The organism is Actinosynnema pretiosum (genome assembly GCF_024171695.1).
Taxonomy (GTDB): Bacteria; Actinomycetota; Actinomycetes; order Mycobacteriales; family Pseudonocardiaceae; genus Actinosynnema; species Actinosynnema pretiosum.
Window position 1 is genome coordinate 57,672 of the sequence record NZ_JAMTCF010000002.1, and the last position, 57,671, is coordinate 115,342.

The 57,671-nt window shown below is 73.3% G+C and carries 51 protein-coding genes (2 of these 51 cut by a window edge); 38 read left to right on the forward strand and 13 right to left on the reverse strand.

Annotated features, from left to right (window positions below; all coding sequences use genetic code 11):
• Positions 1–4,944 carry the 3' portion of a DEAD/DEAH box helicase gene (locus LV78_RS03555; protein WP_253843293.1) on the forward strand. The gene continues 1,782 nt to the left of window position 1, outside the view, so the window shows 4,944 of its 6,726 coding nt (coding positions 1,783–6,726); the start codon falls outside the window, past its left edge; the stop codon is at positions 4,942–4,944.
• A complete protein-coding gene (locus LV78_RS03560; RefSeq protein WP_253843294.1) occupies positions 4,941–7,187 on the forward strand; it encodes a UvrD-helicase domain-containing protein in 2,247 nt (748 codons plus the stop codon). The genes LV78_RS03555 and LV78_RS03560 overlap by 4 nt, the downstream gene beginning before the upstream one ends.
• A gap of 139 nt (positions 7,188–7,326) precedes the next feature.
• Here the strand turns inward: LV78_RS03560 and LV78_RS03565 are convergent, their stop codons facing one another.
• Positions 7,327–9,753, reverse strand: a complete 2,427-nt coding sequence (locus tag LV78_RS03565) for an ATP-binding protein (protein WP_253843295.1) — start codon at positions 9,751–9,753, stop codon at positions 7,327–7,329.
• An 8-nt stretch (positions 9,754–9,761) separates the two neighbouring features.
• Complete coding sequence (locus LV78_RS03570; protein WP_253843296.1) at positions 9,762–10,637, reverse strand: DUF6879 family protein; 876 nt, start codon at positions 10,635–10,637, stop codon at positions 9,762–9,764.
• Positions 10,638–11,084: 447 nt separating this feature from the next.
• Here LV78_RS03570 and LV78_RS03575 point away from each other — a divergent pair, with 447 nt between their 5' ends.
• The 11 genes from LV78_RS03575 to LV78_RS03625 all read left to right on the forward strand — a co-directional run bounded on the left by LV78_RS03575 (position 11,085) and on the right by LV78_RS03625 (position 19,948).
• Complete coding sequence (locus LV78_RS03575; protein WP_253843297.1) at positions 11,085–11,477, forward strand: hypothetical protein; 393 nt, start codon at positions 11,085–11,087, stop codon at positions 11,475–11,477.
• The gene (locus LV78_RS41475) at positions 11,411–12,649 is read left to right on the forward strand and encodes a PP2C family protein-serine/threonine phosphatase (RefSeq protein ID WP_253843298.1); all 1,239 of its coding nucleotides are present in this window, start codon (positions 11,411–11,413) and stop codon (positions 12,647–12,649) included. The genes LV78_RS03575 and LV78_RS41475 overlap by 67 nt, the downstream gene beginning before the upstream one ends.
• Positions 12,646–13,632 (forward strand): cobalamin B12-binding domain-containing protein, encoded by a 987-nt coding sequence (locus LV78_RS03585; RefSeq protein WP_253843299.1) that lies wholly within the window; start codon positions 12,646–12,648, stop codon positions 13,630–13,632. Before LV78_RS41475 ends, LV78_RS03585 begins: the two co-directional genes overlap by 4 nt.
• A gap of 164 nt (positions 13,633–13,796) precedes the next feature.
• On the forward strand, positions 13,797–14,159 hold the full coding sequence (locus tag LV78_RS03590; protein ID WP_253843300.1) for an STAS domain-containing protein: 363 nt from the start codon (positions 13,797–13,799) through the stop codon (positions 14,157–14,159).
• A 75-nt stretch (positions 14,160–14,234) separates the two neighbouring features.
• The gene (locus LV78_RS03595; RefSeq protein ID WP_253843301.1) at positions 14,235–14,669 is read left to right on the forward strand and encodes an ATP-binding protein; all 435 of its coding nucleotides are present in this window, start codon (positions 14,235–14,237) and stop codon (positions 14,667–14,669) included.
• Between the two features lie 191 nt (positions 14,670–14,860).
• On the forward strand, positions 14,861–16,147 hold the full coding sequence (locus LV78_RS03600; protein WP_253843302.1) for an ABC transporter substrate-binding protein: 1,287 nt from the start codon (positions 14,861–14,863) through the stop codon (positions 16,145–16,147).
• Between the two features lie 5 nt (positions 16,148–16,152).
• Positions 16,153–17,103 (forward strand): carbohydrate ABC transporter permease, encoded by a 951-nt coding sequence (locus tag LV78_RS03605; RefSeq protein WP_253843303.1) that lies wholly within the window; start codon positions 16,153–16,155, stop codon positions 17,101–17,103.
• The gene (locus LV78_RS03610; protein WP_253843304.1) at positions 17,100–17,930 is read left to right on the forward strand and encodes a carbohydrate ABC transporter permease; all 831 of its coding nucleotides are present in this window, start codon (positions 17,100–17,102) and stop codon (positions 17,928–17,930) included. The genes LV78_RS03605 and LV78_RS03610 overlap by 4 nt, the downstream gene beginning before the upstream one ends.
• Entirely contained in the window at positions 17,927–18,493 is a 567-nt protein-coding gene (locus tag LV78_RS03615; protein WP_253843305.1) for a hypothetical protein, read from the forward strand. The genes LV78_RS03610 and LV78_RS03615 overlap by 4 nt, the downstream gene beginning before the upstream one ends.
• Before the next feature lie 19 nt (positions 18,494–18,512).
• Entirely contained in the window at positions 18,513–18,833 is a 321-nt protein-coding gene (locus tag LV78_RS03620; protein WP_253843306.1) for an L-rhamnose mutarotase, read from the forward strand.
• 98 nt (positions 18,834–18,931) lie between these two features.
• Positions 18,932–19,948, forward strand: a complete 1,017-nt coding sequence (locus LV78_RS03625; RefSeq protein ID WP_253843307.1) for a LacI family DNA-binding transcriptional regulator — start codon at positions 18,932–18,934, stop codon at positions 19,946–19,948.
• A 13-nt stretch (positions 19,949–19,961) separates the two neighbouring features.
• Here the strand turns inward: LV78_RS03625 and LV78_RS03630 are convergent, their stop codons facing one another.
• A complete protein-coding gene (locus tag LV78_RS03630; protein WP_253843308.1) occupies positions 19,962–22,280 on the reverse strand; it encodes an ATP-binding protein in 2,319 nt (772 codons plus the stop codon).
• A 381-nt stretch (positions 22,281–22,661) separates the two neighbouring features.
• On the opposite strand from LV78_RS03630, the gene LV78_RS03635 reads away from it, so the two are divergent.
• On the forward strand, positions 22,662–24,911 hold the full coding sequence (locus tag LV78_RS03635) for a terpene synthase family protein (protein ID WP_253843309.1): 2,250 nt from the start codon (positions 22,662–22,664) through the stop codon (positions 24,909–24,911).
• A 109-nt stretch (positions 24,912–25,020) separates the two neighbouring features.
• Here LV78_RS03635 and LV78_RS03640 read toward each other — a convergent pair whose 3' ends face one another.
• Positions 25,021–25,596 (reverse strand): NUDIX domain-containing protein, encoded by a 576-nt coding sequence (locus LV78_RS03640; protein WP_253843310.1) that lies wholly within the window; start codon positions 25,594–25,596, stop codon positions 25,021–25,023.
• Positions 25,597–25,930: 334 nt separating this feature from the next.
• On the reverse strand, positions 25,931–27,220 hold the full coding sequence (locus LV78_RS03645) for a helix-turn-helix domain-containing protein (RefSeq protein WP_253843311.1): 1,290 nt from the start codon (positions 27,218–27,220) through the stop codon (positions 25,931–25,933).
• Between the two features lie 156 nt (positions 27,221–27,376).
• On the opposite strand from LV78_RS03645, the gene LV78_RS03650 reads away from it, so the two are divergent.
• Positions 27,377–27,895: a hypothetical protein gene (locus tag LV78_RS03650; RefSeq protein WP_253843312.1), complete on the forward strand. Its 519-nt coding sequence runs from the start codon at positions 27,377–27,379 to the stop codon at positions 27,893–27,895.
• Here the strand turns inward: LV78_RS03650 and LV78_RS03655 are convergent.
• A complete protein-coding gene (locus LV78_RS03655) occupies positions 27,842–28,642 on the reverse strand; it encodes a hypothetical protein (protein ID WP_253843313.1) in 801 nt (266 codons plus the stop codon). The two genes, LV78_RS03650 and LV78_RS03655, sit on opposite strands and share 54 nt — an antisense overlap.
• A gap of 321 nt (positions 28,643–28,963) precedes the next feature.
• Here LV78_RS03655 and LV78_RS03660 point away from each other — a divergent pair, with 321 nt between their 5' ends.
• The 11 genes from LV78_RS03660 (at position 28,964) to LV78_RS03710 (ending at position 40,941) form a co-directional block, all read left to right on the forward strand.
• Entirely contained in the window at positions 28,964–30,091 is a 1,128-nt protein-coding gene (locus LV78_RS03660) for an acyl-CoA dehydrogenase family protein (RefSeq protein WP_253843314.1), read from the forward strand.
• A 3-nt stretch (positions 30,092–30,094) separates the two neighbouring features.
• Positions 30,095–31,123, forward strand: a complete 1,029-nt coding sequence (locus LV78_RS03665; RefSeq protein ID WP_253843315.1) for a translation initiation factor eIF-2B alpha/beta/delta subunit family protein — start codon at positions 30,095–30,097, stop codon at positions 31,121–31,123.
• Positions 31,116–31,790, forward strand: a complete 675-nt coding sequence (mtnC, locus tag LV78_RS03670; protein ID WP_253843316.1) for an acireductone synthase — start codon at positions 31,116–31,118, stop codon at positions 31,788–31,790. Before LV78_RS03665 ends, mtnC begins: the two co-directional genes overlap by 8 nt.
• Before the next feature lie 74 nt (positions 31,791–31,864).
• On the forward strand, positions 31,865–32,419 hold the full coding sequence (gene mtnB, locus LV78_RS03675; protein ID WP_253843757.1) for a methylthioribulose 1-phosphate dehydratase: 555 nt from the start codon (positions 31,865–31,867) through the stop codon (positions 32,417–32,419).
• Entirely contained in the window at positions 32,416–32,985 is a 570-nt protein-coding gene (locus LV78_RS03680) for a 1,2-dihydroxy-3-keto-5-methylthiopentene dioxygenase (RefSeq protein WP_253843317.1), read from the forward strand. The genes mtnB and LV78_RS03680 overlap by 4 nt, the downstream gene beginning before the upstream one ends.
• A 691-nt stretch (positions 32,986–33,676) precedes the next feature.
• Complete coding sequence (ctaD, locus tag LV78_RS03685; RefSeq protein WP_012783608.1) at positions 33,677–35,467, forward strand: aa3-type cytochrome oxidase subunit I; 1,791 nt, start codon at positions 33,677–33,679, stop codon at positions 35,465–35,467.
• Between the two features lie 91 nt (positions 35,468–35,558).
• Positions 35,559–36,779: a phosphoserine phosphatase SerB gene (serB, locus tag LV78_RS03690; RefSeq protein ID WP_253843318.1), complete on the forward strand. Its 1,221-nt coding sequence runs from the start codon at positions 35,559–35,561 to the stop codon at positions 36,777–36,779.
• Positions 36,780–36,793: 14 nt separating this feature from the next.
• On the forward strand, positions 36,794–37,471 hold the full coding sequence (locus LV78_RS03695; RefSeq protein ID WP_253843758.1) for an aminoacyl-tRNA hydrolase: 678 nt from the start codon (positions 36,794–36,796) through the stop codon (positions 37,469–37,471).
• Between the two features lie 988 nt (positions 37,472–38,459).
• Positions 38,460–39,248 (forward strand): hypothetical protein, encoded by a 789-nt coding sequence (locus LV78_RS03700; RefSeq protein ID WP_253843319.1) that lies wholly within the window; start codon positions 38,460–38,462, stop codon positions 39,246–39,248.
• On the forward strand, positions 39,245–39,448 hold the full coding sequence (locus tag LV78_RS03705; protein WP_253843320.1) for a hypothetical protein: 204 nt from the start codon (positions 39,245–39,247) through the stop codon (positions 39,446–39,448). Before LV78_RS03700 ends, LV78_RS03705 begins: the two co-directional genes overlap by 4 nt.
• 80 nt (positions 39,449–39,528) lie before the next feature.
• Positions 39,529–40,941 (forward strand): phospholipase D-like domain-containing protein, encoded by a 1,413-nt coding sequence (locus LV78_RS03710; protein WP_253843321.1) that lies wholly within the window; start codon positions 39,529–39,531, stop codon positions 40,939–40,941.
• Between the two features lie 12 nt (positions 40,942–40,953).
• Here the strand turns inward: LV78_RS03710 and LV78_RS03715 are convergent, their stop codons facing one another.
• The 4 genes from LV78_RS03715 to xrtP form a co-directional block, all read right to left on the reverse strand.
• On the reverse strand, positions 40,954–42,981 hold the full coding sequence (locus tag LV78_RS03715) for an ATP-dependent DNA helicase (RefSeq protein ID WP_486303506.1): 2,028 nt from the start codon (positions 42,979–42,981) through the stop codon (positions 40,954–40,956).
• Positions 42,982–43,779: 798 nt separating this feature from the next.
• Complete coding sequence (locus LV78_RS03720; RefSeq protein WP_253843322.1) at positions 43,780–44,355, reverse strand: biotin transporter BioY; 576 nt, start codon at positions 44,353–44,355, stop codon at positions 43,780–43,782.
• A 137-nt stretch (positions 44,356–44,492) separates the two neighbouring features.
• Positions 44,493–45,860, reverse strand: a complete 1,368-nt coding sequence (locus tag LV78_RS03725) for an XrtP-associated glycosyltransferase (protein ID WP_486303507.1) — start codon at positions 45,858–45,860, stop codon at positions 44,493–44,495.
• Positions 45,857–46,375 carry an exosortase P gene (gene xrtP / locus LV78_RS03730; protein ID WP_308208672.1) on the reverse strand — a complete coding sequence of 173 codons (519 nt, stop codon included), beginning with the start codon at positions 46,373–46,375 and terminating at the stop codon, positions 45,857–45,859. Before xrtP ends, LV78_RS03725 begins: the two co-directional genes overlap by 4 nt.
• 267 nt (positions 46,376–46,642) lie before the next feature.
• Here xrtP and LV78_RS03735 point away from each other — a divergent pair, with 267 nt between their 5' ends.
• The 4 genes from LV78_RS03735 to LV78_RS03750 all read left to right on the forward strand — a co-directional run bounded on the left by LV78_RS03735 (position 46,643) and on the right by LV78_RS03750 (position 49,611).
• The gene (locus LV78_RS03735; RefSeq protein WP_253843323.1) at positions 46,643–47,416 is read left to right on the forward strand and encodes a choice-of-anchor protein CoaP; all 774 of its coding nucleotides are present in this window, start codon (positions 46,643–46,645) and stop codon (positions 47,414–47,416) included.
• Positions 47,417–47,427: 11 nt separating this feature from the next.
• Positions 47,428–47,586, forward strand: a complete 159-nt coding sequence (locus LV78_RS03740) for an LAXTG motif-containing small protein (protein ID WP_301305825.1) — start codon at positions 47,428–47,430, stop codon at positions 47,584–47,586.
• A 69-nt stretch (positions 47,587–47,655) separates the two neighbouring features.
• Complete coding sequence (gene wecB, locus LV78_RS03745) at positions 47,656–48,828, forward strand: non-hydrolyzing UDP-N-acetylglucosamine 2-epimerase (protein WP_253843325.1); 1,173 nt, start codon at positions 47,656–47,658, stop codon at positions 48,826–48,828.
• 126 nt (positions 48,829–48,954) lie between these two features.
• Positions 48,955–49,611, forward strand: a complete 657-nt coding sequence (locus tag LV78_RS03750) for a hypothetical protein (protein WP_253843326.1) — start codon at positions 48,955–48,957, stop codon at positions 49,609–49,611.
• Positions 49,612–49,711: 100 nt separating this feature from the next.
• Here LV78_RS03750 and LV78_RS03755 read toward each other — a convergent pair whose 3' ends face one another.
• Positions 49,712–50,281, reverse strand: a complete 570-nt coding sequence (locus tag LV78_RS03755; RefSeq protein ID WP_253843327.1) for an isochorismatase family protein — start codon at positions 50,279–50,281, stop codon at positions 49,712–49,714.
• A 10-nt stretch (positions 50,282–50,291) separates the two neighbouring features.
• Positions 50,292–51,569, reverse strand: a complete 1,278-nt coding sequence (locus LV78_RS03760) for a nicotinate phosphoribosyltransferase (protein ID WP_253843328.1) — start codon at positions 51,567–51,569, stop codon at positions 50,292–50,294.
• Between the two features lie 88 nt (positions 51,570–51,657).
• On the opposite strand from LV78_RS03760, the gene clpS reads away from it, so the two are divergent.
• The 8 genes from clpS to LV78_RS03800 all read left to right on the forward strand — a co-directional run bounded on the left by clpS (position 51,658) and on the right by LV78_RS03800 (position 57,232).
• Entirely contained in the window at positions 51,658–51,957 is a 300-nt protein-coding gene (clpS, locus tag LV78_RS03765; protein ID WP_253843329.1) for an ATP-dependent Clp protease adapter ClpS, read from the forward strand.
• Positions 51,954–52,511, forward strand: a complete 558-nt coding sequence (locus LV78_RS03770; RefSeq protein ID WP_012783624.1) for a DUF2017 domain-containing protein — start codon at positions 51,954–51,956, stop codon at positions 52,509–52,511. The genes clpS and LV78_RS03770 overlap by 4 nt, the downstream gene beginning before the upstream one ends.
• Positions 52,508–53,194, forward strand: coding sequence for a peptidase S58, DmpA (locus tag LV78_RS03775; RefSeq protein WP_253843330.1), 687 nt, complete (start codon positions 52,508–52,510; stop codon positions 53,192–53,194). Before LV78_RS03770 ends, LV78_RS03775 begins: the two co-directional genes overlap by 4 nt.
• 221 nt (positions 53,195–53,415) lie before the next feature.
• Positions 53,416–53,985, forward strand: a complete 570-nt coding sequence (locus LV78_RS03780; RefSeq protein WP_253843331.1) for a DUF2231 domain-containing protein — start codon at positions 53,416–53,418, stop codon at positions 53,983–53,985.
• Positions 53,986–53,994: 9 nt separating this feature from the next.
• Entirely contained in the window at positions 53,995–54,450 is a 456-nt protein-coding gene (locus tag LV78_RS03785; protein WP_253843332.1) for a M67 family metallopeptidase, read from the forward strand.
• Positions 54,451–54,525: 75 nt separating this feature from the next.
• The gene (locus tag LV78_RS03790) at positions 54,526–54,798 is read left to right on the forward strand and encodes a MoaD/ThiS family protein (protein WP_096491726.1); all 273 of its coding nucleotides are present in this window, start codon (positions 54,526–54,528) and stop codon (positions 54,796–54,798) included.
• Between the two features lie 7 nt (positions 54,799–54,805).
• Positions 54,806–55,756 (forward strand): PLP-dependent cysteine synthase family protein, encoded by a 951-nt coding sequence (locus tag LV78_RS03795; RefSeq protein ID WP_253843333.1) that lies wholly within the window; start codon positions 54,806–54,808, stop codon positions 55,754–55,756.
• 705 nt (positions 55,757–56,461) lie between these two features.
• Complete coding sequence (locus LV78_RS03800; protein WP_253843334.1) at positions 56,462–57,232, forward strand: MBL fold metallo-hydrolase; 771 nt, start codon at positions 56,462–56,464, stop codon at positions 57,230–57,232.
• A 58-nt stretch (positions 57,233–57,290) separates the two neighbouring features.
• On the opposite strand, the gene LV78_RS03805 is transcribed toward LV78_RS03800, so the two are convergent.
• On the reverse strand, positions 57,291–57,671 hold the final stretch of the coding sequence (locus LV78_RS03805) for an SMP-30/gluconolactonase/LRE family protein (protein WP_253843335.1). 456 nt of this gene lie beyond the right edge of the window; the window shows 381 of its 837 coding nt (coding positions 457–837); its start codon lies beyond the right edge, outside the window; the stop codon is at positions 57,291–57,293.

Here is a 57,671-nt window from a genome sequence, read left to right on the forward strand (position 1 = left end):
CGCCTACCGAACCCGGCGACTGACTACGACCCGGAGACCCACGCCCCGAAGCTCCCGGCGGCCGATTCCGCCTTCGTGCTGGTCCTGATGGGAACGACGGCCAACACCGCCGCACGTGAGGACTGGTGCCCGGCCTGCGGCGAGCGCAACGCCATCCGCTACCTGGGCACCGGCTCCGCCGCGCTCGCCGCCGCCTCGATCACCCAGCTGTTCACCGGCGGCGAGCTGGACAAGGAGCAGCGCGAGGACAAGCTGCTGATGTTCAACGACTCGGTGCAGGACGCCGCGCACCGGGCCGGGTTCGTCGCCAGCCGCTCCTACACCTTCTCGTTGCGCGCCCTGCTGAAGAAGCACCTCTCCGAGGAACGGCCGACCGCGCTCAACGATCTCATCGCGGACGTCGTCGCCCAGACCACCGAACCCGAGGTGCTGCGGGCCATCGTGCCCACCGACCTGCACGACCTGCGGGGTGTGACCAGACTGCTGACCGGCCAGGGCAGGGGCGGCGACCTGCCGACCTGGCGCCTGATCGGCGAGCGCCTGGCGTTCGAGGCGCTGATGGAGTTCGGCTTCCGCTCGCGCAACGGCCGCACCCTGGAGCTGACCCGCACCGCAGCCGCCCACGTCGTCATCCCGGACCACACCGCCGCCATCGAGCTGGTCAAGGGCATCCACCTCGAACTCGGTCGGGGCGACCTCGCCCCGACCCCCCAGGACGACGCCCGCTACCTGGCCTTCCTGCGCGTCTTCCTGGAGCGGCTGCGCACCAGGGGCGCGATCAAGCACCACTGGTTGCGGGGCTACCTCAGCGAGAGCGGCACCAGCCGCTACTACGTGTGGGGCGGCCGGGAACCGGGCATGCGCGCGTTCCCCAAGGGGGTCGCCGCGCCGCGCTTCCTGCTCGCGCACCCCAAGAAGGACAGCGAGTTCGACGTCGCGACGGGACGGCTGTCCTGGTACGAGCGGTGGGCCCAGCGCTGCCTGGAGATCCCGCGCGAGCAGGCCCCGGAGCTGTGGAACCGCCTGCTGCCCGAACTGGTCGCGGCCGGGCTCCTGGCCGCCGCCACACCGAAGGACAGCACCGCCCGGATCTACGGGTTGCAGCCGGGGAACGTCGCCGCGCAGCTGCTCACCGACGACGAGGTGAACCTCGCCTTCGTGCGCTGCCGGACGTGCTCGTGGGAGCAGACCGTGCACCCGTCGCTCCTCGACCAGTGGCGCGACCAGCCCTGCCCCTCGTACCGGTGCGCCACCGGCAGGCTCGTCGCCGGTGACCGGCTCCCCGAGTCCGTTCGGCACTTCCGCGACCGGGACCACCAGGACGACTACTACCGCCACCTCTACCGGAAGGCGGGCACCTACCAGGTCATCACCGCCGAGCACACCGGGATGCTCAAGCGCGCCGAGCGCGAGCGCGTGGAGGCCGACTTCCGGCAGGGAGACGGGCTCAAGCACCCCAACGTGCTCTCGTGCACGCCGACGCTGGAGATGGGCATCGACATCGGCGACCTGTCCGCCGTGGTGCTCGCCGCGCTGCCGCACCGCCCCGCCAACTACGCCCAGCAGGTGGGGCGCGCGGGCAGGCGTACCGGCAACGCCTTCCTGCTGACCATCCCCGGCCGCACCCGGCGCGACCTGTACTTCCTCGACCAGCCGAGGGAGATGATCGCCGGGCAGATCGTGCCGCCGGGCTGTCACCTCTCGGCGTACGAGATCCTGCGCAGGCAGTACCTGGCCCACCTGCTCGACCTGGCCGCGCGCGAACGCCTGCCGAGGCCGGACGGCGTGCCGCTGCGCCCCGTCCCGGAGAAGGCCCCCGACCTGTTCGGACCGTCGGGCTACCTGGCTGACCTGGTGGAGAGCGCCCTCGAACGGGGCGACCAGCTCGTCGAAGGTTTTCTCGCCCTGTTCCCCACGGGTGTGGGCGACGGGGCCAAGCAGGACCTGCGGGACTACGCCACCCGAGGGCTGCGCGGCGCCGTCGAAGAGGCGGAGCGGGAGTGGCGACGCCGGGAGCTGGTGCTCCGGAACCGCCTCAAGCTGATCGACGAGGCGCAGGCCACCCTGCACGACTCCGATCCCGAGCACGCCGCCCAGAAGAAGGAACTGGCCGCTGAGCAGCGCGTGGTCAGGAAGAAGCTGACCGACCACGGCCAGACCCCCGCGCAGAACGCGATGTGCGACCTGGGGCTGCTGCCCAACTACGCGCTGATCGACGCGGTCACCACCCTCCAGGCCACCCTGTACTCGCCGTTCAAGCAGACGACGCGCGGTGAGAGCGAGGAGAAGGCGAAGCCCACCCCGCCGACCCTGCGCTCCTACGACCGCCCCCAGCGCTACGCCCTGTCCGAACTGGCCCCCGGCAACACCTTCTACGTCAACGGCTACCGGCACCAGGTCACCGGCATGGAGATCGGCACGGACGTCGACCGGCAGTGGCGGGAGTGGCGGTTCTGCCCGGACTGCGGCTACGTGCGCACGGAGAACGCCGCCGCGGACCGGTCGCCCTGCGTCCGCTGCCGCAGCACGGGCATCGCCGACGACGGCGCCTGCCTGCACAAGGTCGTCGAGCCGACCATCGTCACCTCGCGGGACAAGCGGGAGGACGCCCGCATCAGCGACGACAAGGACGACCGGGAACAGCGCTTCTACACGGTCGTCGACGTCGTCGACATCCCCCACGAGGCCATCGAGCCCAACACGTCGTGGCGGCACGAGGAGGAGACCTTCGGCGTCGACTTCTGCCGCAAGGCCGTCATCCGCCGCGTCAACGTCGGTCCCGCCCGGTTCGACAAGCAGGCCGACGACCGGCTGGCGGGCAACCTCGTGCGGTTCAGCCCGTTCCACGTGTGCACCGGCTGCGGTGCGACGACGGCCGACGGCAAGCCGGTCTTCGACCACGACACCGACGCCCTCAGCGCCTCGATGGCGCGTGACCCGAAGCTCAAGCACCACCTGCCGTGGTGCCCGTTGCGCCGGGGCAAGCGCGGCTCCGACGTGCCGCAGGAGCCGTTGTTCCTCGCGCACACGCTGCGCACCGAGGCCCTGCGCGTGCTGCTGCCCACGGTGACGGTGCTGGTCGAGGAGAAGATCCACTCCTTCCGGGCCGCCCTGCGCCTGGGCGTGGACAAGCACTTCGGCGGCGATCCGCAGCACCTGGACACCACGCTCGCCTCCATGCCGGACCAGGACACCGGGGAGCAGCGGCACTTCCTCGTGCTGTTCGACCGCATCCCCGGCGGCACCGGGTACCTGCACCGGCTCACCGACCCGAACGCCTTCCGCGCGGTGCTCGACGACGCGCGGCGCGTGCTGCTCAACTGCCCCTGCAAGGACGAGTCGCGGCGCGCCTGCCACCGCTGCCTGCACCGCCACACCGAGGAGCGCTGGCAGGACACCGTGTCCCGCAAGGAAGCGCTGGCGATCCTCGGCGACCTCCTGGGCACGCACGACAAGGGAGACACGAAGGCCGACCGCTGGAAGACGGCTTCCGTGCCGAGCACCCAGGGCATCGGGCTCGACGGGCAGATCGAGTCCGAGCTGGAGGCCAGGTTCCTCGCCGCCCTGCGCCAGTGGGTCAACCACAAGGACGACGTGGCCTGGGACGAGGACGGCAGGAACAGCGGCTACCTCAGGTTCGCCGCACCCGAGAACGTGGTCAGCTGGAGGCTGACCGCCCAGCGGGAAACCGGCCGCACCCGCACCGACTTCACCTTCGAGCGGGTCGACGGCCCCAGGCAGCGGGTCACCGCCTACCTCGACGGCTACCGGTACCACGCCACCAGCGAGCACAACCGGATCGCGAGCGACTGCGAGAAGCGCAACGACCTCCGCGCCTCGGGGCACACCGTCTTCCAGATCACCTGGGACGACGTCGAGCTGTTCGAGGAGCGCGGCACTCGCGCCCGACCGGTGTGGCCCCCCTACCAGGGAGCGGCGCAGAACCAGGCCAAGGAGGTCTACGGGCAGCTGGGCGGCAGGAGGACCGATCTCGACGAGACCGTCTTCACCAACCCGATGGCCTCCCTGTTCGCCTACCTGAGGCACCCCGAGCCGCAGCTGTGGGGGCTCCGGTCCACCGCGCTCATGGCGGGACTGCTCGTCGCGGCGGAACCGGTGGTCCAGAACGCCAGCCGGGCGGACGTGCGCACCGCGTTGCGGGCCGCGCTCGGTGGGGAACCCGTGACCGCCGGGGCGGGCCGAGGTCCCGTGCACGTTCTGCGCGCTGTCGACCAGACCGGCTTGCCGATCGTCTGCACGATCGACTTCGAGCGCGGGGACAGCCCGCAGGCGCTGCGCTGGAGCGCCCTCATCCCGCTCGAGGACGAAGGACCCGCCCTCGACACCGAGGAGCACCGGCTGCGCTGGCGCTCGTGGTTGTACTGGTCCAACCTCGTGCAGTTCCTCGCGCACGTGGGCGGTGACGCCGTCCAGCTGGCCACCAGCCAGGTCCCGACCTTCCCGCTGGACGTCCTCAAGGTGGTCGGTGGAGCGGGCGAGCTGGACTCCCTCGTGGCCCAGCGCGGTGGAACGACGCCCACCCGACGTCCCGACAGCCCGGCGAAGCTGGAAGGCGTGCTGGCCCGTGCGCTCCGCGATCGGATCTGGGACGAGGAGATCCTCGACCTCCTCGAAGAGGACGAGCCGGACTCCGCGCTGACCGAGCTCGCCAAGGTGCTCGCCGACCGGGGCAAGATCGCACCCGTCTACGGCCACGAGCTGGGCGAGCAGAAGTGGCAGGTCGACTTCGGGTGGCCGGGGCTGAAGGACGGCAGGCCCGGCGTCATCGCAGACAGCCCCGAACCCGAGGACGAGGAAGCGCGCAAGCTCGGCCAGGCGTACGCGCAGCGAGGGTGGGACGTGCGCACCGCCGAGCAGTGGCTGGACGACCTCGACTCGCTGCTCGACCTGCTCCCCGACGTGGAAGGTGCCGAACGCCGATGAGTAACCGGATCAGCCTGTACCAGAAGGCCGAGCAGGAGCTGTACAAGCTCGACCGGGCGGTGAAGGCCGACTTCTACAACTTCTGCCACAAGTTCAGGGAGGACAAGGACACGGCAGGCCTCCAGCTCAAGCAGCTCAAGGGGGACGGCAGGGTCTTCAGCGCCAGGGTCAGCCAGTCCTACCGCGCGCTGCTCGTCAGGGCAGGCGTCGACGGCAAGGGCGGGCAGAGCTGGGTGGTCGTCGCGGTCCGGCACCGCAAGCACGTCTACGAGGAAATGACCGTCGCGGTGAACCGGGTCACCGGTGAGATCGAGTTCGTGGACCTCTCCGTCGTCGGGGACAGCGTCCTGGAGCGGGCGGGCATCACCCTCACCCCCGCCGAGCCCGAACAGGAGCCACCGTCCGCCACCGCCGCTCCGGAGCCCGCCCCGGCTCCCGCGCCGCCGCTGCTCGGTGACGTGACCGCCGAGCAGTTGCGCGAACTGGGGGTCAGCGAGCAGCTGATCGACCTGGCCCTGGCCGTGACCACCAGCGCCGAGCTGGACCTCCTGGTCGCGGGCGCTCCGACGTTGTCCAACGACGTGCTCACCGGGCTCGCGTCGGGGATGGGCCTGGACGAGGTGAAGCAGGAGATCACGGCCCAGGTCGAGGTGGAGCTGGATGACGACTACGCCGACGACCTCGGGGCCGCGCTCGCCCGCACCACCGTCACCACGGTCGACGAGTCCTTGAAGTCCGTCCTCGCGGAAGGCGACTTCCGGGCCTGGAAGGTGTTCCTGCACCCGAGCCAGGCCAAGCTGGTCCGCCGCGACTACAACGGCCCGGCACGGGTCACCGGCGGTCCCGGCACCGGCAAGACCATCGTCGCCCTGCACCGGGTCCGGTACCTTGCGGAGCGGCTGCCCGCGGGTTCCGACCAGCCGATCCTGCTCACCACGTTCACCAAGAACCTCGCCGCCGACCTCCAAAAACGCCTCGCCTCCCTGATCGACGTGGACCTGGCGAGCAGGGTGGAGGTCGTCAACATCGATCAGCTCGCGGCGCGGGTGCTGGGTGAGAACACCGGGTCGGGCGGGGTCAAGCAGCGCGTCAACGAGGCGACCGCGCTCACCGTGCTGCGCCAGGTGCACGCCGAAGCCGGTGAAGCCCGCTGGAGTCCTGAGTTCCTGTACGACGAGTGGGACCAGGTGGTCCTCGGGCAGTCGCTGACGACCAGGAAGGGCTACTTCGAGGCCCGCCGCGCCGGTCGGGGGCGCTCGCTCACCCGTCCCGAGCGCAACCAGATCTGGCGGCTGCTGGAGCAGTTCACCACCAGGCTGGACAAGGAAGGCATCGAGACCTGGGGGCAGGCGGCGGAACGGGCGGCGCGCTACGAGGGCGAGCGCGCCGCGGACGCCGAGTCGGACCGCGACACCGCGACCCAGGAGGGGCAGCAGTCCGGTCACCGCTACCGGCACGTCGTGGTCGACGAGGCGCAGGACCTGCGGGCGTCGCACTGGAAGATGCTGCGCGCGATGGTGGCCCCCGGCGTCAACGACATGTTCATCGCCGGAGACACCCACCAGCGCATCTACGACCACCAGGTCACCCTGGGCACGGTCGGCGTCCACATCAGGGGGCGGTCTTCGCGGCTGACGCTCAGCTACCGCACCACCAGCGAGATCCTCGCCCGCGCCATCGGCATCGCCGCGCCGGACAAGATCGGTTACGACGACCTGGACGACGGCGTCGACTCCCTCAGGGGGTACCGCTCCCTGCTGCGCGGACCGGCGCCCGAACTCGTCGCCTGCGCCACGGCCGCCGACGAGCTGGACCAGCTCGGCAAGGTGCTCATCACCTGGCTCGAAGACCTCTCCACCGGTGACAGCGGCTCTCGGCTCGATCCCAGGGGCAGGCTGGCCGTGTGCGTCGCCGACCGGGAGATGGTCGGCCAGGTCATGAACCACCTCGCCAAGGCCGGGGTCTCCTGCGCCGAGCTGACCAGGGACGGCGCCAAGGGGGACGGCGAGGTGCACGTCGGCACCATGCACCGGTTCAAGGGACTGGAGTACCAGCGGTTGGCGATCGTGGGCGTGCGGGACGGCGTCATCCCCCGACACCACCGGGGGGACGATCCGCAGCGCAGGGAGCGCGAGGAGCGCAAGGCGCGATCGCTGCTGTTCGTCGCGGCGACCAGGGCCAGGGACACGCTCCGGATCAGCTGGCACGGCAAGCCCAGTCCCTACCTTCCGCTGAACCGCTGAGGTGTGGGTCCCGGCCAGGTGCTGGCCGGGACCCACACCTGCGGTTCGCATCGTGCCGCCGCGAATGTCGAGCGCGAAGCGCGATCAGAACCCCATCGAGGTCCTGCCGGCACGCACGTCTTCCGGGGCAGGCATCCGGTCAGGGCGGTTCCGGTAGATCGTTCCCGCTGCCCGCCAGAAGCGCCTCCAGCTCGGTGCGATGACGGTGCGCGGTGGGATCGTCGAACTCGGAGAGCAGCTCCACCGCCTCCGTCCAGTGCGGGGCAGCCGAAGCCCGACCCTCTTCAGCGGCCAGCGCGCCTCCCAGGTTCCGCAACGCGAGCGCCAACCGCCATCGCTCGTCGAACTCGCGGAACACCTCGACGGAGTAACGGTGGAACCCGCTCGCGCCGCCACCTCCGTCGATCCGGAGGTGCAGCTCACCGATGGCGTCGACGGCTTCCGCCTCCCGCACCGGATCACCCAGTTCCCGCTGGAGCACCGCAGAGCGGTCGGCGTGGGAGAGCGCTGCGGCGGGAGGACCGAGCACGGCGAACACCCGGCTGGCCTCCAGCGACCAGAACGCCTCCCACGCCCGGTTCCGCTGCTCACGCGCGATGGCCAACGCCCTCTCGACGAACTCACGTGCGTGGTCGTACTGGCCCAGGATCCGGTGCGCGTGGCTCAAGCCGCGCAACGCGTCCCCCTCGCTCCCCGGTACGGATAGACGTCGGTAACCGGTGAGCGCCTCGAGGAGCAGCGGAACGGCTTCCGCAGGACGGTCCAGGTCGATGAGGGCGTTGGCCGTGTTGTTGGTCGCGATCGCCGTCCAGTAATCACTGTCCAGCGCGCCCGCGAGTTCGCGGGCGCGCTGGAAGTGCTGGAGCGCTGAGGAGGGGTGGTGGGTTCGCAAGTAGATCAAGCCGATCGCGTTGGTCGACGCGATCTCCCCGGCCACGTCGCCGAGGTCCTGCCGGATCACCAGCGCCGTGCTCTGCAGCTCGACGCCCTTCGTGCGGTCACCGCGTTGCATGTGCGCCTTCCCGAGGCTTTCCAGGGCGTTCGCCTCGCCTGCGCGGTCACCCAACCGCCGTGCGGACGTCAGTGCGACCTCCCCGGTGACCAGCCAGTCGTCAAAGTGGTTGTAGCGGGAGTAGATCTCCCGCAGCTCGTCCGCCAGCAGCCGCGCGGTGCTGTGGAGGCCGCGTTCCCCGGCAGCCCGCACCAGCGGGGGCAGGTTGTGGCGTTCTCGCTCGTACCAGGTCAGCGCCTCCGCCCGATCGGTGAACTCGGGTGTGATCAGGCCGGGGGCCTGCTCCACCCGTGGACCTGCTGCCCTCTCGGGGGCGATGAGGTCCACCACCCGCGACACGGCGTGGAAGTGCCACAACGACAGGCGGTCGAAGGCCTCGGCCATCGCTTCCCAGCTCTCCTCCTCTTCGGCCTGGTTGCGGGCGTAGAGCCGCAGCAGGTCGTGGAACGTGTAGCGGTCCGCCCCGGTGCGCTCCACGAGATGGGCGTCGACGAGGCCTTCCAGGAGCCTGCGGGTGAGCGCCACCGGTGAGTCCAGCAGCGCGGCGACCGACCGGAGGTCGAAGTCGTTGCTGGGGTGCAGGCCCAGAAGGCGGAACAGGCGTCGTGCATCCGCCGGGATGGCTCGGTAGGACCACCTGAACACCGTGCGCACCGCATCGGACGTGTCGTCTGCAGTGAGCGTGTTCCAGAGATTCGACTCCTCCAGCAGCTCCTGGACCAGGTCGGGCAGCGGGGTTCCCGGTCTGCTCACCACGCGCTGTGCGGCGATGCGCAGCGCCAGCGGCAGGCGTGCGCACAACCGGGCCAGCGCCGCGAGGCTCTTGGAGTCGTCGTGAGGGCGGTAGTCGGCGAGCAGGTCGCGCAGCAACGACACCGCCTCGTCGAGCCGCAGCAGTTCCAGGTTGATGGGGCGCGCGCCCTCTCGGAGCACCAGGTCGTGCAGCCTGCTGCGACTGGTCACCAGCACCAGGCTGCCCGCGGTTCCGGGCAGCAGCGGCCGGATCTGAGTCGTCGTCGCGGCGTTGTCCAGCACTATCAGGAACCTGCGGCCCGCCAGCAGCGATCGGAACAGCGCTGAACGCGTGTCCAGATCGACTGGAATGCGGTTGCCGGGAATCGCGAGGTCGTGCAGGAACCGCTTCAGCGCCTCCTCGGCCGAAATGGACGGTCCCTCGTGGTACCCCCGCAGGTCCAGGTAGAGCTGCCCGTCAGGGAACTCGTCCACCATCCGGTGCGCCCAGCGCAACGCCAGCGATGTCTTGCCAACGCCCGGAGTCCCCATGATCACGCACACGACCACTCGGTGTGCGCTCTCCTGCGATTCCTGCGCGAGGAGGCGTAGTGCTTCAGAGCGGTTCACGAACCCGTGCACGTCTGCGGGCAGCTGCCGTGGGATCGGCATGGGGGAGTGGGCGGGGGCATCACCGGTGAAGTAGTTGGCGGTCGCGTGGACCATGCCCCCGTAGATCATGCCGTACTGGGTTATCGCTTTCGCGTTCGCGCGCACCTCGTTGTGCGACCTGCTCGCCGGGTGCTCCTCGGAACCGTCCATGCCGTTCATCAGTCCGCAGTCGGCAATCTCCAGACGACCTCCCGCTCGAAGAAGGCACCCAGTTCCTCGCCTCGCTCGTAGAGTCCCGTGATCAAGGCGCTCCACCGCTCGACCTGCTCGGGATCGGTGCACTTCACCGCACCCTCCAGCTCGCCGTTCTGGTCGTAGAGCACCTGGTAGGCGATTCCCCTGCTCAGCAGGAACAGTTCGGGCAGCACGTCCGTGCCCCGCTCGTGCTCGGCGATCTCCTGCCTTCCCACCACCCTGATCTTCCCGCCGACCTCGTGCCGGACGTGCAGCGAGCTCAACTCCCAGAGCAGGTAGCGGCTGATCGGCGACTCCACGACCCGAACCCGTCGCACCTCCATGCCGTGCTGCGCGATGCGACGTTCGTAATCGGCGACCTCGGCCCTTCCTCGTTCCAGGAGGGTCAGCGACTCGTGCCAGTCGCCTCGGAGGGATGCCTCCCAGCTCTCGTTCGCCGACTCGACGAACTCCTGACGGCGTTCCAGCTTCCAGCTGACCCCGCCGTTGTCCTCCCAGAAGCACCTGGTGAAGTCGGCGAGGTATTCCTCTGCGGTCAGCACCGTGCCCGTCAGCACGGTTTTCCTGCAGTGCTCGTCGGGGATGTCGTTCTTGGCCGAGCGGATCATGACTCCCGGTATCACCACCAAGCGTTCGTCCTCTCCGACGTGGACGCCGTCAGGCAGCTGAGCGGTGTAGTGATCGGTGAGGTCCCGACCGATGACGGCCACGTCGCCGTTGGACAACTCCCACAGATCCGGGCAGCTGGGATCGTTGTTGGTGGCTCCGAGCTGCAATGCCGACCGGCCCAGGCGTTTTGCGAAGTGGGCGGTCGGATCGGCTTCCCAGACGCGACTCACGAGGCCCTCCGGAGGTTCAAGAGTGGTTCATTTGGTCGTAAGCACTTCTTTCGACGCACCAGATTGTCGATAATTACGTTACGGAGAGTATTGTCAGCGTAGTACGCAAAGATGCGGAGAACTAGATTCGTGACCGATTTGTGCGGCATCCATATCTTCTCTGCGATGTCATCCGGGGCGTGTTGCTGGCAAAACTCCCGGTTCGGTTCGTTTGGAGCAACTTCGCTAACCCGATTAGGTGACGTTCGATTGGGAGATAAGGTGGGCTGGTAGCGAGGCTGGCGACCCCGCGCTGCTTGCGGCCGGTTCCTGCACTGCCTTCCCGAGGTGAGCGGCTCAGCGATCACACCCGTACGGCCCAACCGTTCGCGCCCCCGTGGAACAATCGCCCCCACGACGGCACGCTGCCGCTGGTGTGCCACCGGGTGGTGCGAAGGTGTGGTTGGCATGGGCTCTCGGGACGGTGGGCTGCCCGCCGCGTTAGGCGAGGTCGCGGACTTGCCCGGTTGGGTCGAGCGGCTGTTCGAGGACTTCGGGGTCGCGGTCGTCCTGTGCGACTCGGGTGGGGTGGTGCGGCACGTCAGCGCTGCCGCCCTGGAACTGGTGCCCGGACTGGTGGTCGGGCGGGGGATGCCAGGGGCCCGCGGGGGTGTGGGCTCCTTCGAGGTCGTGGTGGGGGAATCCGTTGTCGTCGGGCGGTTTCGCGACGTCGGGGGTGGGTGGGGCGCCTGGGTGTTGCGGGACGTCGGCGGTGAGCGGGCGCGGGACGCGGGGTGCGGGACGTCCTGGTGCGCGGGGAGTTCCTGGGGCGTGCCGGTCGGCTGCTCGGGGGGTCGTTGAACCCCGCTCGGACCGTGCGGGCCGTGGTGGAGCTCGCCACCGAGCTGGGGTGGGCCGCGACCGTGGTGCTCGCCGACGGGACTTACGCCCACGGGGTCCGGGGTGGTCGGACGCGGATCGGGCGGTGGGAGCGGGAGGCGCTTCCCCGCGTGCTGGTCGACGGGCTCGACGGGAGCGCGTCCGGGGAGGTCGAGCGGCACCACGCGGGGCACTTCGGGGGGAGCGGGTGGAACTCGCTCGTCGAGCTCGGCGAGGTGGCCGAGGCGGTCACGGTGCGGTTGTCGGGGAGCGCGGTGGTCGGGGCCGTGCTGGTGGTGTGGATCGCCTCCGACGACCCGGCCGCGGTCGGTGATCCGGACGGTGCGGTGCTGGGGGAGTTCGCCGACCGGGCTGGGATGGCGCTGGCGGCCTCGCTGGTGCACGCGCAGCAGGTCGCGACCGCTGCGGCGCTCCGGGAGAGCCTGCTCCCTGGGCCGCTGCCGGACGTCGCGGGGCTCGACTTCGGGGCCGAGTACCGGCCCGCCACCGGGATCGGGGCGCTGGGCGGCGACTTCTACGAGGTCTCGCCGGACGGGCGGGCGCTGGTGTTCGGGGACGTCGTCGGCACCGGGGCGCGCGCCGCCGTCGTGGGGGGACGGGTTCGGCAGGTGCTCGGGGCGCTCCGGTTGGTCGGGTTGCCGCCCCGGCGGGCGTTGCGGGTGGTCAACGAGTCGCTCGTGGAGAGCGGCGACGGGCGGGGCGGGGTGGTCACGGCCGTCGTGGGGGTGGTCGAACCGCGCGGGGACGGGGGCGTCCGGGTCGAGCTGACCGGGGGCGGGCACCTCGCCCCGCTCGTGCTGCGGGGCGACGGGTCCGTGCGGGTGGTGGACGTCGGCGGCATGGCGGTCGGGTCGGTGGCGCGGGCGGTGTTCCGCAGCGAGGTCGTCGAGCTCGAACCCGGTGAGAGCTGCGTGTTCTACAGCGACGGGATCACCGGGGCGCGCGGTGGGGTCGGCGGGGAGGAGTACGGGCTCGACCGGCTGCGGTCGCTGCTCGCGCACTGCCACGTCATGCCCGCGCCCGCCGTCGCCGAGCGCGTCGTGCTGGGGGCGCAGCAGTGGATCTCGGGGGCCGGGCACGGGGACGTCGCGGTGCTCGTCGTGCGGGCCGACCCCCGGCGGACCGGGGCGTGAGCGGCGCGCGCGACCGGCTGCTCGCCGCGCTGGAGGCCGCCGACGAGCCCGCGGCCACGGCGGTCGTGCTGCGGCTGCTGGACTCCGGCGCGCCGCTGGAGGAGCTGCTGCTGGACGTCGTGGCGGACGTGCAGGTGGAGATCGGGCTGCGGTGGCAGCGCAACCTGTGGACCACCGCCCAGGAGCACGCCGCCACCAGCATCGTCGAGCGGATCATCGGGGTCGCGGGCGCCCGCGAGGCCCGGCCGGTCACCAGGGGGCACGTGGTGCTCGCCTGCCTGGACGGGGAGTGGCACGCGGTGCCGCCCCGGATCGTCGCCGAGGTGCTGCGGCTGCGGGGGTGGCGGGTGGAGTTCCTCGGGGCCAGCGTTCCGGTCGGGCACCTCGTCGCGCACCTGCACGAGCACGGGCCCGACGCGGTCGCGCTCAGCTGCACCCTCTCCAGCAGCCTGCCGCGCGCCGACCAGGTCGCCACCGCGTGCCTGGGCACCGGGACCCCGGTGCTGGTCGGCGGGCTCGGGTTCGGGGTGGACGGGCGGTGGGCGCGCGCGCTCGGGCTCGACGCCTGGGCGCCCACCGCGACCGCCGCCGCCGAGCTGCTGGAGCAGCCGCGCTGGTCGCGCACCGCGCCCGCCGCCGCGCGCCGGGACGTCGACCCCGAGCACGCCGCGCTGCGCGCCCGCCGCGCCGAGCTGGTCGGCGCCGCCCTGTCCGCCGCCGTCCCCGGCTCCCCGCTGCCGCCGGAGGTGCTGCTGGAGGACGCGGGCCACCTGGTCGACCACCTCGCCGCCTCGCTCTACGTCGACGACCCAGGGCTGTTCGGGTCCTTCGTGGACTGGAACGCCGACGCGCAGGCCGCGCGCGGCGTGCCGCCCTCGGCCGCGGTGGACGCCATGACGGCCATGTCCCGCGTGCTCAGGGACCACCCGCGCGCCCTCCGGCACCTCGACCACGGGCTGGACGTGCTGCGAACGAGCTCCTGAGCAGCCCCCGCGTCGCGGAGCGGTGCGGGAACCGCGTTCGGACCGCTTGTCGCGGCCCCAGCTCTCCAGCCTGAGTCATGCCTTCACCCGCCGGGTGTGATCTCCTTGTGGTGCCACGGCGGCTCGGCACCGCCGTCGTGGGGTGATACCGGGGATGAGGTGTGATGACGTCTGCACGGCGGACCGAGGGGTTGAAGACGTCCACCCGCCAGCTCGACGGCGGCGTGGTGGTGTTCGAGGCGGTGGGGGAGGTGGACATCTCCACGGCGGACGACCTGCGCGAACCGCTGGTCGACCTGGCCGGGGGGATCGCGGCGGGCGGCGTGCTCGTGGTCGACCTCTCCGGGATCGGGTTCTTCTCCTCTCCGGGCATCGAGGCGCTGCTGGTCGCTGACAAGCGGGTGCGCGCGGCGGGAGGGCGGCTGCGGGTGGTCACCTCGCCGGTGGTGCGCAGGGCGCTGGTCGCGGTGGGGTTGCGCCAGGCGCTGGACATGCGCGACGCGCTCGACGACGCGTTGCGCGGTTGACCAGGTGTCGAACGGACCAGGACCGGTCACCCGTGAGCTGACGACCGAGGCGAACGCCCGACAGCGAGGTTGCCCGTGCTAGCCGAACCGCCCAACACACCGGGTTCCGACCCCGCGCCGGGCTCCGGGGCGGTGGCCGCGCTGGACGTGGCGGTCGACTGCTCCGACCTCGCCGGGATGCGCCGAGGCGTCCGCGAGGCGCTGACCGACCTGGACGACCTGTTCGTGCAGGACGTCGAGCTGATCTGCACCGAGCTGGTGGCGAACGCGTGCGACCACGCGGGCGGACCGCGCAGGCTCGTGCTGCTCCGCCGCGAGTTCGACGGCCTGCCCGAGGTGGTCGTCCAGTCCCACGACGGCAGCCCGGAGGCCGCGCCGCGCCTGGGCGTCTCCGCGCTCGGGCCGCACCGGGGGCACGGCATGAAGATGGTCGAGTCGCTGTGCCGGGACTGGGGCGTGCGGGTCGACGGGGCGACCAAGGTGGTGTGGGCGGCGCTGCGCGTGCCGTGAGCCGTCCACACCGGACACCCCCGCCACCTCCCGGGTGCGCCCCGGCGCCTCGTTGATCGCTTGTGAACCGATTCAACGCGGAACGCCGAACCGCGTGCCGGGAAAGTTAGATTCGGTAACGAAGAGGGTTGACGAGGTGATCTGGCTCACCTACTTTGGCTTGAACCGATTCAACCAGAGGGGTGAGGTCGATGTCACGACTGGCTCGCCGGGCGGGCGTTCCGCTCACTGCGGCGCTGCTGTTATCCGCGGCGCTCGCGGGGTGCGGCGGCGGCGCCTCGGACGACGGGTCGGTGACGCTCCGGTTCGTCTGGTGGGGCAACGAGGACCGGGCCAAGGTGACCAACCAGGCCGTCGAGGAGTTCCAGCGCCGCAACCCCGGCATCAAGGTCGAGACCGAGTACAGCGGGTACGACGCGTACTTCCAGAAGCTCTCCACCCAGGTCGCGGGCGGCGCGGGACCCGACCTGCTCCAGCTCGACCGGGCCACCGTCGGCGAGTACGCCGGGCGCGGGGTGCTGGCCGACCTCACCGAGCACGTCGGCGGCCACATCAAGACCGACGACATCCCCGACACCCTCCTCGCGGGCGGCGAGGTCGGCGGCAAGCAGCACGCCATCCCGGCGGGCCAGACCACCCAGATGCTCGTGTTCGACCCCGCGCCGTTCACCGCCGCGGGCGCCACCGTGCCCAGCGCGCCCGGCGAGAAGTGGACCTGGGCCCAGTTCGCCGAGGCCATGAACAAGGTCGGCGCGGCGGGCTCGGTCGCGGGCACCACCGACTTCGGCTGGGCCGTCGACTGGTTCGAGGTGTGGCTGCACCAGAACGGCGAGGCGCTCTACACCGGTGACGGCAAGCTCGGCTTCGACGCGGCCAAGCTCACCGAGTACTGGACGATGGTCTCCGCGCTGCGGCCCGGCAAGGGCGCCACCGCCCCCGAGGTCACCACCAAGATGGACGGCTCCGTGCAGAACTCCGGCATGGTGACCAAGCAGTCCGCCTCGGAGATCGGCTACGACTCCTCCCTCACCGGCTACTTCACCTCCTACGGGCCGACCGTGCGCACCGCGCCGCTGCCCAGCGACACCGCCGAGTCCGGCATGGCCGCGCTGCCGCCGGTGCTGTTCGGGGTGTCCCAGCGCTCCAAGCACAAGGACGCCGCGGCGAAGCTGCTCGACTTCCTGGTGAACGACCCCGACGCGGGCAAGGTGCTCGGCGCCTCGCGCGGCGTGCCGCCGAACTCGAAGGTGCGCGAGCAGGTGTGCGCCGCCGCCGTCGACGCGAACAAGCTGGTGTGCGACCACGAGAGCGCGCAGGAGGACAAGATCGGGCCCTCGTTCGGCCCGTGGCCCACCGGTTCCGCCGCGATCAAGCGGGACTTCCAGCGCACCTACGACGACGTCATCTTCAACCGGGTCGGGATCGCCGAGGCCGCCGAGCGCGTCGTGCGCGACGCCGAGCAGGCGCTGGGCTCCTGACGGCCGTGGCGGACACCGCGCTCGCCCGCCCGTCCCGCGCGCAGGCCCCACCGCCGCGCGCGCGACGGGCCCGCGCGGGGCAGGGGATCGCCTACCTGTTCCTGTCGCCGTGGATCGCCGGGGCCGCGCTGCTGACCATCGGGCCGATGGCGGCGTCGCTGTACCTGTCGTTCACCGACTACAACCTGTTCGACCCGCCCGAGTGGGTCGGCCTGGACAACTACACCACCATGTTCACCGGCGACCAGCGCTTCTGGCACGCGGCGGGCGTCACCACCCGGTACGTGCTGCTGTCGGTGCCGCTCAAGCTCGGCCTCGCGCTGGCGGTTGCCCTGCTGCTCAACCGGTCCCGGCGCGGCGTCGGGCTGTACCGGTCGGCGTTCTACGCGCCGTCGCTGCTGGGCGCGAGCGTGAGCGTCGCCCTGGTGTGGCGGGCGATGTTCTCCACCGGCGGCACGGTCGACGAGGCGCTGTCCGCGATCGGGCTGGACCTCGGCGGGTGGGTCGACCAGCCGCAGTACGCGCTCTACACGCTGGTCGCGCTGGCGGCCTGGCAGTTCGGCGCGCCGATGGTGATCTTCCTGGCCGGGCTGAAGCAGGTGCCGCGCGAGCTGCACGAGGCCGCCGCCATCGACGGGGCCGGACCGCTGCGGCGGTTCACCTCCATCACGGTCCCGATGCTCACGCCGGTGATCCTGTTCAACCTGGTGCTGGAGGTCATCAACGCGTTCCAGGCGTTCACCGGGGCGTTCGTGGTCAGCAGCGGGCGCGGCGGGCCGAGCGACTCGACGCTGCTGTACCCGCTGTACCTGTACCAGCGCGGGTTCACCGACTTCCGGATGGGCTACGCGTCCGCGATGGCGTGGGTGCTGCTGGCCGTGGTCGCGGTGATCACCGCGCTGGTGTTCCGCAGCGCCCGCCGCTGGGTGTTCTACGCCGGGGAGGAGGGCCGGTGACGGCGCGGAAGGTGGTGTGGCACGGGATCGTCCTGGCCGCGCTGGTGCTGCTGCTGTACCCGGTGGTGTGGTTGGTGGGCACCTCGTTCAAGCCCGCCGAGGAGGTGCTGTCGACGCTGTCCCCGCTGGGGGACAACCCGACCACCGACAACTACGCGCAGGTCTTCGACGGGGTCGGCGAGTTCGGCGTGTGGCACTACTTCGGCAACTCGCTGCTGGTCTCGCTCGGCGCGGTGGTCGGCAACGTGGTGTCGTGCGCGCTCGCCGCCTACGCCTTCGGGCGCCTGCACTTCCGGGGCCGGGGGCCGATGTTCGGGTTCATGATGATCACGATCATGCTGCCGCACCACGTGGTGCTGATCCCGCAGTACGTGATCTTCCAGCAGCTCGACGTGGTCAACACGTTCTGGCCGCTGGTGCTGCCCAAGTTCCTGGCCACCGACGCGTTCTTCGTGTTCCTGATGGTGCAGTTCATCCGCACCCTGCCGCGCGAGCTGGACGAGGCCGCCACGCTCGACGGCTGCGGTCCCGCCGGGGTGTTCCGGCACGTGGTGCTGCCGCTGCTGCGACCGGCGCTCATCACCACGGCGATCTTCTCGTTCATCTGGTCCTGGAACGACTTCTTCAGCCAGCTGATCTACCTCAACGACGCGGAGAGGTTCACCCTCCCGCTGGCGCTCCAGCTGTTCATCGACCAGGCGACCCAGTCGGCGTTCGGGCCGATGTTCGCCATGTCGGTGCTCGCGCTGCTGCCCATCGGGCTGTTCTTCCTGGCGTTCCAGCGGTTCCTGGTCGAGGGCGTGGCGACGTCGGGGCTGAAGGGGTGACGCGCCGCGCGGAGGCGGTCCCGTCGCGGGTGGCGCGGTCGGCCCGGCTGGCGCTGCTGGCCGAGGTGCTGCTGGTGGGCGTGCTGGTCTGCCTGGCCGCGCTGCCGGTGGTGACCGCGCTGGCCTCGGCGGGCGCGGGCGCGCGGGCGCTGCGCGGGCTGGTGGTGGGCGGTCGCACGCCCACCGCGCGCGGGTTCGCCGCCGACCTGGTGGCGGGCCTGCGCGACCCGCTCGCCCTGGCCCTGCCGCCGCTGCTGGTGGTGGTCGGGGCGCTGGACGTGCTGGCGCTGCTGGGCGGGCTGCCCGGCGGCGCGGTGCTGGGCCCGGCCATCGGCCTCGCGCTGGTCGCGGTCGTCGTGGTGCTGCTGCGCTGCGCCGCGCTGTGGGAGCCGGGCGCGCGCTGGTCCGCGCTGCTCGCGTCCCCGCCGACCGGGCCGGTGGGCGGCGCGGCGGTCGCGTGCGCGCTCGTCGTGGTCGTGCTGGTGGTGCTGCAAGCACCCGGTTTCGCCGTCGTGGCGCCGGGGCTGCTCGTGTTCGCGTCGGTCGCGGTGGTCGGCCGGTGACCCGTGTGGAGGTTCGACGGTGCGACGGATCTGCTTCCTGCTGCGCGTGCGGCCCGACCGCCTGGCCGAGTACCGCGAGCGGCACCGCGAGGTGTGGCCGGAGATGCGGGCGGCGCTGAGCGAGACAGGGTGGGGCAACTACACCCTGTTCCTCGCGGACGACGGCCTCCTGGTCGGCTACCTGGAGACCCCCGACTGGGACGCCGCGCAGGCCGGGATGCGGGACCGCGAGGTCAACGCCCGCTGGCAGGCCGAGATGGCCGAGTACTTCACCGCGCTCGACGGCCGCGACCCCGACGAGGCGATGGCCCCGCTGACCGAGGTGTTCCACCTGGACTGACCGCGCGCCCCCGCGACCGCCCCGCTCGGCCGTGCGAGCGCCGGTCGTCCCGGTGCGGGCGGCTAGGATGCGCACACGCGCAGGCAGGGAGGACACCGTTGGGGGCAGCGGTCAGCATCCGCGACGTCGCCGCGCGCGCCCGCGTGTCCGTCGGCACCGTCTCCAACGTGCTCAACCGCCCCGAGCTGGTGGCCGCCGCCACCAGGGAGCGCGTCCTGGGCGCCATCACCGAGCTGGGCTTCGTCCGCAACGACGCCGCCAGGCAGCTGCGCTCCGGCACCCCGCGCGCGCTCGGCCTGATGGTCCTGGACGTGGCGAACCCGTTCTTCACCGACGTGGCCAGCGGCGTGGAGGACACCGCCAGCGAGGCCGGGCACGCGGTGATCCTGTGCAACAGCGCCGAATCCGCCCAGCGCGAGGCCAGGCACGTCGAGCTGCTGGCCGAGCAGCGCGTGCACGGCGTCCTGATCACCCCGGTGGACGCCGACCTCACCGCCGTGCGCAAGCTGCGCGCCCGAGGCCTGTCCGTGGTGCTGCTCGACCACCCCACCGACGACCCCGACCTGTGCTCGGTGGCCGTTGACGACCGCGCGGGCGGCGACCTGGCCGTCACGCACCTGCTCGCCGAGGGGCACGAGCGGATCGCCATGGTCAACGGACCGGCCCGCCTGCACCAGACCGGGCAGCGGCTGCGCGGCGCCCGCGACGCCGTGGCGCGCGCGGGGAAGCCGGAGGGCGCGCTGGAGGAGATCCCGGTGACCGCGCTGAACGTCGCCTCCGGCCAGCGCGCGGCCGAGCAGATCCTGACCCGCGCCGAGCGGCCGGACGCGGTGTTCTGCGCCAACGACCTGCTCGCGCTCGGCCTGCTCCAGGTGCTCCTGCGCGCCGGGCTGCGCGTCCCCGAGGACATCGCGGTGGTCGGCTACGACGACATCGACTTCGCCGCCGCCGCCGCCGTGCCGCTCACCTCGGTCCGCCAGCCCCGCACGCTCATCGGGCGCAAGGCGGCCGAGCTGGTGATCGCCGAGAGCACCGGGCCGCGCGACCACGAGCACGAGCACGTGCTGTTCGCGCCGGAGCTGGTGGTCCGGGAGTCCAGCAGGCGCACCCGCTGACCGCCTGCGGCGGTCACGGTTCGCAGCGGCGGATGCCCTGCTCGGCGCGCGCGATCTCGTCGGCCCGCCCGACGCCCTCGGCCAGCACCAGCGCGTCCCGGTGGTGCTCCAGCGCGCGCGGCACGTCGCCCAGCGCGTGGTGCAGCTCCCCGAGCGCGTTGAGCACCTCGGTCTGCAGGCTCCGGTCGTTGTGCTCCACCGCCAGCGCCAGCGCCCGCTCCAGGTGCTCGCGGGCCTGCGCCCGCTGCCCGAGCCGCACGTGCAGCAGCCCCAGGTCGTTGTGCGTGAACCCGCGCAGGTTGTGGTCGTCCGCGCTCCGCGCCACGTCCAGCGCCTCCAGGTAGTGCTCCAGCGCGTGCGGGTAGTCGGCCATGCGCTGGTAGAGGCTGCCCAGGTTGTGGTGCACGGTGCCGCGCGCGAACCGGTCGCCGGTCTCCTCCGCGTAGGCCAGCACCCGCTCGTAGTGCGCCAGCGCCTCGGCGTGCCGACCGGTGCGCTCGTGGATGATGCCGATGTTGTTCAGCGCCGCGTGCTCCAGCCTGCGGTCGCCCAGCCGCCCGGCCAGCGCCGCCGCGTCCTGGTTGTAGGCGAGCGCCCGGTCGTAGTCGCCGAGCCAGCGGTGCACCGCGCCCAGGTGCCGCAGCGCGTTCGACCTGGCCTCGCCGGTGTGCGCCCGCTCCAGCGCGCGGCCGTGCACCGCCAGCGCGTCGGCGAAGTGCGCGCCCACCACGAAGTAGCGGTGCAGCGACGTGGACAGCCTGCCGGTCTGCTCGGGCGTGCCGCGCGCGGCCAGCGCGACCAGGTTGTGCCGCTCGGCGTCCAGCCACGCCAGCGCCTCCGGGTAGCCGAACCCCGACGGCGCGCCGCCACCGGCGGGCCGGTGCAGCCGCTCGTACGGCGCCACCACGTCCATCGCCGACGCCACCCGCCCGAGGAGGTGCTCGACCAGCCGCTCCAGCGCCGCGTCGACCGCTGCGGGGCCGTCGTTCGCCGCCGCGAGGTCCGCCGCGTACGCGCGCACCAGGTCGTGCGTGCGGAACCGCCCCTCCGGCGAGCGGTGCGCGAAGTGCACCCGCCCCAGCACCGCCAGCGCCCGCTCCGCCCCGGCCAGGTCGCCGCCGGTGAGCGCCGCGACGGCCGCCGCGTCCAGGTCGGGGCAGTGGCACGCGCCCAGCAGCCGCAGCGCGCGCGCCGCGTCGGCGGGCAGGTCCCGGTAGGACCAGGAGAACGTGGAGCGCAGCCCGGTGTCGTCCAGCTCCAGCGCGTCCAGCGGGCTCGACGCGGAACGCCCCAGCTCCCGCGCCAGCTCGCGCAGCGGCAGGTCCGGCTCGGTCGACGCGCGCGCCGCGACCAGGCCCAGCGCCAGCGGCAGCCCGGCGCAGGTCCGCACCACCGCGTCCACCGCCTCCGGCTCGGCAGCCACCCGCTCCGCGCCCAGGTGGCGGCCCAGCAGGTCGCGGGACGCCTCGGGCCCGAGCACGCCCACGTGCAGCGACCGCGCGCCGTGCGTGGTCACCAGTCCGGGGAGCTTGTGCCTGCTGGTCACCAGCACGGTCGCCGACGCGCCGCCGGGCACCAGCGGTTCCACCTGCGCCAGGTCGCGGGCGTTGTCCAGCACCACCAGCACCCGCAGGCCCGCCACCAGGCTGCGGTACAGCCCCACCTGCGCGCCGAGGTCGGTGGGGAACGACGGCGCGCGCACGCCCAGCGCGTCGAGGAACCCGCGCAGCGCGACCCCCGGCGCGACCGGCGCGCCACCGGGGTCGAACCCGCGCAGGTCCACGTACAGCTGCCCGTCCGGGAAGCGGTCCAGGTTCCGGTGCGCCCAGTGCAGCGCCAGCCACGTCTTGCCGGTCCCGCCCGCGCCGCCCAGCGCCACCACCGGCAGCGAGCCGGGGTCGGCCACCGCCGCGTCCAGCTCGGCCAGCTCGCCGGAGCGCCCGGTGAACAACCGGCCGGGCGCGGCGGGCAGCTGCCGGGGCACCGGGCGGTCGACGAGCGGGCGCTGGACCTGCCTGCGGGCCTCGTGGAGGCTCTCCGCCACCCGGAACCACGCCTCGCCCCACAGCGACTGCTCCGCGGGCGTCGCGCCCAGCGCGATCACCACCCGGTCCAGCACGTCGGCGGGCGCGAGGGTGCTGCCGGTGACGTAGGTGTGCATGGTCGACTTCGGCACGCCCACCTGCGCGGCCAGCTCGGCCAGGCTCACCTTGGCCTTGCCGCTGCCCCGCGCGGCCCTGCCCCGCAGCAGCTCCAGCTCGCGCGAGAGGTCGGAGAGGGTGCGCACCAGGGAGGGGGAGACCCCGCCGTTCCGACGCGGTGCGCCCGTCATGCCACCTCCAGCGCGATGCGTCCGGACAAGTCCAGGATTGTCCAGCACTCACCGTGACGGTGGCAACGCGCTGCGTTCCCCCGTCGGGGTGGATGGTGGACGGCGCGTTCGGGAGCGGCGCGGCCGGGTCCCGGCATCGCGGCTGGTCGTGGGCGTCCGCCGGAAGCACGTCCTGCGGCGTCCCGCGCCCGAGGACCGCTGCCCCGCGCACCGACCGCCCGCGACCGGGCCGAGCTGATCCGGTGGGGGGAAACCCGCTCCCTAACGAGTGGAACCCACCCCACCGGCTTGGCCGCGCGCCGCCCCGGCTGATTGCGTTCCGGGCTGATCGCGGTCCGCGCGAAGAGGACCGACGGCCACCCGAGGGAAGGTTCCAGACCCATGCCGCAGCCGTTCCAGTTGCCGGAGTTCTACATGCCGTACCCGGCGCGGCTGAACCCCAACCTGGAGCAGGCCCGCGCGCACAGCAAGGCCTGGGCGCGGTCCATGGACATGATCGACGTCCCGCAGCACGGCACGGTCATCTGGGACGAGTCCGACCTCGACTCGCACGACTACGCGCTGCTCTGCTCCTACACCCACCCGGACGCGACCGCCGCCGACCTGGACCTGGTCACCGACTGGTACGTGTGGGTCTTCTACTTCGACGACCACTTCCTGGAGCTGTACAAGCGCAACCCCGACATGGCCGGGGCCAAGGCCTACCTCAACCGCCTCCCGCTGTTCATGCCGGTCGACGGGAACATCACCGAGGAGCCGACGAACCCGGTCGAGAAGGGCCTCGCCGACCTGTGGGCCCGCACCACCCCGGCGCACACCACCGACTGGCGCCGCAGGTTCGCCGACAACACCAAGCACCTGCTGGACGAGTCGCTGTGGGAGCTCGCGAACATCTCCGAGGGCAGGCTCTCCAACCCGATCGAGTACGTCGAGATGCGCCGCAAGGTCGGCGGCGCGCCCTGGTCGGCGAACCTGGTCGAGCACGTCACCGGCATGGAGGTGCCCGCCGCGATCGCGCTCTCCCGGCCGCTGGGCGTCCTGCGCGACACCTTCTCCGACGCCGTCCACCTGCGCAACGACCTGTTCTCCTACGAGCGCGAGGTCCAGGACGAGGGCGAGCTGAGCAACGGCGTGCTCGTGCTGGAGAAGTTCCTCGACGTCGACACCCAGTCCGCCGCCGAGGCCGTCAACGACCTGCTCACCTCGCGGCTGCACCAGTTCGAGCACACCGCGCTGGTCGAGGTGCCGCCGCTGCTGGACGAGCACGGCGTCGACCCGCTGGGCAGGCTCGCGGTGCTGGCGTACGTGAAGGGCCTCCAGGACTGGCAGTCCGGCGGCCACGAGTGGCACATGCGCTCCAGCCGGTACATGAACGAGGGCGCGGTCACCTCCGGGCACCCGCTGCTCGGCGGACCGACCGGGCTCGGCACCTCCGAGCTGCGCTCGATCATGGCGACCCTTCCGCAGCGGGCGCGCTCGTACAGCCACCGGCCGTTCGCCGAGGTGCCCCCGCGCGGCAGGCCCGACATGCGCCTGCCGTACCCGCTGAAGCTGAGCCCGCACTGGAAGTCCGCGCTGGAGCACAACGTCGAGTGGGTCGGCCGGATGGGCGTCTACGACGACGCGCCCGGCGTGTGGACCGAGCAGAAGGTGCGCGACTACGACTTCGCGCTGTGCTCCGCCGGGCTCGACCCGGACGCCACCGCCGAGGCGCTGGAGCTGTCGGTGGACTGGCTGGCGTTCGGCACCTACGGCGACGACTACTACCCGTACCTCTTCGGCCGCACGCCGAGCATGGCCGCGCCAAAGGCGCTGACCGAGCGGCTCAAGCAGCTGATGACCGTGAAGGGCCCGGCGCCCGTCACCCCGGCCGTGCCGCTGGAGCGGATGCTGGCCGACCTGTGGGCCCGCACCACCGCGCCGATGGACACCGCCGCCAAGGCGACCATGCGCGCCGCCGTGTCCCGGATGCTCGACGCCTGGCTGTGGGAGCTGCAGAACCAGCAGCTCAACCGCATCCCCGACCCGGTCGACTACGTCGAGATGCGCCGGGACACCTTCGGGTCCGACCTGACCAAGAGCCTGGCCCGCTTCGCGCACGGCGACCGGGTGCCGCCGGAGGTCTACCGGACGCGGACCCTGCAGAACCTGGAGAACTCGGCCGCCGACTACGGGTGGATGGTCAACGACCTGTACTCGCACCGCAAGGAGGTGCAGTACGAGGGCGAGGTGCACAACCTCGTGGTGGTGGTGCAGAACTTCCTGGACTGCGACCTGGACCGGGCGTTCCAGGTCGTGGAGCGGTTGCAGGAGGCCAGGGTGCGGCAGTTCGAGCACGTGCTGGAGGTGGAGATGCCGCAGATGTTCGAGGACCTCGACCTGGACGACGCGGCCCGGCGCGCGCTGCTGGACTACGGGGACGAGCTGAAGGACTGGATGGCCGGGATCGTGAACTGGCACGAGAACTGCGTGCGGTACCACGACGAGGACCTCGTGCGGCACTTCGGCGCGGCGGGCGGCCCGGTGGGTCGCGCGACCGGTGGTGCGGCGGGTTCCGGGGCGCTGCCCGCGCTGGGCGGTCCGACGGGGCTGGGCACGTCGGCCGCGCGGGTGCTGGCCAGGGTCCGCTAGAGCGCCGCGAAGGCCCCGCGCGCCGCCTCCCCCAGGGCGGTGCTCGGGGCCTTCCGCGTCGTTGGCGCTCTACGTTGCCGGTGCTCTACGTTGCCGGTGCTCCGCGCCCTCAGCGCTCGGAGTTCCAGCCGTCCTCGCCCAGCCGGGCCGAGGCCAGCAGCAGGCCCGCCACGCTCCCCGCGTGCCGGACCTCCCCGGACAGCACCATCCCCAGCGCCCGGTCGAACGGCACCCAGCTCAGCTCCAGGTCGGCCTCCCCGCCCTCCAGGCTGGTGGCCCCGATGGACAGGCCGGTGGCCAGGAACAGGTGGTCGACGTGGTTGGTGAAGCTGTCGGCCCCGTTCACCCGTCCCAGCTCGGTCCAGCCGGTCGCGGTTATCCCGGTCTCCTCCACCAGCTCGCGCTCCGCCGCCGCGCGCGGACCGGCGTCGCGGCCCTCGATCGCCCCGGACGGCAGGCGCCACTGCCTGCTGCCGTGCGTGTAGATCCACTGGCGGGTCAGCGCGACGAGCCGGTCCCGGTCCAGCGCGACCACGCTCACCGCGCCGGGCGAGCGCACGTGGTGGTAGGTGTCGGGGACTCCGTCCGGCCGGACCACCGCGTCCTGGCGGACCTCGAACCACGGGGTGACGCGCACGGTGCTCGTGCCCAGCGTGCGCCACTCGGGAAGTCGTCCGGGTTCCATGCCGCCATCCAACACGGCCCGCCGCCGGGCTCCTCCGCACCGCGCGGGCGCCCGCCCGGACCACTCGAATGCCCGGCCCCGCGGTCGCGTGCAGCGACCGCGGGGCCGGAACCGCCTCGAAGGGGGCAACGGATCAGAGGGACAGCAGGGTGGACAGGACGATGATCACGTGCGGTTCCATGTCGGGCTCCTCGCGGTCGTTCCGTGATTCCTGGTCGTCCACCGGTGGTGGACCAAGAATCCGGCACCCGCAGGGCCGCTGAACAGGGGTTTCCCGTCCCCTGCGCGGGGGGAAACGGGAAACCCGCCCCGACCTGGGCGGAAGGGGGCGGGGTCAGTCGTCGTCGTCCTGCAGGGCGGCGGTGATCTCCACGTGCAGGTCGCGCGACGGGCGGTGGGAGTGCCTGCGCTGGACCATCCAGGCCAGGTTGCGCAGCTGGCTGCGGACGGTGGCCGAGCCGAGGGCGCGCGCCGTCTCCAGCGAGTCCAGCGCCACCTCGTGCATCCGGTCCAGGTCGCCCGCCGCCTCGTGGGCCAGCGCCAGGCGCACGCCGTACAGGGCGCGGGCGCGGCGGGCCTCGGGGGAGGCGCCCGCCAGGCCGCGCTCCAGCAGCTCGGCGGCCTCGGCGGGGCGGCCCAGGTCGTAGAGGCACCAGCCGGTGACCACCGCGTCCAGGTCGGTCACCGTGGACGAGCCGACCACCGGACCGCCGCGTGCCGGGGGGATGACCAGGCCGGTCGCGGCCGGGGTGACCAGGGCGGCCTGCACGAGCGCGCCCTCGGGCGGGGCCGCCTCCGGTAACGCGGCCTCGGCCAGCAGCACCGCCGCGCGCTCCAGCGCCGCCCGGCACCGGGCCTCCTCGCCCAGCTGCGCGTACCCCTGCGCCAGCCGGTGCTCGGCCAGCCCGCGCACCCGCGCCGTCGCGTGCGGGTCGGCCAGCGCCCGCTCGGCCAGCGCGATGGTCTGCTGCGCCGCGCCCGCGTACATGGCCAGCTCGGCCCGCCGGACCAGCGCGTACGCCGCCAACCCCGGATCGCCCGCCAGCTCGGCCAGCGCCGCCGACTCCAGCGTCAGCGCCACCGCCTCCTCGCGCCGCCCGGCCTCCTGCGCCATCCAGCCCGCGTACTCCACGAACCGCGCCGTCATCAGCGCCACCTGGCGCCTGGTCCCCGGCTCCCCGGCGGCGGCGAGCAGGTCGCGCAGCGAGACCAGCGCCCCGTGCAGCATCGGCTGCACCAGCCGGGGCGACACGCGCTTGCCCAGGTCGCGGATGTTGTCGAACTGGAGCCGCATCCCCTGCGCGACCACCGGGTCCTCGGCCGCCGCCTCCAGCTCGCTGCGCCTCGCCCTCGGCAGCGGCGGGGCCTCCTGGCGCGGGGCGGGCACGGCCTGGCGCGGGTGGCCCACCGGCGCGGCCGGGGCCAGCCTGCTCAGCTCGCCACCGGCGGACAGCACCGCGTCCGCCTGCCTGGCCAGCTGCGGGGTCGGCGCCTTCGCCCCGGTCTCGATCTTGCTCAGGTGGCCCTTGCTGTAGTTCAGCGCCTTCGCCATCGCCTGCAGGGACAACCCGGCGGCGTTGCGGCGCCTGCGCAGTTCGATGCCGAACACCTCGTGCCGCGTCATGGGGACGGCCTCCTCGCCGGGTGCGCTGGGTGGGCGCGCTGGTGGGCGCGACGTTTCCTGTTGCCCACTGTGGCGGAGAACGGCAACTCCTGTCGCCGCACATGGCGGAAGACGACCCTGGAGATCGGAAGGTCACCGAGTCGAGGAGGGGTTCCGATGCGTTCCACGATCTCTTTGCTGGTCTGCATGGTCGCGCAGCTCGTCGTGGTGGTGCTGGTGGTGGTGGGGGAGCAGCCGAACGGCTTCCTGGCCGCGCTGGTGACCGCCGTGTTCGCCGAGACGCTGCCCGACCTGTGGAGCCGCGCGGCGAAGCTGCGCAAGCGGATCGCGGCCGAGCGGCGGACAGCGGTCGCCCCGCGCGGGCGCCGGACCGTCGAGCGCGAGCGGTGGGGGATGGCCGAGCGGGGCGGCGCGCGCGGCGAGCGCGACTACTGGGAGAAGGCCAAGGCGGAGAAGGCGCGCCAGGGCGAGGCCGGTAAGAGGCCGGGGCGCGCCCCCGACGGGAAGCGGGTGCGCCCCGGTCCCGGCGCGGGGCGCGGACCGGGGCGGATCAGCGGCGGCGCGAAGAAGCGGCGCGGCGCGGGGCGCGGGCCCGGTCGGAGCGGCCCGCGCCCCGGCGGCTCACACCACCCGCGCCGCCGCCACCGGGCGCTCGGTCACCGGGTACACGCCTGACGACGCGGTGTTCACGCTCCACCGGTACCGGGTGAACTCGCCCGTCCGGTCCGACGCGTAGAACATCATGTGCCCGAACCCGGCGCCCTCGGTCTGGTTCGCCGCGTTGAAGATCCGGCTGTCCGGGAACGCCGCGTAGTGCCCCACGCCGTACTGGCCGTGGGGCTCCGACGTGCAGTCCACGATCTCCACCGCGTACTGCGTCTCGCCGGGGAAGTTCAGCTTCGGGCTCGGCGCCTCGTACGCGCCCCTGACCTCGCGCACCATCACGATGTGCCCGGTGTTGGTGTCCTGGTCGTTGCGGTAGTCGATCGCGACCAGGTCGCCCGGCCGCAGGTCCGCCACCCGCCGCACCCGCTCGAAGTGCGGGACGCCGCCCCGCGCGAACACCTCGCGGTAGTCGCGGGCGAACGGGCTGGCCACGCCGAAGTGCGAGGTGAAGAACCGCTGCGTCGCCCAGCGGTGCGAGCGCCGCAGCACCGCGGTCTGGAACGACGCGCACTGGCTGCGGTTCACCCAGGTCGCCGCGTCCGCCGGGTCGCCCCACCGCACCACGTTGCGCTGGCTGGGGTCCTTGTAGACGTTGTTCGCCAGCGGGCAGGTCGGCAGCGACAGGTGGCCGACCAGGTTCTCGGCCTCCAGCAGGTGCGGGGTCGGTGTCCTGGGCGGACGCGCCCGGTAGGGCTCGTCCGCGACCGGCCTCGGGGCCGTCGCGACCCCCGAGCGCGATCTGCGTGGCAAGTCCATTCGCGTCCTCCACTTCGGGTTCGGGCCCGGACACCGTAGACGACCGTGACCGCGACCACGCCGCCAGCGCACCGGTCGGGCGCGGACCGGACGCGCTGCCACGCGTTCGGGTGCACGACCGGGCACTCGGGTGGGGGAGTACCCGTGATCGTCCTGGACGATGCACGGGTGTCGCGGCGAACGCGCAGGTCACCGGCGCGCGGTCGCGGCGGGTTCGGGGGACGGCCCGGCGCGGCCACCCGGTCCCACGTGACGGAATGCTCACGGGTCGGGTCCTCCCGGCGCACTAGGCTCGCCTGCCGGGAACCGAGGAGGGCGTGGATGCGGGACTGGCTGGGCGTGGCCGCCGACGTGGCCGAGGAGCTGCGGGGCGACGCCGCTGAGCGGGACCGGCGCGGGGAGGACCCCGTCGCCGAGGTCGCCGCGCTGAAGGACTCCGGGCTGCTGACCGTCGCCGACTGGGACGTCCAGCGCGCGGTCGTGCGGGTCGTCGGGGCCGCCGACGCCAACGTCGGGCACCTGCTCGGCTACCACTACCTCCAGGTGTGGCGGGGCGGGCTGTTCCTGGACCGGGACGCCGCCGCCGCGCGCTCCGCCGAGCTGCACGGGCTGAACCTGTTCTGGGCGGGCATCAGCAACCCGCTCGACGCGGCGCTGGAGCTCACCCCCGTCGACGGCGGGTACCTGCTCAACGGCCGCAAGACCTTCGCCACCGGAGCGGCCGTCGCCGACCGGCTCGTGGTCAGCGCGACCCGCGCCGACACCGGCGAGAAGCTCACCTTCACCCTCGACGCGAAGGCCGATGGCGTCGCCCGCGCGGGCGAGTGGGACAACATGGGCCAGCGGCTCACCGCCAGCGGCGGGGTCCAGCTCACCGACGTGCACGTGCCCGACGACCAGGTGCTCGGCCCGGCCGACGGGACCAGCCCCCGGCTGTCGCTGGCCGCCATCGGGTTCCAGGAGGCGCTCTCCCAGCTGCACGTGGCCATCGCCGAGGGCGCGCTCGCCGAAGCCGCCCGGTACACCCGCGAGACCACCCGGCCCTGGTTCCTCAGCGGCGTCGACTCGGCCGCCGAGGACCCGTACACCCTGCAGACCTACGGCGAGCTGGTCGCCGACGTCCAGGCCGCAGGCCTGCTCGCCGACCGGGCCTCCGCGCTGCTGCGCGACGCCTCCGAGGCCGGGACCGCGCTCACCGCGGAGCAGCGCGCCGAGACCGCCGCCGCGATCTCCTCGGCCAAGGTCGTCAGCACCAGGGTCGTCAACCACACCACCGCGAAGGTGTTCGAGCTGTGCGGGGCCCGCGCCACCGCGAGCAAGTACGCCTTCGACCGGTTCTGGCGCAACGCCCGCACCATCACCCTGCACGACCCGGTCGCCTACAAGGCCCGCGAGGTCGGCGCGCACTTCCTCACCGGCCAGCACGCGCCGTTCACCGGGTACAGCTAGGTGGTGGACCAGCGGACGGGGGACGGGCCCGTGCTCGCCAACAGCGTGCTGCTCGCCGACGACGGCGTGCACGTGCTGGACCGGCGCAACTTCCCGTTCGAGCGAACCTGGGTGCGGTGCGGCACGGCCGCCGAGGTGGCCCGCGCCATCGAGGACATGGTCACCCAGTCGTCCGGACCGTACTTCGCCGTGCTGTGGGGCATGGTCCTGGCGGCGCGGGAGGCGCGCGGGCTGCCGCGCGAGCAGGCCCGCGCTCGGCTCGCCCTGGTCGGCGAGGACTTCATCGCCACCCGGCGCACGAACAACGCGCTGCGCAAGGCGGTCGCGGCCGTCCTCGCCGGGGTCGACGCGCACGAGGACGTCGAGGCGGGCGCGCTCGCGGGCGCGATCGCGGGCGACCGCCGCTACCGGGACCGCAGCCGCGCGCTCGGCGGGCACACCGCCGCGCTGCTGCCCGACGACGGCGCGGTGCTCACGCACTGCTGGGCCGACCTGTACCTGACCGAGACCGTCGCCGCCGCGCAGGCGAGCGGCAAGCGCCTGCGGTTCTTCTGCACCGAGACCCGCCCCTACCTGCAGGGCGCGCGGCTGACCGCCGAGACGCTCGCCGAGATGGGCGTGGACACCACGCTGATCACCGACGGCATGGGCGCGGCCGTGCTCGCCACCGGCGAGGTGTCCGCGCTGCTCACCGCCGCCGACCGGGTCACCATGGACGGGCACGTGGTCAACAAGGTCGGCACGCTCGGCCTCGCGGTGGCCGCCTCGGCGTTCGACGTGCCGTTCCTGGCGATGGTGCAGGCCCCCGACCGGCTCGCGCCCACCGCCGCCGACGTGCCGATCGAGCACCGACCGGGCGAGGAGGTGCTGAGCACCCTGGGCAGGCGCACCGCCAGCGACCGGGTGCGCGGCCTCTACCCGGCGTTCGACGTGACGCCGCCGAGGTTCGTCACCACCGTGGTCACCGACCGGGGCGCGCTCGCCCCGGACCGGCTCGCCGACTACTACCAGCAGGGGACAGCGAATGACTGAATGGGTCGTGCTCGACATCGAGGGCACGCTCAGCTCCACCGACCAGGTCCTGGTCGTGCTCTACGACTACGCGCGCCCGCGCCTGGGCCCGTGGATCGACGAGCACGGCGACGACCCGGCCGTCGCCGACGCCGTCGCGCAGATCCGCGAGCTGTCCGGCGCGACCGGCGGCACCGACGACCTGGTGCGGGTGCTGCACGGCTGGATGGACGCCGACCAGAAGGTCACGCCGCTCAAGACCCTGCAGGGCCTGATCTGGCAGCGCGGCTACGAGACCGGCGACCTGGTCGCCGAGCTGTTCCCGGACGTGGTGCCCGCGCTGCGGAAGTGGCACGGGGACGGGCTGCGGCTCGCCGTGTTCTCCTCCGGCTCGGTGCCCGGCCAGGTCGCGTTCTTCGGCCACACCTCCGAGGGCGACCTCCGGCCGCTGTTCGAGCACCACTTCGACACCGTCAACGCCGGCCCCAAGCGCGAGGCCGCGTCCTACCTGGCGATCGCCTCCGCGCTGGGCGCGACCGACCCGGCCGGGATCACGTTCTACTCGGACGTGCCCGCCGAGCTGCACGCCGCCGCCGAGGCAGGGTGGAGGACCGTGGGCGTGGCGCGCGCGGGCGAGCCCAACGCCGACGCCGACTTCAGCCCGCACCCGGTGGTGGGCGAGCTGTGACGGCGGGCGCGGCGGACGTGGAGCTGCGGGTGGCGGGCGCCGCGCTGGCCGCCGAGTGCGCGCGCTACGCGGGCATGGGCTGGATGCGCGGCACCTCCGGCAACCTGTCGGTCGTGCTCGGCCGCGACCCGCTGCGGCTCGCGGTCACCACCAGCGGCAAGGACAAGGGCGAGCTGACCGACGACGACGTGGTGGTCGTCGACGAGCGGGGGCGCGCCGCCGGTGGTGACGGCGACCCGGTGAAGGTCCCCTCCGCCGAGGCGGGCCTGCACGGGCGGATCGCCGCCGTGGCGGGCGCGGGCGCGGTCGTCCACGTGCACGCCCTCGCGCCGGTGCTGGCCGCCGAGTTCTGGCCGGGCGGGGTCGAGCTGCGCGACCTGGAGATGCTCAAGGGCTTCGGGCGCGCCGACCACGACGTGGTCACGATCCCCGTGGTGCCCAACAGCCAGGACATGGGCGTGCTCGGCGACGCGTTCGAGGCCGGGTTCCGGCCGGACGTGCCCGCGCTGCTCGTGGCCAGGCACGGGGTGTACGCCTGGGGGGCGGACCTGCGCCAGGCCAGGCACCGGCTGGAGTGCCTGGAGTGGCTGCTGCGCTTCAAGGTCGAGACGAGGAGGGACGCCCGATGACGCTGCTGACCGTGTGGGCCGACGACAACCCCCGCGACGCGCTGCTGCGCACCTCGGACCCGGACGAGGTGCGGGCCGAGCTGGAGCGGCTCGGCGTGCGGTACGAGCGCTGGCCCGTGCTGCCGGACGTGACGGTGGACAACGCCCTCGACGCCTACCGCGAGCAGGTGGCGCGGGTGGTGGAGACCGAGGGGTACGTGCTGGTCGACGCCATGCACCAGACCCCGTCCGACGACCCCGAGTGGCTGGCCGCCGCGGCGGGCGCGCGGGCGAGGTTCCTGGCCGAGCACACCCACGACGACGACGAGGACCGGTTCTTCGCGCGTGGGGCCGGGGTGTTCTACCTGCACGTGGCCGGGCGGGTGCACGCCGTGCTGTGCGAGGCGGGCGACCTGCTGAGCGTGCCCGCGAACACCACCCACTGGTTCGACATGGGCACCAGGCCGGACTACGTGTCGATCCGGTTCTTCCACGACGACGACGGGTGGGTCGGGAACTTCACCGGGAGCGAGATCGCGAAGTCGTTCCCGACGTTCGACGAGCTGATGGCCGGGCACCGGGGCTGAGCGCCCGGTCGACGACGCCCCGGTGCGCCGCTCCCCCAGGGGTGGCGGGCCGGGGCGTCGTGCTGTGCGGGGAGCGGTCGGGCGTGGCTTCCGATCGCGGTTCCACCACCACGTTCCTCCGCTGACGTGAAAAGCGCTCGCAATTCCGGTCCCGCCATCCCGGAAAAGCGCCGCGAAAGCCGGGGAACGGGTGTCCGATCCCTGCGGCGCGCTAATCGGCCACCCCGCGCGAGCGCATTTCCGCACCACCCCCGCCGGGCCCCGGCAGGGGCTCCGGGGCCGCTCGCGGGCGGGCAGCACGTTCGGTAAGGTCGACCTGTCCGACAGGGGACGGGTCCTCGGTCAACTGGTGCCCCGCGCCCCTTGCGCGGACCTCCGGTCCTGTGCTGGCGGACCGCCGCCCGGATCGCCCGGCGGGCCCTCCGGAGCGGGGCGCAGCGGCTTCCGCTCGTCGGGAAACCCCCTTCTGACCAGCGGGATCACCAACTTGACATGATCATCGCCGGGGCGTTGACCACGGGGAACGCGGCGGTCCTCCCGAGCGGCCCGGTGGTGTGACCTGAACTACGTCGGGTGATCGGTGGCGAGGGTCAAGCGCGCCGCGCCCGAACAAGACGTCTACGATCCGGTGAGCCGGTGGCGACCACGTTCTGCCACCTGTGAATGAAGAACCAACAGTGCAGGAGGCACCGTGACGGCCGTAGCCCCGCAGCCGATCGCAACGCGGCCCTTCGGGACTCGCGAGGCGGTCAAGGGTTCGTTCCTGCTGCGGATGTTCCGCACCACGGACCACAAGCAAATCGGCATCATGTACCTGGTCACGTCGTTCATCTTTTTCATGGTGGGCGGCGCGATGGCGATGCTGATCAGGACGGAGCTCGCCCGACCGGGGATGCAGTTCCTCTCGAACGAGCAGTACAACCAGCTCTTCACCATGCACGGCACGGTGATGCTGCTGCTGTACGCCACCCCGATCGTGTTCGGCTTCGCCAACTTCATCCTGCCGCTGCAGATCGGCTCGCCGGACGTCGCGTTCCCCCGGTTGAACGCCTTCTCGTACTGGCTGTACCTGTTCGGCGGCCTCATCACCATGTCGGGCTTCCTCACGCCCGGCGGCGCCGCCGACTTCGGCTGGTTCGCCTACACCCCGCTGTCGAACGCCATCCACTCGCCCGGCGCGGGCGCCGACCTGTGGATCGCGGGCCTGGCGGTCGGTGGTCTCGGCACCATCCTCGGCGCGGTCAACATGATCACCACGATCGTGTGCCTGCGCGCGCCCGGCCTGACCATGTTCCGGATGCCGATCTTCACCTGGAACATCCTGGTCACCAGCGTCCTGGTGCTGCTCGCGTTCCCGATCCTGACCGCGGCCCTCTTCGGGCTCCTCGCCGACCGCCACCTCGGAGCGCACGTCTTCGACCCGGCCAACGGCGGCGTGATCCTGTGGCAGCACCTGTTCTGGTTCTTCGGCCACCCCGAGGTCTACATCATCGCGCTGCCGTTCTTCGGCATCGTGTCCGAGGTCTTCCCGGTCTTCAGCCGCAAGCCGATCTTCGGCTACAACGGCCTGGTCTACGCCACGCTCGGCATCGCGGCGCTGTCCGTGGCCGTGTGGGCGCACCACATGTACGCCACCGGCGCGGTCCTGCTGCCGTTCTTCGCGTTCATGACCTTCCTGATCGCGGTCCCGACCGGCATCAAGTTCTTCAACTGGATCGGCACGATGTGGAAGGGGCAGCTCACCTTCGAGTCGCCCATGCTGTTCAGCATCGGCTTCATCGTGACCTTCCTCTTCGGCGGCCTGTCCGGCGTCCTGCTGGCCGCCCCGGCGATCGACTTCCACGTGTCCGACACGTACTTCGTCGTCGCCCACTTCCACTACGTGCTGTACGGCACGATCGTGTTCGCCACCTTCGCGGGCATCTACTTCTGGTTCCCGAAGATGACCGGCCGGATGCTGGACGAGGGCCTGGCGAAGCTGCACTTCTGGACCACGTTCCTGGGCTTCCACGCGACGTTCCTGGTGCAGCACTGGCTGGGCGCCGAGGGCATGCCCCGCCGGTACGCGGACTACCTGGCCGCCGACGGCTTCACCACGCTGAACATGGTCTCCACGATCGGCGCGTACCTGCTCGGCGCGTCCACGCTCCCGTTCATCTGGAACGTGTTCAAGAGCTACCGGTACGGCGAGGTCGTGAAGGTCGACGACCCGTGGGGCTTCGGCAACTCGCTGGAGTGGGCGACCTCCTGCCCGCCGCCTCGGCACAACTTCACCGAGCTGCCCCGCATCCGGTCCGCCCGCCCCGCGTTCGAGCTGCACTACCCGCACATGATCGAGCGGATGCACGCCGAGGCGCACGTGACGCTGACCGGCCGCGCGATCCCGCACGAGAAGGCCAAGTCGGCGCCGTCCGAGCTGGCCGCCAAGGCGGTGCAGTCCGGCACCGCGTCGGAGGGCACCGAGCACGACCACAAGCACTAGTAACCTGAGACAGGTTCAACGAGGAGCCCCGACGACCAGCGCGGTCGTCGGGGCTCCTCGCGTTTCCCTGGCAGAGGAGCCGGTGTTGACGATGCCCAGCGCGACCCCAGTCCTGATCACCGTGACCGGCCCGGACAAGCCGGGCGTGTCCTCCGTGCTGTTCGCCGTGCTGACCAGGCACGGGGTCGACGTGCTCGACGTCGAGCAGGTCGTGATCAGGGGCAGGCTGGTGCTCGGGGTGCTGGTGTCCGCCCAGCGCGACCCCGAAGGCATCCAGGAGGCCGTCGAGCAGGCCATGGCGACGGTGTCGATGAGCGTCGAGGTGGAGATCGGCGCCGACTCGCGCCGCACCGCCAGGCTGGAGTCCAGCCACGTCCTGATCCTGCTCGGCCACCCGGTCACCGCGCGCGCGTTCACCGAGGTGGCCCGCAAGCTCGCCGCCCTCGGCGCGAACATCGACGCCATCCGGGGGGTCGCCGACTACCCGGTGACCGGGCTGGAGCTGCGGATCTCGGTCGCCGACGACACCGAGGAGGCGGACGCGCAGCTGCGCTCGGCGCTGGCCGTCGTGGCCGCGCGGGCCGGGGTGGACGTGGCCGTGGAGCGGGCCGGGCTGACCAGGCGGGCCAAGCGGCTGGTCGTGTTCGACGTGGACTCCACGCTCATCCAGGGCGAGGTGATCGAGATGCTGGCCGCGCACGTGGGCGTGGAGCCCCAGGTCCGCGAGATCACCGAGGCGGCCATGCGGGGCGAGCTGGACTTCGCCGAGTCGCTGCGGGCGCGCGTGGCGCTGCTGGAGGGCCTGGACGAGGCCGTGCTGGACGAGGTCGCCGCGTCGCTGGAGCTGACCCCCGGCGCGCGCACCACGGTCCGCACCCTCAAGCGCCTCGGGTTCCGCTGCGGGGTCGTGTCCGGCGGGTTCACCAGGGTGATCCGGTCGCTGGTCAACGAGCTGGGGCTGGACTTCTGCGCGGCCAACGAGCTGGAGGTCGTCGACGGCAAGCTCACCGGCCGGGTGATCGGCGAGATCGTGGACCGGCCGGGCAAGGCGGTGGCGCTGCGGCGGTTCGCGGACTCGGTCGGGGTGCCGATGGCGCAGACCGTGGCGGTGGGCGACGGGGCGAACGACATCGACATGATCGGCGCGGCCGGGCTGGGCATCGCGTTCAACGCCAAGCCCGCGCTGCGGGAGGTCGCGGACACCGCGCTGTCGCACCCGTTCCTGGACGCGGTGCTGTTCGTGCTCGGCGTGACGCGCGCCGAGGTGGAGGCCGCGGACCTCGCGGACGGGCTGGACCTGGTGCGCCAGTGAACGAGGTCCTGTCGATGTTGCTGGGGCGCGACTACGGCGAGCCGGAGGGCGAGCTGGTGCGCGCGATGCCGGTGGTGATGCGCATCGAGCGCAGCGCGCCGCCGTCGCGGACGGACGTCCTGGAGGCCGCTGCCGCCGCTGCGGTGGCGGTGTGCCTCGACCCGCGCGCCGAGCCCGGTGGCGAGTGGCACGACGAGGTGGTGGCGTGGGTGCGCGGTCGCATCCGCAAGGTCGCCAGGAGGGCGCGTGGGGCGCACTGGGAGGCCGTGCAGGCCCTGCCGGGCGTGACGGTGACCGTGGGCGGCGCGTCGGTGCGGGCGTTCGTGCCGGGGGTCGTGGGGGAGGCGCCGAAGGAGATCAGCCGGTTGCAGATCTCCGGGAGCGAGCTGCCCGAGGACGCCGAGCCGGGCCCCGTGCCTGAGGGCGCGCGGCTGCTGTGGCTGAACCCCGGCGTGACCATGACGGCGGGCAAGGCGGCGGCCCAGGTGGGGCACGCGTCGATGCTGCTGGCGCCGCACCTGGACGAGGCGGAGCTGAAGCAGTGGGCGGCGGACGGGTTCCGCTGCGCGGTGCGGGTGCCGAGCCGGGGTGAGTGGGACGCGCTGGTGGCGCGACCGGACGCGGTGGTGGTGCGGGACGCGGGGTACACCGAGGTCGAGCCGGGAACGGCGACGGTCGCGGTGGTGCGGTAGGGCCTCGGGTGGGGCGGGGATGATCCGGGAAAGGCGTCCCCGCCCGGCGCGGGTGAACACTTTCGAGTGAATTTCTGCGGTTCGAGTGGCCCCTGCGGGAATGCGATGTCCCATCATGTCCGGGATCGGTCCGGATCATTTCACGGAGTGTTTCACCGTTCAACCACCCGGTCGTCCGCCGGTCGGTCCGAGGCCCGCTTTTCGGTGGTGATCCGGATCACTTCCGCCGTGGTGGCCCGTTCCGGGAGCGGAGGGTGATCCCTCCCGGCCGGGCCGCGCCTGCGCCCGTGGAACCTGTCTGATCCCGCCGCCCCCACGTTACGCGCCCCCGCGTCCAAGCCCGGTCCGCGCCGTCGCACGGGCGTCGCCAGGCCGGGACGCGGCGGGCCCCCGTTGGCCCGGAGGCCCGCCGCACTGCCCGAGGTCGCCCAGGTCAAGGGGTCGGTCACGGGTCCCGCCCGCTCCCCGAGGACTGCTCGGAGGAGTTCGAGCGCGTGGTCACCGTAGACGAGGCCCGGAAGCGCCACCACCGCCGTCCAGCCACGTCCGTGGCGCGTCCAACCGGGCGGGACGCGGTCCGCGCTGGACAGCGGCGCTCATCACCCGGTCGGGGCAGTCCCCCGCAGGGGTTGGTTCTTGGACGTCCAAATCGACGACTTGACGCTCATCTGCCTTGTCATAAAGCCGCATTTGTGCGTTGCGGGGCCATTGGTCCCGCGTTGATCCCAACCATTCCGCCACTGTCGGCACCTTGCTCTACGCTTCAACCCAGTGCGACCGCACCGCCCAATCCCGAACCGCCGGTTGGCCCCGGCGGACCTATTCGGGAGGCGACCGCGTCGAGCACCAGCCCAGGTCAGGGACGAAGAAGCACAAGTCGAGAACGGGGTTTCCGCGTGAACGCTCTTCCGAAAGCCGCTTTACCCGGACCGGACCGGGACCACCACGGCGGAGAACCCCCGCGCGCTCCCGCACGCGGGTGACGCCCGTGAGCACCGTGCAGGGCGACGGCGGCGCGCAGCTCCGGCGGCGCCTCCAGCACCGGGTGCTCAGCGCCTGGCGCGCCGCGGGCAGCCCCTCCCACCGGGAGCTGGTTGCCCGCGGCGTGCGCCCGGCCATGCTCCCCGAGCTGCTGCGGGGCGGTCGCCCCACCTGGCAGCACGCGTTCGCCGTCCTCGACGCCTGCGGGGTCGGCCAGGACGAGATCCTGCGCTGGCGCCGCGCGCTGGAGGCCGCGGAGCGGGGAACGGCACCACCAGACCGATGCCTCCTGCCCGAGCGGGCGGGAGCGCTGAGCGGAGGAGTTCCACCGAGCATGAGCGACACCGACGCCGGGCCGGTCGACCCGCTGGCGCTGGCGACCGCCGCCGTGACCGCCAAGCAGTACAACCAGGCGCTCGACGCGCTGCGCCGGTCGTGCGAGCTGTCCTACCAGGAGATCTCCGACAACACCGGCAGGGCGCTGCCCAAGAGCACCGCGCACAACCTCTGCACCCGCGACACCCTGCCCACGCGGGCCGAGCAGGTCGTCCAGTTCGTCCTCGGGTGCGGGCAGGACCGGGAGCAGGCCGCCCTGTGGATCGCCCGCTGGGAGGGGCTGCGCACGCGGCTGCGCCACGCCGAGATCCACCGCGTCCTCGGACCGCTGCCCCCGCCGGTCGGGGAAGCGCTTCCCGCCGGGCGCGCGGGGACCTCGGAGCCCGCGCCGCCCGACGCGGTCGGCCGGGTGTGCGGCTGGGTCACCAAGCTCCTGGCGCGTCCGAGAGGCGGGCGGTGAGCGTGGTCGAGAAGGACGAGCGGGACCCGCTCCTGCCCCTGCGCACCGCCGTCGTCCTGATCGCCGCGCTGCTGTGCGGCGGCCTCGTCGGCGCCCTGGCCTACCTGGCCGGGGACAACCTGCCCGCCGCCACCATCGTCGGGCTGGCCGCGCTCGCCGGGGCCGTCGGGTTCTTCCACGGGCACATCGGGCGCGGGTGAGCCCCGGTGCGGGGGCGCGGTCCCGTGCGGCGCCCCCGCACCGCGTTTGAACCCCCGCCCGCCCGGTCAACACCCCGTGCATGGGGCTCTTGGACGTGCTCGACGAGCGGCTCGGCGACGGACTGGAGCGGGCTGTGCTGGGGCACCACCGGCGCAGGCTCGGGAAGCTCGGGTGGGGGAGCGTGTTCGGCGGCGGTCCGGGGGACTGGAGCCCGCGCCGGGAGGTGCGGGGCGGGAACCTGGTGCGGGTGCTGATCGACGGGCGGGAGGGGTTGCCCGAGATCGACGCGGCCATCCGCTCCGCGCGCTCGCACGTCCACATCGCCAACTGGCACGCCAGCGCCGACTTCCGGCTCACCCGCGAACCCGGCTCGCCCCCGCTGCGCGACCTGCTCGCCGACGTCGCCGAGCGGGTCGACGTGCGGATGCTCGTGTGGGGCGGGCCGCCCGTGCCGCTGTTCGAGCCGACCCGCGAGCGGACCCGGCGCTCGACCGCCGAGTTCGAGCGGGACAGCCGGGTGCGCTGCCTGCTCGACACCCGCGAGCGCACCCTGCACTGCCACCACGAGAAGATCGTCGTCGTGGACGACGAGGTCGCCTTCGTCGGCGGCCTGGACTTCACCGCGCTCGACGGCGACCGGCACGACACCACCGACCACCCGCCGCGCAGGCCCGTGGGGTGGCACGACCTCGCCGCCCGGATCGAGGGGCCCGCCGTCGCCGACGTCGCCGAGCACTTCCGGCAGCGCTGGCAGGAGATCGCGCGCGAGGAGCTGCCCGCGCCGCGCGTGCCCGCCGCGAAGGGCGGGTCCAGCGTGCAGATCGCGCGCACCGTCCCCGAGCGCACCTACGACTTCGCCCCGCGCGGCGACTTCAGCCTCGCCGACGCCTACCTGCGCGGCCTGCGCTCCGCCGAGCGGCTGGTCTACCTGGAGAACCAGTTCCTCTGGTCGCCCGAGGTGGTCGAGATCCTCATCGACAAGCTGCGCACCCCGCCCGACCCGCGCTTCCGCGTCGTGCTCGTGCTGCCCCGCAAGCCCAGCAACGGCGCCGACACCACGCGCGGCCAGCTCGGCAGGCTCCTGGACGCCGACGACGGCAACGGCCGCCTGGTCGCGGCCACCCTCGCCGCCCACGACGGCAGCCCCGTCTACGTGCACGCCAAGCTGGCGGTCGTGGACGACCGCTGGCTCACCCTCGGCTCGGCCAACCTCAACGAGCACTCGCTGTTCAACGACACCGAGGTCAACCTCGTCACCGACGACCCGGACCTGGCCCGCGACACCCGGCTGCGGCTGTGGGCCGAGCACCTCGGGCTGGGGAAGTCCGAAGTGGACGGACCGCCCGACGAGGTCGTGGACCGGCTCTGGCGCGGGGCCCTCGACCACGATGCGGGCCGCGCGGGCGACCACCGGGCGGTGCGCCTGCCCGGCGTGTCCCGCCGCTCCGAACGGCTCCAGGGACCGCTGCGCGGACTCCTCGTCGACGGCTGACCCCGGCGGCGCCTACTTGTTCGCCGCGTCCAGCCGCTTCAGCGCCGCCTTGACCACCTCGGTGTCGTACGTGGTCCAGAACGGCGGCAGCGACGCGCGCAGGAAACCGCCGTAGCGCGCCGTCGCGAGCCTCGGGTCCAGCACCGCGACCACGCCCTTGTCGTTCATCGACCGCAGCAACCGCCCCGCGCCCTGCGCCAGCAGCAGCGCCGCGTGCGTCGCCGACACGGTCAGGAACCCGTTGCCGCCCCTGGAGTCCACCGCCTTCTGCCGCGCCGACGCCAGCGGGTCGTCCGGCCTCGGGAACGGGATGCGGTCCATCACCACCAGCTGGAGCGACGGCCCCGGCACGTCCACGCCCTGCCACAGCGACAGCGTGCCGAACAGGCACGTCCTCGCGTCCTCGGCGAACCGCTTCACCAGCTGCCCGGTCTGGTCGTCGCCCTGGCACAGCACCGGGAAGTCCACCCGCCCGCGCAGCGCCTCGGTCGCCGCCTTCGCCGCGCGCATCGAGGAGAACAGCCCCAGCGCGCGCCCACCGGCCGCGTTGACCAGTCCCTCCAGCTCGTCCAGGTACGCGGGCGGCAGGCCGTCGCGGCCGGGCGGGGGCAGGTGCCGCGCCACGTACAGGATGCCGCTGCTGCCGTGCTCGAACGGCGAGCCCACGTCCAGCCCGGTCCACTTCACCGCGCCCAGGTCCGACGGCGGCTCCTTGTCGGTGGCCGCGCCCTCGGCCTTCCTCGCCCCCGACGCGGCGGGCAGCCCCCACTGCCTGGCCAGCGTGTCGAACGTGCCGCCCAGGGTGAGCGTCGCCGAGGTCAGCACCGTGGTCCGCTTGCCGAACAGCCGCTCCCGCAGCAGCCCGCCCACGCCCAGCGGCGCGACCCGCAGCACCGGCGCGCGGTTCCCGCCGAAGTCGCCGGACACCCACACCACGTCGTGCTCGTCGTCGAACGCCTCCAGCACCCGCACCGCGCAGTCGTGGACGTCGTCCAGCAGCGACAGCGCCAGCTTCCGCGCCGTCGCGCCCTCCACGTCCTCCTTGCGCTCGGGCCCCAGCGAGGTGATGCACACCCGAGCCGCGTCCCGCACCGCCGCCACCGTCGTGGCCAGCGCCTTCGGCAGCGACTCCAACCGGCCCGCGGGCGCGTCCTCCAGCAGCATCCCGAGCCCGTCACCGGCCTCGGCGAGCCGGTCCGCGACGGCCTGGTCGACCAGCTTGCCGCAGCGCCGCGCCGCCGCCGTGATCGCCGCCGAGCCCAGCTCCTCGGTCGCCACCGAGGTGACCCGGTCCACCAGGTCGTGCGCCTCGTCGATCACGACCACGTCGTGGTCGGGCAGCACCTGGTAGCCCTCCAGGGCGTCGATGGCGAGCATCGCGTGGTTGGTGACCACGACGTCCGCCCGCCCGGCCTCGGCGCGGGCCTTCTCCGCGAAGCAGTCCGTGCCGATGGGGCACTTGCTCACGCCCAGGCACTCGCGCGCGGTGACCGACACCTGCTTCCACGCCTGGTCGGGCACGCCCGGCACGAGCTCGTCCCGGTCGCCGGTCTCGGTGTCGGAGGACCACTCGTGCAGCCGCTTCACCTCGCGGCCCAGCTTGGACACCGCGAACGGGTCGAACAGGCCTGCTTCCTCCGGCTCGTCCGGGGCCCCGCTGTGCAGGCGGTGCATGCAGAGGTAGTTGCGCCTGCCCTTGAGGATCGCGAAGCGCGGCTCGCGGCCCAGCTCCTTGCGCAGCGCCTTCGCCAGGCGCGGCAGGTCCCGGTCGACGAGCTGGCGCTGCAGGGCGATCGTCGCGGTCGAGATGACGACGGTGGTCTCCTCGGCGACGGCGTGCCGCAGCGCGGGGACCAGGTAGGCCAGCGACTTGCCGGTGCCGGTGCCCGCCTGGACGGCGAGGTGCTCGCCGGTGCGGATGGACCGCTCGACGGCGAGCGCCATGTCCACCTGCCCCTCGCGCTCGGCTCCGCCCACGGCCTTGACGGCGGTGGCCAGGAGCGCGCGGGTGTCGGGGACGGTGGTGATGGCGGTGGGCACGGCGAAGACCGTACCGGGCGGGACCGACGGTCCGGGGCGGTCCGGGGTGGTCCGCCGGGGGCGCGGGGGTGAGGGGCGCGTCACGGGTGGGGCGGCTGGTGGCACCGGGCGGTGGGTGCGCGGGGTGGCGGGTGGCGGGGCGTGCACGTGGCGCTGCGGCGCGCGAGGCGGGAGCGCGGGAGACGCCTGGCTGCGGGGGCGGCGGAGTTCGGGAGGCGGCAGGGCGGGGGCGCGGGGGCGAACGGGGCGGCCGGTCGCGCGGGTGGCGGGGCACGAGGTGGCGCGACGGGCGAGGTGGGAGCGCCACGAGGCAGTGGCCCGGCGGTGGCACGTGCGAGGCCGGGCGCGGGGCGACCGAGTGGCGGGGTGGCCGGGGCGACGGGGCCCAGCGGGGCTTGCGAGGACTGGCGGCAGGCCGGTCCGGTGCCGAGGTGCCCGGAGTGTGTGCGAAGCCCGTCGCACCCCTGCGGGTAGCGGCAGGGTGCGCGGGGTGGCAGGCCTGCGGGTGGTGGCGGGCGCTCCGGGACTGGCGGGCGCGCGACGAGTGGCAGGTGTGCAGGGAGCGGCAGGCGTGCGCGGCCTGACGGCAGGCGTGTGGAGAGTGGCCGGCCTGCGTGGCCTGGTGGCCCTTTGGCGCCCGGCAGGTGTGCGGAGAGCGGCTGGCCTGCGCGAACTGGCGGCCTTGCGGCGCGCGGCAGGCGCGCGGGCTGCCCCCGACGCGCGGGGCAGCGGGATCTGCCCGTGACGGCGCGGTGGGCCGAGGAGCGGGGTCCGGCGCCGTTGGCGGACCCCGGTCGCTCACTTCCGGTTGACCAGCGCCCAGGTCGCGGGCAGCAGGCCCGCGGCCAGCGCGGTCTTGATCGCGTCGCCGATCAGGAACGGCACGACGCCCGCGGCCAGCGCCGCGCCGAGGCCCATGCCCGTGGCGGCCATCAGCCACGGCACGCCGAACGCGTAGATCGCCAGGTTGCCCAGCGCCATCGTGCCCGCCGTGCGCAGCGGGGTGCGGTCGCCGCCGCGCGCGGCCAGGAAGCCGACCAGCGAACCGGCGAACACGAAGCCGACGACGTAGCCCAGCGACGGCGGCGTGCCGTAGGACGCGCCCTGGAACCACGGCACGCCCGCCATCCCGGCCACCAGGTACAGCAGCATGGACGCCGAGCCGCGCCGCCAGCCCAGCGCCGCGCCGACCAGCAGCGCCGCGAACGTCTGGCCGGTGATCGGGACGGGGCTGCCCGGCACGGGCAGCGCGATCTGCGCGGCCACGCCGGTCAGGCCTGCGCCCGCGACGACCAGCGCGATGTCGCGCGCCAGCGCGCCGGGGACCAGGTCGGCGAGCACGGCCCTGCGGCCGGGAACGGCGAACACGGACACGGGGACCTCCAGTGGTTCGTGGGAACTCACCGGGAGGTTAATCGCGAACAACCCGTCCGGCGCTGGTCGGACCCTACAAAGTCCGCCGCTCATCGCAGTCCGCGCCCGCTAACCGGCACCGTCACCACACCGGGTGGTCACTGACGGGGGCGCGCCGGTTCGGTGTTCCGCCGGGTCTTGGTCCACCCGTCGCGCCCGCTCGCCAGCCGCGCCGCCGCCCGCCAGGACGTCACGTAGAAGGTGTAGATGTACAGCCCGTAGCCGAACCCGTACCCGAGCGAGCGCCAGAACCCGGTGCCCGGCTCGCAGCGCGCCCGGTACACCGGCCCCCACAGCACGAACGGCACCAGCCCGAACACCCCGTACACCGCGAACAGCAGCCACGCGCCCCCGGTGAACCACGCCCACACCGCGCCCGGCGCGAGCACCGCCTGGTGGGCGAGCAGCAGCAGCGGGATGGGGTAGACGAGCGTGCCGAGCAGCTGCATCCACGGCTGCGCCAGGTAGTAGGTCAGCTCCGCCGCGCCCAGCGTGGACAGGTGCGGCGAGTCCCAGACGCGCCGCAGGTAGCGGGCGCACTGCATGGTCCCCTGGCCCCACCGGGTGCGCTGCGCCAGGAACCGCCGCAGGCTGTACAGGCCCTCCTGCCGCACGTGCGTGCCGGTGGTGAACGCGGTCCGCCAGCCCGCCGTCAGCAGGTGCACGCCCAGCTCGAAGTCCTCCAGCAGCGACCCGCGCCACGGCCCGGCCGGACCGGCCACCGAGTCCAGCGCGGACAGCCGGGTGAACTGGCCGTTGCCGCCCAGCGAGATCGTGCCGGTGACGCCCCTGGACAGCTGGATCGCGGCGATCGCGGTCCGGAACTCCAGGTCCTGCATCCGCACCAGCCCGGCCCCGAACGCCCGCCGCCAGCGCGGGACGCCCTCCTGCCGCACCCCGGTGTTGACCATGCGCACGTCCACCTGGACCGCGCCGACCTCGGGCGAGCCGAACAGCTCGGGGGCCGCGCACACCGCGAGGCAGTTCTCGGCGGGCCTGCCGTCGGCGTCCACCACGACCACCACGACCCGGCTCGCGTCGAACGCGCGGCCCGCCGCACCGGCTCGCTCCACCAGCCACCGCCGCAGCTCCCGGTACCCCGCGTTCAGCGCGTCGCCCTTGCCGGTGCGCGCGGACGGCGCCCGCCTGCGCACCAGCCGCACCGCCGGGTCCTCGGCGGCCAGCGCGAGCACCACCCCGGCCGTGCCGTCCGCCGAGTCGTCGTCGACCACCCACACGCGCGCGGCCGGGAACGTGGCGCGCAGGTACCGCACCGTCCCGCCGACCACCGCCGCCTCGTCCAGGCAGGGCACCACGAAGTGCCAGTCGAACCCCGCCGGGTCCCCGGACGGCTCCGGCCTGCGCCGCAGGTACGGCACCACGATCACGCCCACGTACACCAGGAACGCCACGCTCATGGTCAGCGCCAGCGCCTGGGTGAACCCCAGCAGCGCGTCCAGGCTCACCGGCGCGTCGCCAGCCAGGTGAAGGCCACCAGCGCGGCGGCCCCGCCGAACACGCTCACCAGCGACCCCAGCAGCGTGTGGCCCCAGTAGTAGCCGTCCGCGACGCCCAGCCAGCGCACCAGGCCGACCATGACGAGCACCCGCGCCTGGTTCACCAGCACCACCGCGCCGCCCGCGACCACCAGCGCCAGCAGCACGTTCCTGGTGATCCGGGGCCGCAGCGCGACCATCACCGCGCCGACCACCAGCAGCGGGACCACCAGGAACGCCGAAGTGCACTCGGGGGTCATCCGCAGCCCGAGCGGCGCGTCGGTGCCGAGGCCGAAGTAGACGGTCTGCCGGTGCGCGGCCACCTCCACCCCGTCCTGGTCGATCAGGCCGAGCAGCGCGCCCGCCAGGGTGATCTCGGCGGCCCGGTACGCGGTGTGCGCGAGCACCAGCGCCGAGGCGACGCCGAGCAGGGCGGCCACGACCACCCGGTGCAGGCGCCCCGTCCGGGGGACAGCCAACGCCACGAAACTCAACCCTCTCCTGCACGACCGGTCAGCGCTCGAATGAGCTACCGAATGGACATCGGACCGCGCGCAGTGCGACTTCACTCCCTGATCAGGTGACAAAGTGAGGCTAATTCGGAACTGAAATCCACCGTAGGTGCGAGGTGGTGGGCGATTCGAGTGGCCGCGCTGGGCTTTTCCGGGCATCACCTGTCAAGGCATCCCCGGAACAGCCGATAGGTGCAAATGCTCCCCCCGAACGACTCCCTGGACGGAGAGAGGAAATCCATGCGTGTCCGAACCCCGCGCCGTAGCGGGTTCGCCGGGCTGGTCGCGGCGGCGGCCCTCCTGATGAGCGCGACGCCCGCCTGGGCGGCGGCGGGCGACGCCTCCGCCTTCGGCGTGAAGCTCGACCTGTCGCTGCTGGGCGCCAGGGCCACCTCGGTCGGCCCGTTCGCCGCCGCCCACTCCGAGGACGGGCCGCTCACCAGCACGTTCAAGACCGTCGACGTCCCCGGCGCGCTCGCCACCGGGGTGCTCACCACCGACTCGGCGCGCGACGAGCGCTCCGGCGGGCTGGGCGCCCGCGCCAGCGTGGCCGACGTGCGGGTGGACCTGCTGGCCGCGATCACCGGCTCCTGGTCCGCCGAGGCCGTCGAGGCCGAGTGCTCCTCCACCCAGGACGGGCTCACCGGGTCGGCCAGGCTGGTCGGCCTGCGCGCGGGCACCCTGGAGCCGCTGGCCGCCGAGCCCGCCGCCAACACCACCGTCGACGTGGGCGCCCTCGGCGTCACGATCGCCGAGCTCGTGCTCAACGAGCAGGTCCGCAACGACGACGGCAGCCTCACCGTCAACGCGCTGCGCCTGCGCCTGCTGGACGGCGTCGTCGGCTCGCTCGGCAGCGGCGACCTGATCATCTCGTCCACGACCTGCGGCGCCGCCGCGCTCCCCGTCCCGCTGGCCTCCGGCGCGGGCCTGTGGATCGGCGTCGGCGCGCTCGCGCTGGTCGTGCTGCCCGTCTCGTACGCGGCCGGCCGTCGCCGCGCCCCGGAGGTGGTGTGAAGGTGTACCGGATGCCTGGCGCAGGGGTCGCCGTGGGAACGGGCGTGGGAACGCTCGCCGCGACCGGCGCCGATGTGACGTGGTGGGCCGTCGCGGGTGTCGCGCTGCTCGTCTCCGGGATCCTGCTGCTTCGCAGGTCCCGCAGGCGGCACGCGCACCACGACGGCTGATCGCGAGCGGGGCCCCGGCGACCCAACCCCCCGAGCGCCGGGGCCCCGTGCCCTGACAGGGAGTACGAGATGAAGGAAGTCCTGCTGCTGGCGGGCACCAGGCCGGAGGCGGTGAAGGTCGCCCCGGTCGCGCTGGAGCTGGCCGAGCACCGAGGGCTCCGGCCGGTCATCGTGCACGGCGGGCAGCACGCGGGCGTCGTCGAGCAGGCGCTGGCCGCGTTCGGGCTGGTCCCGGACGTGGTGCTGGACGTGCCGCGCGCCACCGGGACCCAGGCGGAGCTGCTGTCGCTGCTGGTGCCCGAGATCGACCGGGTGCTGCGGCGGCGCGCGCCCGCCGCCGTGCTGGTCCAGGGCGACACCACCACCGCGCTCGCGGGCGCGCTGGCCGCGTTCTGGCGCGGGGTGCCCGTGGCCCACCTGGAGGCGGGCCTGCGCACCGGCGAGCTGGCCAGCCCGTTCCCCGAGGAGGGGACCAGGCAGATGATCGCCCGCATCGCCGCGCTGCACCTGGCGCCCACCGACGACGCGGCGTGCGCGCTGCTCGGCGAGTCGCTGCCCGACGGGAACGTGGTGGTCACCGGGAACACGGTGGTGGACGCGGTGCAGCGGGTCGCCGCCGCCGACCTGCCCGCGCGCGACCCGGACCTCGCGGTGCTGGAGCGGGTGCTCGACGAGCACGGGCAGCGCCTGGTGCTGGTCACCGTGCACCGCCGCGAGTCCTGGGGCGAGCCGCTCGACCGGGTGCTCGGCGCGGTGCGCGGCATCGCCGACCGGCACCCGGACGTGCGGGTGCTGCTGCCCGCGCACCCGAACCCGGCGGTGCGGGCGCAGGTCGTCGCCGCGCTCGGCGGGCACCCGAGGATCGTGGTGACCGATCCGCTGGACTACCCGGACCTGGTGCGCGCGCTGCGCAGGTCCGCGCTGGTGCTCACCGACTCCGGCGGCATCCAGGAGGAGGCGCCCTCGTTCGGGGTGCCGGTGCTGGTGCTGCGGGAGAGCACCGAGCGGATGGCCGCGGTGGACGCCGGGTGCGCGTGGCTGGTCGGCACCGATCCGACGCGCATCCTGGCCGAGGCGGGCTGGGCGCTCGGCGCGCGGCTGCGCCTGCCGCACAGCCGCAACCCGTTCGGTGACGGATTTGCCGCCATCAGGGTTCGAAAAGCACTGGAAAGGCTGGTGGGAATCGCGCCGGTTTCGGTGCTTTCCGGGGCTCCGACCGTTCCCGCTATGCGCGTTCCGTAATCGCTCACCCGGCGGTGGAGAAAAACGTTCCCGGTCGAGTGAGAACGGGTCTGCCGGTGATACGAAAAGGGCGGCCTGGTTCGATATCGGCCTCGAGGGGCGGAATAAAGCAGAAAGGCTTTCGACATGAACCACACCTGGGCGCGCCGAGTCGGAGCTGTCACCGCGGCACTGGCCATGGGGCTGGTGTCCACCGCGGCGCCCGCGCTCGCCGACGACACCCCCGCCGGGGTCGCGGCCGTCGGCCTCGCCGACTACGTCGTGAACGGGCAGACCGTCACCACCGGCGTGCTCGCGCCCTGCTCCGTGGACGGCGTGAAGGTCAACGCCTCGCTGCTCACGGTCCGGACCGGCGTGCGCTTCGGCCCCGGCTCCACCACCTGCACCACCAAGGTGGTCGACCCGGAGAACTACATCACCACCACCAAGTCCGAGGCGCTGGGCACCCAGTTCGAGCTGTCCGCGCTGATGGACGCGGGCGGCCCCCGCCTCAAGATCGCCTCCTGGCAGCTCTCCTGCAGCGCCACCCAGGAGGGCACCAGCGCCCAGTGGGGCATCAGCGGCCTGTCCGGCTTCACCGGCCTGCCGAGCCAGCTGACCGCCAACTACACCTACGACGTCAAGAAGGGCGCGACCCTGCTCGCGAAGGTCATCTTCGGCGAGGTGACCACCCCGCCGGACGGCAGCATCACCATGAACCTGATGCGCGTGCAGTTCCAGCCCGCGTCGGGCGTCACCGGCGAGGTCGTCGTGGGCTCCACGGCCTGCTCGCCCACCCCGTGACCTGGGCCTGACCCCAGGGACGACGACGGGGGCCGGGCGCTCACCACGAGCACCCGGCCCCCGGCCGTCAAGCCCGGCTCCCAGGTCGGAGCCACCCCGGTCAGCCGACCGCGGGCTCCCCGTCCAGCTCGACCCCGGCGGCCCGCAGCTGCTCCAGCGCCGAGTCCACGGTCGGCCGCGCCACCCCGGCGGTCAGCCCGAGCAGCACCCGCGTGGCGAACCCGGCCGCCGCCGCGTCCAGCGCCGTCGCCCGCACGCAGTGGTCCGTGGCGATGCCCACCACGTCCACCCGCTCCACGCCGCGCTCGCGCAACCAGTCCACCAGGGACGCCCCGTCGCCTGCCGCGCCCTCGAACCCCGAGTACGCGGCCTCGTAGGCTCCCTTGGAGAACACCGCCTCCACCCCGGTCACGTCCAGCTCCGGGTGGAACGAGGCGCCCGCCGTCCCGGCCACGCAGTGCACCGGCCACGAGTCCACGAAGTCCGGCGACTCGCTGAAGTGCCCGCCGGGGTCGACGTGGTAGTCCCGCGTCGCCACGACGTGGTCGTACCCGCCGTCCCGCACGTGCGCGCTGATGGCCGAGGCCACCGCCGCACCGCCCGCCACCGCGAGCGATCCCCCCTCGCAGAAGTCGTTCTGCACGTCCACCACGATCAGTGCCCTGCCCACAGCGCCCACCTCACAGGAAAGTCGTCGGGATCGCCGGTTCGCCCTTCGACAGCTTCAGCCCCTCCCACGGCACGCTCACCAGCGCCGCGCGCAGTCGCTCCCGGCTGCGCTCCAGGGAGTTGACGCCCTCCACCAGCTCGCCGCCGCGCGCCAGCGCGACCTGCAGCGGCCGGTCGTGCTCCTGGGACTCCGGCTGGACGCCGGGGCCGTACACGACCTCCTCCAGCGCCGTGCCGGTCTCCTTGTGCCTGCGCAGCGCGCCCTTGCGCCCGCCGCGCGACTCCTTGTGGGAGCTGCGCTTGGCCACCGGGCGGCCGTCCACCTCGACCAGCTTGTAGACCATGCCCGCCGTCGGCGCGCCCGAGCCGGTCACCAGCGAGGTGCCCACGCCGTACGCGTCCACCGGCTCGGCCCGCAGCGCCGCGATCGAGTACTCGTCCAGGTCGCCGGACACCACGATCCGGGTCGACTTCGCGCCCAGCCCGTCGAGCTGGTCGCGCGCCTGCCTGGCCAGCACGCCCAGGTCGCCGGAGTCGATGCGCACCGCGCCCAGCTCGGGGCCCGCGACGCGCACGGCGGTCTCGATGCCGTTGGTGATGTCGTAGGTGTCGACCAGCAGCGTGGTGCCCGCGCCCAGCGCGTCGACCTGGCTGCGGAACGCGGCTTCCTCGTCGTCGTGCAGCAGCGTGAACGCGTGCGCGCAGGTGCCCGTGGTGGGGATGCCGTACCGGCGCCCGGCCTCCAGGTTGGACGTCGCGGTGAAGCCCGCCAGGTACGCGGCCCGCGCGGACGCGACCGCCGCCTCCTCGTGCGTGCGGCGCGAGCCCATCTCGATCATGCGGCGGCCGTTGGCGGCGCCCACCATGCGCGCGGCGGCCGAGGCGACCGCGCTGTCGTGGTTCAGGATCGACAGGGCCAGCGTCTCCAGCACCACGCCCACGCCGAACGGGGCGGTCACGGTCAGCACCGGGGAGCCGGGGAAGTACAGCTCGCCCTCGGGGTAGCCGTCGACGTCGCCGGTGAACTCGTAGTCGTTCAACCACGCGAGCGTCGCGTCGTCCACCACGCCGGTGCGCTCCAGCAGCTCCAGCTCCGCCGGTCCGAACCGGAAGGACGTGATGGCGTCCAGCAACCTGCCGGTGCCCGCGACCACGCCGTAGCGGCGGCCCTCGGGGAGCCTGCGGGCGAAGACCTCGAAGACGCACGGCCGGTCGGCGGTGCCGTCGCGCAGCGCCGCTGCCAGCATCGTCAACTCGTAGTGGTCGGTGAACAGCGCCGTGGACGACATGTCCAGAGCGTAGGCGCGGCCTCGGCGAACGCGCATTACCCGGCCCTATGGGCTCCACCACCCTCGCGAACATGACACCATTGGCGGTATGACCACGCCCGTCGAGCAGGAGCGGACGCAGGCAGAGCCGGTCGCGGAGGAGGGGGCGTCGGCCGACAGCCCCTGGATGACGCTCGTCTGGAACGACCCGGTGAACCTGATGTCCTACGTGACGTACGTGTTCCAGAAGGTCTTCGGCTACAGCAAGGACCACGCGACCAAGCTGATGATGGACGTGCACCACAAGGGCCGGGCGGTCGTGTCGTCCGGCTCCAAGGACAAGATGGAGGCCGACGTGGCGAAACTGCACGCCGCCGGTCTGTGGGCGACCATGCAGCGGTCGTCGTGAACCGCTGGCACCGCTCCGGCGAGCAGGTGGTGTGCCACCTGGACCGCCAGGAGGCCGCGGTCGTGCGCGGCCTGGTGAGCCAGATCCAGGACATGCTGCTGGCGCGCGCCGAGGAGGCCCCGCAGGACGAGCTGTCCGAGCTGACCGGCATCCGCACCGGGCCGTCCACCCCGCCCGACGACCTGATCCTGGGCAGGCTCCTGCCGGACTTCCACCGGCTGGACCTGGACGAGCACGAGGCGGGCGACGAGGACTCGGCGGCGGCGCTGCGCTCGCTGCACGAGCCCGCGCTCCTGGACGCGAAGACCGGGGTGGCCGCCGTCGTGCTGGACACCTGCCCGCCCGAGGGCGGCGACGTGCGGCTCGGACCGGCCGAGGCGGAGGCCTGGCTGTCGGCGCTGAACGACGTGCGGCTGGCGCTGGGCACGGCGCTGGACGTGCAGGAGGACATGCCGGACGAGCTGCCCGAGGACGACCCGCGCTCCCCGCACCTGGGGGTCTACCACTGGTTGACCTGGGTGCAGGAGACGCTGGTCGAGGCGGTCATGGGGTGACCGAGCCCTCGGGGGGTCGGTCGTCGGACGGGGCGCTGTCGGACGAGGTGCTGCCGGACGGGGTGCTGCCGGACGGGGTGCTGCCGGACGGGGTGCTGCTGGGCCGGTCCGGCAGCGCGGTCGTGCTGCTGGCCCCCGACGGCGGGCTGGTGGCCGGGGTGGACCTGCGCGGCGCGCCCGCCGGGACCCGCGAGCTGGACCTGCTCGCGCCGGGGACGCTGGTCGGGCGGGTGCACGCGGTGGTGCTGTCCCGCGACGGGCTCGGCGCCGAGGACGGCGTGCTGCCGTGGCTGGCCGAGCGCGGCCGGGGCTTCCGGGTCGGCGCGGGCGAGCACGAGGTCGTGCCGATCGTGCCTGCGCTCGCGGTCGGTTCCGGGCAGGGCGACCCGGCCTCGGGACGCGCGGCGTGCGAGGCGGCCGAGCCGTGGACCGGGGACGTCGTGGCGCTGATCGGCCCCGCCGGGACGCCGGACCGCCGGGTCGCCGCGCTGCTGCTGGTGCGCGCCGCGCTCGACAAGGCCGGGTGCGGCCGGGTCGCCGCGTCCGCCCGCGACGGTTTGGTGCGCGCCGGGCTGGAACTGCCCTCGGCGGTGATCGCGGTCGCCACGGGCGAGGACACCGGGACCCCGCTGGACGCCCTGTGCGCCGACGCGGCCGACCGCCTGCGCGCCGCAGCGCTCTGACCGCTGCCGCCTGACCACTGCCGCCTGACCGCTGCCGCCCGACCGCGCCCCGGCCCGCTCGGCCGCGCCGCCGCCGCCTGATCGCTGCTGCCCGTCCGCTGCTGCCGCCCGACCACCGCTGCTGCCGCCTGATCGCCGTCGCTGCCCGACCGCCGCTGCCGTCAGCCCCCGCTTCGGGTGCCCGTGAGTTCGAGCCCGCCGCCGCCGGGTACCCCGCCCGCATGTTGCCGCTACTGCGCAAGTTCACCCGCAGCGTCGAGCGCAGCGAGGCGCTCGACCGCGCCGCCGCCGCCATCGCCGAGTTCATCCCGCCGCAGCTGCGCGACCACCGCGTCACCAACGTGCTGCGCGGCAAGTTCCTCGGCCACCCGCTGCACCCCATCGCGGTCATGCTGCCCATCGGCATGTACGCCGCCTCCGCGGTGCTCGACGTCGTGCCGGGCGAGTCCAAGGCCTCCCGCGCGCTGATCGGCATCGGCCTGGCGTCCACGCCGGTCGCCGTGGCCAGCGGGCTGGCCGAGTTCACCTCCCTGGAGAAGGACCAGCGCCGCGCCGCCGTCGCGCACCTGGCCCTCAACGGGGGCGCCACGCTCTGCTACCTCACCTCGTTCCGGCTGCGCGGCCACGGGTTCGGCGTGGTCGCCCGAGGGGTCTCGCTGGTCGGCCTGACCCTGATCGGCGTCGGCGGCTACCTGGGCGGCCACCTCACCTACGCGCAGGGAGCGGGCGTCGGGCGCGAGGCCGGGGGCTGGGAGTTCTCACAGGTCGGGACGTCCACCGCCGCCCCGTAGGATGGACGCGTGCTGGTGATTCGCCGTGACCTGGTCGACGAGGTGGTCGCGCACGCCCGTCGCGACCACCCGGACGAGGCGTGCGGGATGCTCGCGGGCCCCGAGGGCTCCGACCGCCCCGAGCGGTTCGTCCCGATGGAGAACGCCGAGCGGTCCCCGACGTTCTACCGGTTCGACGCGGCCGAGCAGCTGCGCGTGCACCGGGAGATGGAGCGCGCGGACGAGGTGCCGGTGGTCATCTACCACTCGCACACCGCGACCGAGGCGTACCCGTCGCGGACCGACGTCTCCTACGCCCACGAGCCCGACGCCCACTACGTGCTGGTGTCCACCCGCGACCCGGAGCGCCACGAGCTGCGCTCGTACCGGATCGTCGACGGCGTGATCACCGAGGAGCCCGTGGAGGTCGTCGACTCCTACGCGCCCCAGACCAGCGGCGCGGACGACGCGCCCGACCGGACCTGAGCCAGGACCGGTCCCCGCAGCCGCACCACCGCGCCACACTGTCCGGTTCGCGCCGTCCCACGGAGGAAAGCAAGCATGGCCGTCACCGTCTCCATCCCCACGATCCTGCGCACGCACACCGGCGGGCAGAAGTCCGTCGAGGCGAAGGGCGCCACGCTCGCCGAGGTCATCGACGACCTGGAGGGCAACCACGGCGGCATCAAGGCCCGCCTGGTGAAGGAGGGCGCGCTGCACCGGTTCGTCAACGTCTACGTCAACGACGAGGACGTCCGCTTCTCCGGTGGCCTGGGCGCCGAGGTCAAGGACGGCGACAACGTCACGATCCTCCCGGCCGTCGCGGGCGGCTGATCCGGCCGTGGCGCGCTACGAGTCGCTGCTGGACGCGGTCGGCGGCACGCCCCTGGTGGGGCTGCCCCGGCTCTCGCCCTCGCCGGAGGTCCGGCTGTGGGCCAAGCTGGAGGACCGCAACCCGACCGGTTCGATCAAGGACCGGCCCGCGCTGGCCATGATCGAGCAGGCCGAGCGGGACGGGGTCCTCACCCCCGGCTGCACCATCCTGGAGCCGACCTCCGGCAACACCGGCATCGCGCTCGCCGCCGCGGCCAAGCTCAAGGGCTACGGGCTGGTGTGCGTGATGCCGGAGAACACCTCGTCCGAGCGCAAGCAGCTGCTCCAGGCGTACGGCGCGCGGATCGTGTTCTCCCCGGCGGCGGGCGGCTCGAACCAGGCCGTCGCGCGCGCGAAGGAGCTGGCCAAGGACCACCCGGACTGGGTGATGCTCTACCAGTACGGCAACCCGGCCAACGCCGACGCGCACTACCGGGGCACCGGGCCCGAGCTGCTGGCCGACCTGCCCACGCTCACCCACTTCGTGGCGGGCCTGGGCACCACGGGCACGCTCGTCGGCGTCGGCCGCTACCTGCGCGAGCACAAGCCCGACGCGCAGGTCATCGCCGCCGAGCCGCGCTACGGCGAGCTGGTCTACGGGCTGCGCAACCTCGACGAGGGGTTCGTGCCCGAGCTGTACGACGCCGAGGTGCTGACCGGCCGCTACTCGGTCGGCTCCTACGACGCGCTGCGCCGCACCCGGCAGCTGCTGGAGGTCGAGGGGATCTTCGCGGGCATCTCGACCGGCGCGATCCTGCACGCGGCCCTCGCTGCCGCCGAGAAGGCGGTGGCGAAGGGCGAGCGCGCGGACATCGCGTTCGTGGTCGCCGACGCGGGCTGGAAGTACCTGTCCACCGGCGCCTACGCGGGCACCCTGGACGAGGCCGCCGAACGCCTCGACGGGCACCTCTGGGCCTGAGCCCCGCGCCGCCCGCGCACGTTTCGGACGGACGTGCGCGGGCGGCGCGCGGCGATTCGACCGCCGACCGGTGACTGCCTGCGGCTGGCGGTTCGCCGCTCGCGCCACCCCACCCGGCGATTCTCCGGCGCCCGCTCGTGCCGGGCCCCTCGCGCCGGGCCGGTCGCGCGGCGCCCGTCCTCCGGGGCCTGCTTTCCCGCGCCTTCCGCGCCACCCCCGTCATTCCACGTCATCCGTTCCGCGCGATCCGTTCCGCAGCGTGCACGGCCGTTCCGCACAGCGGGTGCCTGCCGCAGGCGAACGGGCGATGTGACTGGACGGCCCCCGCTCCCTGGGCGTACCGCTGAGTGGAGCACCGGCGTCGCCGAGCCCGGACGGGGGGACCGTGAACCGCAACCCGCGCACGCCGCCACCCCCGCGCGCCCCCGCACCGGAGGTGGTGGGCCGCCCAGCGGTGCGCTCAGGGGGCGTCGCGCCGCTGCGGGGGTCGCTGCGGGCGGGGGCTAACGGCGCGCGGGCCCACGACGACGGTCACACCGACGAGGGCGCTCGGCGGGGTGGCAGAACTCCTGGAGGGGATTTCATGAGAAGTGCGGGCCTGTTTCGTGAAAACCGTGACCGCAATTCAACGGATTCACCCGGAGGGCTGGCCCGAGAAGTGCGGAAAGGCAATTCCGTCCCCTTTCTCGATGCTATCGTGCCGCCATGCGGCTGACCGTGCTGGGCTGTGCGGGGAGCGTCCCCGGCCCCGGCACGCCGACGTCCGGCTACCTGGTCGAGGCCGGTGGCGCGCGGATCGTCCTCGACCTGGGCAGCGGCGTGTTCAGCGGGCTGCTGCGGCGCTGCGACCCGTTCGACCTGGACGCCGTGCTGCTCTCGCACCTGCACCTCGACCACTGCGCGGACTTCAGCGCGCTGGCCACCTACCGCCGCCACCACCCGGAGCCGCCGCACGACCCCGAGGCCCGCCGGTTATCCGTGCTGGCCCCCGGCCACGCCCCCGAGCGCCTGGCCGCCGCGCACGCCGCGAGCCGCGCCGAGCTGGCGCGGTTGCGCCTGGCCGAGCTGTTCGACTTCACCCCGCTGGAACCGGGCGGCTACCGGGTCGGCCCGGTCGAGGTCGAGGTGGCCAGGATGCGGCACATCTGCGAGGCGTACGCGTTCCGGCTCACCCACGGCGGCCGGTCGCTGGTGTTCAGCGGCGACACCGTGCAGTGCGGCGAGCTGGTCGAGCTCGCCAGGGGCGCCGACCTGCTGCTGGCCGACGCGGCGTGGCGCGAGCAGGCCGGGCGCGCCGACCACCTGCACATGAGCGGCAAGGAGGCCGCCTCGGTGGCCGCCGAGGCCGGGGTGGGCAAGCTGCTGCTCACCCACGTGCTGCCCTGGTCGGACGCGCAGGGCGTGCTGGCCGACGCGCAGGCCGAGTTCGCCGGTCCCGTCGAGCTGGCGAAGCCGGACGCGGTGCACGAGGTCTAGCGGGCGCCGTCCGGGGGAGGGCTGGGCCGCGAGGGGCTGGGCCGCGCGACCCCGCCCCTCAGCCCGCGAACGCCCGCGACATCAGCCCCGTGCCCGCGTCGGGCACCACCAGCACCGAACCGGCCAGCTCGCCGCCGCCGTGCGCGCCCTCCCTGGCCGAGGTCACGTACAGGTCCGTCAGGTCCGGCCCGCCGAAGCAGCACCCGGTTGGCCGCTCGACCGGCAGCTCCAGCTCCCGGTCCAGCACCCCGTCCGGCGTGTACCGCCGCACCGCGCCGCCCTCCCGCAGCGCCACCCACAGGCAGCCGTCCGCGTCCACGCACAGCCCGTCGGGCAGCCCGCGCTCCACCGCGACGAGGGTCCGCAGCCCGCTGACCCCGCCCGTGGCGCGGTCGAAGGCCATGACGTCGATCCGGCCGTCCGCCGCGTGGTAGAGCAG

What these genes read in the sequence shown, in the direction of transcription:
- LV78_RS03800 (WP_253843334.1), top strand. Translation starts at nt 56,462, where the DNA reads ATGCGGCTGACCGTGCTGGGCTGTGCGGGGAGCGTCCCCGGCCCCGGC.
- mtnB (WP_253843757.1), top strand. Translation starts at nt 31,865, where the DNA reads ATGGGCTGGATGCGCGGCACCTCCGGCAACCTGTCGGTCGTGCTCGGC.
- LV78_RS03655 (WP_253843313.1), bottom strand. Translation starts at nt 28,642, where the DNA reads ATGGACTTGCCACGCAGATCGCGCTCGGGGGTCGCGACGGCCCCGAGG.
- LV78_RS03635 (WP_253843309.1), top strand. Translation starts at nt 22,662, where the DNA reads ATGCCGCAGCCGTTCCAGTTGCCGGAGTTCTACATGCCGTACCCGGCG.
- LV78_RS03710 (WP_253843321.1), top strand. Translation starts at nt 39,529, where the DNA reads ATGGGGCTCTTGGACGTGCTCGACGAGCGGCTCGGCGACGGACTGGAG.
- LV78_RS03695 (WP_253843758.1), top strand. Translation starts at nt 36,794, where the DNA reads ATGTTGCTGGGGCGCGACTACGGCGAGCCGGAGGGCGAGCTGGTGCGC.
- clpS (WP_253843329.1), top strand. Translation starts at nt 51,658, where the DNA reads ATGACCACGCCCGTCGAGCAGGAGCGGACGCAGGCAGAGCCGGTCGCG.
- LV78_RS03780 (WP_253843331.1), top strand. Translation starts at nt 53,416, where the DNA reads ATGTTGCCGCTACTGCGCAAGTTCACCCGCAGCGTCGAGCGCAGCGAG.
- LV78_RS03560 (WP_253843294.1), top strand. Translation starts at nt 4,941, where the DNA reads ATGAGTAACCGGATCAGCCTGTACCAGAAGGCCGAGCAGGAGCTGTAC.
- LV78_RS03600 (WP_253843302.1), top strand. Translation starts at nt 14,861, where the DNA reads ATGTCACGACTGGCTCGCCGGGCGGGCGTTCCGCTCACTGCGGCGCTG.
- LV78_RS03740 (WP_301305825.1), top strand. Translation starts at nt 47,428, where the DNA reads ATGCCTGGCGCAGGGGTCGCCGTGGGAACGGGCGTGGGAACGCTCGCC.
- LV78_RS03680 (WP_253843317.1), top strand. Translation starts at nt 32,416, where the DNA reads ATGACGCTGCTGACCGTGTGGGCCGACGACAACCCCCGCGACGCGCTG.
- LV78_RS03650 (WP_253843312.1), top strand. Translation starts at nt 27,377, where the DNA reads ATGCGTTCCACGATCTCTTTGCTGGTCTGCATGGTCGCGCAGCTCGTC.
- LV78_RS03590 (WP_253843300.1), top strand. Translation starts at nt 13,797, where the DNA reads ATGACGTCTGCACGGCGGACCGAGGGGTTGAAGACGTCCACCCGCCAG.
- LV78_RS03575 (WP_253843297.1), top strand. Translation starts at nt 11,085, where the DNA reads ATGGGCTCTCGGGACGGTGGGCTGCCCGCCGCGTTAGGCGAGGTCGCG.
- mtnC (WP_253843316.1), top strand. Translation starts at nt 31,116, where the DNA reads ATGACTGAATGGGTCGTGCTCGACATCGAGGGCACGCTCAGCTCCACC.
- LV78_RS03735 (WP_253843323.1), top strand. Translation starts at nt 46,643, where the DNA reads ATGCGTGTCCGAACCCCGCGCCGTAGCGGGTTCGCCGGGCTGGTCGCG.
- LV78_RS03790 (WP_096491726.1), top strand. Translation starts at nt 54,526, where the DNA reads ATGGCCGTCACCGTCTCCATCCCCACGATCCTGCGCACGCACACCGGC.
- wecB (WP_253843325.1), top strand. Translation starts at nt 47,656, where the DNA reads ATGAAGGAAGTCCTGCTGCTGGCGGGCACCAGGCCGGAGGCGGTGAAG.
- LV78_RS03660 (WP_253843314.1), top strand. Translation starts at nt 28,964, where the DNA reads ATGCGGGACTGGCTGGGCGTGGCCGCCGACGTGGCCGAGGAGCTGCGG.
- LV78_RS03640 (WP_253843310.1), bottom strand. Translation starts at nt 25,596, where the DNA reads ATGGAACCCGGACGACTTCCCGAGTGGCGCACGCTGGGCACGAGCACC.
- LV78_RS03630 (WP_253843308.1), bottom strand. Translation starts at nt 22,280, where the DNA reads ATGACGGGCGCACCGCGTCGGAACGGCGGGGTCTCCCCCTCCCTGGTG.
- LV78_RS03760 (WP_253843328.1), bottom strand. Translation starts at nt 51,569, where the DNA reads ATGTCGTCCACGGCGCTGTTCACCGACCACTACGAGTTGACGATGCTG.
- LV78_RS03750 (WP_253843326.1), top strand. Translation starts at nt 48,955, where the DNA reads ATGAACCACACCTGGGCGCGCCGAGTCGGAGCTGTCACCGCGGCACTG.
- serB (WP_253843318.1), top strand. Translation starts at nt 35,559, where the DNA reads ATGCCCAGCGCGACCCCAGTCCTGATCACCGTGACCGGCCCGGACAAG.
- LV78_RS03565 (WP_253843295.1), bottom strand. Translation starts at nt 9,753, where the DNA reads ATGGACGGTTCCGAGGAGCACCCGGCGAGCAGGTCGCACAACGAGGTG.
- LV78_RS03645 (WP_253843311.1), bottom strand. Translation starts at nt 27,220, where the DNA reads ATGACGCGGCACGAGGTGTTCGGCATCGAACTGCGCAGGCGCCGCAAC.